Here is a 41,721-nt window from a genome sequence, read left to right as displayed (position 1 = left end):
TTAGATGAAATGCTCCACTAGTAACTAAGCACCGCCTGGAACGAGGGCGCCCCGTAGCCGACGTCGGACACCCGGGCGAGGATGGCCAGGCCCGCAGGGGACGGCTTGGCGGTGCCGGTCACCAGGAAGGCAGCACCGGCGGCGATTATTCGGGCATCCGTGGTTGGGATATGCCCACAGAGCCTTTTACCATTTCTTTATTGCGCGGAACGGTCCGGCCCCGTCGCCGCCGCCGGCGAGGTGCAGGGATGCATCTCGCCATCCAGGGTCTCAAGAAACGTGGTGAGGAAGGCGTGCCTCTCTCCGGCAATGCTCCGGGCGCTTTCGGTGTACATACGAGATTTGAGGTTCAGGAGTTTTTCCCGGATATGATCGATTGCGTCCGGGGTGCCACCGCCCCGTTCCCCTGCCTGCAGAAACGTCCTCGCGATCCCGACCGCGCCCATAGCGTCCAGGTTGTCCGCATCAACGAGCACCTGGGCCTCCAGGGTCCCAGGGGCGATACCCGCGCTGTACCTGTGCGCACGGATGGCGTGGACGATGCCCACGACGCGGTCTTCGGGGTAGTGGATGGACCGAAGGAGAGTCTCCGCCACTCGTGCTCCCTCTTCTTCGTGGGGGACGCCCGTTTCTTCTTCGAGGGAGCGCGCAATGTCGTGGAAGAGAGCGGCCGGGATGAGGACCGCCATATCCGCGCCTTCACTGGCACCGATAACCTCGCAGAGGCGCACGACTCTCGCGGTATGGTCAAACCCGTGAGACCCCGAGCCCTGAAGCGCCGTCCTGACGTGCTCACGCATCAGGGCCATCTGTTCATTCATGAGAGATGTCTGTTGTTTGAGGGCAGAAAACGATTCCCTTTCTGCTCGCCTTCCTTCTGAGTAGCCGGCTGCGCCCGCGCGGGAGGCGCTCCTCCAGGCACCACGCTCCACGCCCGCCTCGCCCGGCCCCGTCGTTGCCCCCCCACCGGTGTCCTGCAACGGGTTTTGCGGAACACGAAATGCATGTTATGTCCCACAACCGCCCCCGGTTACGGCGATAAGGCATCCGCTCCTCGACAGCATCCAGATCCCCGCGTGGATACGGCAAACCGCTCGACCGAGAAGGGGCTCCAGGGCACCAGGACCTTTGTACCTTATGACGACATCATCCACGTGGCCGAAACGTCCGGGAAGGGCACCGCCCGGCGTCCCGGTCGGCGGGAACCGGGCCGTTGATGCTGCATTCCCCATCGGTCGCGGTCTTTTTCGTATAGAGGGCGCAGTCGCTGCAGGTAGGCATACAGACCTCTTTACCGCTCGGGTAATATCTAGGTTGTGCCGACCGGGTTTTGCGAAGACGCATCCCGCCGGAGCTTCACGCGGTTTGAATGCCCGGGGACCACCGCAATCAACGGCACCATCTCCACGCCACCCGGCCGATGGCGATGCCAAAAACCCCCGCCAGTGATGGCAGAGGACACGTGCTCTCCGCAAAACAGGGATGCCCGAGAGCAGGGTTTCAGGCCCGGGCACATTCCGGCCCATGGTGCAGTGTTTTTTTGTCCGCAGACCTTCACCGCCTTGGTCTATGGACCCGCTGCATCATGTTGATGCGCCTCCTGGTTGATCCCTCTCTCAGGCAGGAGCCCCACAGCTCCAATAATATATATAATTTTCTTGCCCCGACGAGACCCACCGTCTCACGGCCAATAGCGGCCAATATCTGCTATCCACTCTTTGAGAACGCCCTAACTCCTCAATCCTCCACGATAATGACCGTCACCGGGCACGAGTCGGCAGCTTCCACGGCGCAGTCGGCAAGGTCTTCGGGCACCTCGCCCTCCGCAGGGTTGTCGTTGACCCGGTACTGCTCCGTAATCTCGCTGAACTCATCCTCGGGATTCTGTTCGAAGACATCAGGGCAGAGCGTCCAGCAGGATTCACAGCTGATGCATCCCGGCCTGTCGATGGTAACCTTCACCACTGGTCCACACCTCCGCTTCAGTCTCGAGAAGAGGTCTCCCGGATGTTAAACATGACGGAGCGGCGACCCCTGCAAACCCTCCGGCAAGGACGGTTGTAGCCGTCTTCCGCCCATCCCTCCCGGAGGACCGGGGGGCCGGCAGTCGACGGTGCTGGTGACCGGCCATGACCGGGAGGTACCCGGGAGCACGGTGAATAGTATAAAATACCACATACGTAATATGAGATAGCACTAATTACTATATTCATATGATGAGGTGCCAGAACATGACAGCCGAACCGCGGGGGCCCGTCTTGCGGCGGCCGGTGCCGCCCGCCATCCTCCGGCAACATGAAACCAGCAGGCGACGTGACCGACCCGGCCGGTTCGCTGCCGGGAGCGGCAAATTCTGCAAGCGTTACCCGGGACAGGAGACCGGTGTCCGGGCAGGACCACCGGCGAGGTACCGGTGGGACGAGGTTGACCGGCTGCTCGGCGACCTTGACTTTCCGGCCCTCTACCGTGGATACGCACGGGACGGCGATACCTGGGAGAAAGGGTTCCCGGAGATTTACCAGCTCGAACAAAAGATGACCACAGCCGCTAAAGGCCGCACGCTCGGCCTCGGCCACGTGCAGGAGATCGCCCGCCGGGACGGCATCCCTGACCACAACCTGATCACCTGCCCCGGCCGGCTCTCCATCCTCCTCTACATCGACGACGCCCCGGCATACTGGCTGATGCACGATCCCGAGAGTAGCATCCGGACCATCGAGGATCAGACCCCCGGACTCGGGCCTGCCTGCACGAGCAGGGTGCTCCGGTTTGCCGTCCCGGTGATCTTCGGGGCGATCGATGCGCCTCTGGTGCGCGTCCTCGGGCATGGCGACCCCGGGGCACAACGCTACCACCTGCTGGACCTGGTAGCCGCTCCCTCCGGCACTCGCTGGACAATTTCCGCCAGGCAGCCGGCATGGCCCGGAGAGTACGGGGTGTGGATCGAGACCCTACAGGCGATCGCCCGCCGGCTCAACAGGGAGGAGGTCTGCTGCCCGCACCCCGAACCGTTTCTTCGATCCGGGTTGCGCGATAGGGATATCTGGGCGGCAGCGGATGTGGAGATGGCTCTCTCCTGCTACGCTTCAGGGATACTGCAAAAGAGATGCGCACCTTAAGGCGCTGTTGAACCGTGCGGTTTTGTCGGGTGGTCAAATGTGCGCGCGGGGGCGCGAGGGAGTCCGTGCGCCGGGAAAGACCGTGCCTGCCAGGGAAAATGCCAGACCTACAGCCTCCTTTGTAAAAAAACCGCCCTTGAACATGAATATAAAATCGAAAACGCCCCGGCCGGGATTTGAACCCGGGTCAAAAGCTCCGCAGGCTTCTAGGATATCCTCTACCCTACCGGGACACAAGAAGAAGTGTCGTTCTCCTAATTACTAGGTTGTCCTGGTTAAAAAGGATTGCTCACCGGAAGAAAAGAGTTTCATGGAGGTCTTCCGGGAGCGAGGTGATGCGGGGCGGCACCGTGCAGAGTTACACGCCTCCCGCGCGCATCAGCACGTGCACCCTCGCGTCGTTTCCGGCAAGTTGGATCTGGTAATTCCCGGATCGACCCACAAAGACCTTTTTCTGGGTATCAGTGCTGTAGAGTTTCCCAAAACCCTCTTCCGCCACAATCATCCCAGACTCCCGGTCCCTGACCGTCACCACAAACCACGCATTTTCGCTCGGGAAGGTCTGTTTGTAGTCTTTATATTCCCTCTTCCCGTAGTCGCTCTTTGCATGCTTGGTCCTCGTGATCATCTTTGGTTCCACCCCAAACTCGATGATGAGAGGGGGTGTGGTCAGGTCAAAGGAGAAGGCTTTCGTCGCCTGGGGATACTGTATCGTCTGGTTATAGATGGTCACATATGTATCTGGCGTCGGCGTTGTTTCCGGAGGCCTGATGAGCGTAGGCCTGGCCATATCGCTTGTTGCAGTGGGATATGGCGTTACCGGCGTCAGATACCCGGGGTCGGGATCGTCTCCGGCCGGCGTCTCTTCAGGCGGGGAAGCACCACCAGACCACTCAAATCCGCCGCCGGGCGGTAACTCTGCACATCCGGCAGATGCAAGAATCAGGACCAACACTACAGCTACGGAGAACGGTTTATACACCCTGGTCACCGTAGAGGGATTATGCAAAGGGGTATTTATGCTTTTATCATTAGATTCTCCGATAAATATTATACATCTGGCATATATCCAACCTGAAGAAAATACAAGGAATCCATCGCAATGGTACCGGATATTGACATGAGGACGGATGAATATTCTGCGCGGAATCGAGACAGAGTTATCCAGTAACGTATATCCGCGCCTGCGACGCAATTAAATATGATAAGGATGGCCAGGAAGAAGGGAAAACGTGCAAACCGCGAGATGCCTGCACAAAACGATGGTGGGGAACTTGATGCCGGCATCCCCGCGCCGGCACTCTCGCACAACCACCTCCTGGAGGGGGTTGTGGCATCGGTCAAAACCAGCAGATACCTGCAGATTCTCATTGGGCTGACGCTCATTGGGTTTTTCCTCCGGTTCTACAACCTTGGCTGGAACTCGCTCTGGCTCGACGAGGCCTCGACCCTTGGCTTTGCCCGTCAATCGCTCACCGGCATCTGGGAGAGCACCGCCGGCGGAGAGTTCAACCCGCCGCTCTTCTACTGGCTCGAGCACGGGATGCTCTTCTTCGGGGAGAGCGAGTTCGTGCTCCGCCTCCTCCCCGCACTCCTCGGTGTCCTGACGATCCCCGTCGTGTATCTCATCGGAAAAGAGTTCCGGGACCAAAACGTCGGGATCATCGCCGCAGCGCTCCTCACATTCTCGCCCTTCCATATCTACTACTCCCAGGAAGCCCGGGCATACGCCCCGATGCTCTTCTTCTTCTCTCTCGCGCTGCTCTTCTACGTGAGTGCAAACCGGTCAAACGAGGTCCGCTCATGGGTTCTCTTCGGGGTCTTCTCAGCGATCGCCTTTTGGATGCACTTCTACGCCTTTGTGCCCATCGCCATCCTCATTCTTCACGCGCTTGTCACCTCCGCGGGCAAAATCCGGAGCGACGTCCGGAGCGCAAGAAACCTGGCCATCTCGATCATCGCGTTCATCGTCGCAAGTCTTCCTTTACTCATCGTGACGGTCAACCTCTTCCTCGTGAGGACCTCGTCCGCCCCGACGTTCGGCATGCAGGGGCTTGATGTCATCTACCAGACCCTCCTCCAGGTATCGGGGTTCAGCGACCTCATTCTGGTACCCTTTATCATTCTCTTCCTGCTCGGTGTTGCCTACACCTGGCGCGAGGACAGGGACGGGGCGCTCCTCCTCATCTTCATGATGGTCCTCCCACTGGCGGCAAGTCTCGTCCTCTCCTCTCGGATGCCGATGATCCCGCGCTACCTCATCTACCTCCTCCCGATCTACTTCGTCGGCATAGCATCATCGTACCCCGGGCTCTACGCGCTCGTCCGAGATAGAAGAGCGGTCTACATCGCAATCGCTGCAGCATTCCTCATCAGCACCCCCTTCCTTGCGACGTACTATACCACACCCCAGAAGAACGACTGGCGGGGGTTCTCCGCGGACCTCAGCGGGATGACGGGGGAGGGGGATATCATCGTCGTGCTGCCGCCTTACATGGCGCAGCCGCTCGACTACTATTACAGCAACGCAACTGATGGAACCATCGAACTTGGGGCGAATACTGGAGAAGACCTGGAGGCGATCCGGGACCGGTATCCTGACCGGCGTGCGTTCTACGTGGTGACCTGGGACATCCTCGCCGTGGATCCCACCGGGGATGCGCTGGGCTGGCTTGATAAGAATGCAGAGTTTGCCGGGCAGCGTATGGGGATCTACCTCTTCAGGTCGGCCTAGGGGAGGGTTCGATGGCCGATGCCTACGACCAGACGGTGATCGTCCGGACCTACAATGAAGAGGGTGTCGCCAAAAAGAAAAACATGTGATCTCAGCAGTTAATGTCGTGCGAGAAACCGAACGTTATGAATAAAGCAAAAAAAGCAAGAATGTCCACTTTATACCTCCCACATTTAGCCCCAAGGCACTGATACACTAAGGGTAAATAGTGTCCGACAGAGACGGATTATCTGGAGAGTTATCTTCGATAGATATCCCCGAAAACAGCCTTGTATGAGGGCTACATAGGTAAGCATTGTGTTCATGGCCTCACGCGCATCTTTAAGAGAGCCTCGTTAACATGGGACAAAGGGGCGGGAAAGGATGGAGTTGGAGTATTAATCACCGGATATTGAGCAACGTCTCTATTATCCTTTTACCCGACAGCCCATCGCCGAAGGGATTCACCCATGAGGTCTCAGTTGAGAGCATGGTTGAGGCAGCCTTCAGGATTCGTTCCGGATCCACCCCAGTGAGAACATTTCCCCCAACATCGAGAGTCTCAGGACGTTCTGTGTTCTCTCGCAACGTTATGCACGGAACATGCAATATGCATGCCTCTTCCTGAATGCCACCTGAGTCTGTCAGGATCAACCTTGCAGACTTTTCTAGGAGCAAGAACGCCAGGTACCCCTGCGGACCAATTATACGCACCCCGTCTGGCACTGACAGACCAAACTCACAAAGACGCTTTGACGTACGTGGATGCACCGGGAACAGGATCGGAAGGCCATGTGTCGAATAAAGTGCCTCCAATGCGGTGATCAAACTCTCCAGTTTCACCCGGTTATCGACGTTCTCCTGCCTGTGAGTAGTGAGTAAGAAGTACTCTCCCGGTGCAACGTCGAGATCTTGGAGAACCGATGACCGCTGGTGTGCAATCTCAATATTCTGGAGAACCGCATCAACAACAGTGTTTCCGGCAACCCAGATCCTATCAGGATCGATACCTTCCAATAAAAGATTGCTTTTTGCTTTCTCTGTGGGGGCAAACAGGTACCTCGAGAGATGATCTGTCAGGAGACGGTTCACCTCTTCTGGCATTGTCCTATCCCAACTCCGTAAGCCTGCCTCCACATGCCCAACATCCACGTTCAGTTTCGCAGCAGATAGTGCTGAACCCATCACCGTGTTGGTGTCTCCCTGTACAAGTACGACGTCTGGCCTATCGCGCATAAGGATGGACTCCAGGCCGACCAATATTTTACCTGTCTGCTCAGCATGTGTTCCTGAGCCTACATCGAGTTTATAGTCGGGTCTCGGCAGTTCGAGTTCGTGGAAAAAAGCTGCATCCAGCTCATATGAGTAATGCTGACCGGTATGGATGAGAGAATAATCTAAACCACGCTCCTCGCAGTATCGGATGATGGGGGACATTTTTATTATCTCAGGGCGAGTCCCAAGAACAATAGCTATATGCATAACGTATCACCTATAATGATTCATTCTTCCACAGTACGGTATAATCGCGAGATTGGCTCCATTCAATCCCAATCCCCCTTGAAGACCCGAATTTTAGCAATCCGGGTCAGCAGCCGCACATGGTTCACTATTTCCTTATTAATATCGATCTTCGATTCGCCGTACTTGCGCGTATGGAGTTTGACCGGGATCTCTACAACTGACTTACCGCTTAAAATCAATTTTGCCAGTATCTCAGCGTTAATCTCAAAGTTATCGCTCTGTATGCACATCGCGTCAAGAACATCCTTTTTATAAAGTCGGAAAATGGGGCTAACACATGTAATCTTCGCACCAAGCAGGATCCGGTACAGACTGTTTACCGTTTTGCTGAGCAGGTACCGGAAGAAAGTGACCTCTTCCATCAACCCCCTCCCAAGATACGGAGATCCCGAGACGCAATCAGGATGCGATCTCCTGTAGGCATCAATCAGGCCCTTGACATCCTCGGGGCGAAATGTGAGATCCGAGTCCATTGTTACAATAAGGTCCCCCCTGCAATGCTGTAGGCCATGCTTTATCGCCGCCCCCATGCCTTTATTCATCCCATTTGTTAACACAGTAACGTCGGTTCTTTCACGAGCGAGGTTCTGAAGCAACGGGTAAGTATCGTCCAGACTCCCATCGTCAACAAGAACGTATTGGAAAGATTCTCCCGTAACACCTGCAATATCATCGATCTTCTGGAAAAGTTCGTCCTTATATGTTAGTATGTTCTCTCTTTCGTTGTAGAGTGGAATAACTATAGAAATCATCTGATATTCACCCCGAAATCCATAGATAAATTACTATTTGTATCCGGAGTTGATAAAGTCTGGGCGATTGAACGGAGAGCGATGCTGTCGTGCATGGAAACGCGGTTCTTAGCGGATATTTGCGCTGGTTTAATGTATCGATAATACACACGATACATGAGAACCACACCTATCACAGTCCTGCTGCTGATATACCCCTGAAGTGTTGAGGCTACTATGAAACTTCCTGTAACCCGTCAAGGGTTCATCCAACTGCTGCTTATCTCAATCGGCCTAGTTATCTTAGCCTACTTTATATCGCAATCAGGCATCATTGGTAACCTTTGGGTAATTACAACAATCAATATCCCCCTGTTAATACTTGCATTCGCGCTTTCTCTAGCAAATATCGGATCAAAGGTATATCGCTGGAGATACCTCAGCAAATACTATTATCAAAAGATTTCATGGTATGATGCCTCCCTTGTGAGCATATCAAGCCTTTTTTTCGCAAATATAACTCCAGGGAAGGTTGGCGACCTGTATAAAGCCTACTTCATGAAACGCAGATACAATGTGCAGTTCCTAGATGGGGTATCCATGCTATTTTATGAGCGCTTCTTTGAACTGACCATTCTCTTCCTGATTGCTGCGGGGATCGTCATGATCCAACTCAAGGCTATAACAGTAATCGCACTGGAGTTCACCCTGCTCATACTTATCCTGCTGCTCGTTTTTTACTACAAAGCAGATTTTTTCATGGGGTTGGCGGAGAAGGTCTTGATTAAGTTGCCTATCGAAAGAAAGGAACAGAACCTTAACTTGCGTATACGGAAGATGCCATTTTCTAACATTGCCATAGTCTTTCTGATAACGCTTATCTCATTAGTCCTAGAATTCATCAGGCTCTGGTGTGTGGCGCTGGCATTCGGCTTTCTCTTAAACCCAATCCAACTATCGGTATTTATGAGCCTTGCCTTCATCATTGGCCTTGTTTCACAGATCCCTCTTGGCGTGGGGGCGATGGAAGGTTCGCTGAATTACTTTATTACATCCATGGGAGTCCCTTCAGCTACGGCAATTGCCATCGTCCTCGTCGACCGCACGATCTCAATGTATTTTGCCCTGGTGTTGGGCTTCATCTTCTCGAAGTTTTCTCTTGATGCACTCAAAGATGCCATGAGTATTTGAGGTGAAGAGGGAGCTGGGCTCACCTGGGCTTATCGCCTTGCGGGAGGGACCGGGAAGAAGTATCCCCTCCCGGTACAGGAATTTCAAGACGGCTTCGACAGTAAGTAACTTGTTGCAAGGCAGATCAAAACTCGGCTGCTATATGCAATAGACTGGAGATATCAGCCGGATTCAGTTGGTGGCAACATATTTGGCCTCTCCCGACCACGAAGACTCACCCGGAGTACGCCCGAATAACCCCCCGGTACACATCCACCGCCTTCTCGAGTTGCTCCACAGAAACCCGCTCATCCACCGCGTGCAGCGTCGTGATCTCCCCCGGCCCGTACTCCACGACATCAAAGCCCTCCGTGCGGAGGTACTTCGCGTCGCTTGCCGCCCACTGGAGGAGCGGCACCGCCGGCCTGCCGTAGACCCGCTCCACCTCGCGGCAGACCGTCCGGACGATCCGGCTGTCCGGGGGGGTCAGTGTCGGTTCGGCGACATCCATCTCGCGTATGGTGGCGTCCGGGGCATGCGCGGCGATGCCCTTCTTCAGGTCGTCGAGGGGACACCCCCAGGGCACCCGGATATCCAGTTCCATCCGGCACTGCTCAGCCACGATGTTCGCCTTCTCTCCGCCCTCGATGCGCCCCGGGTTGAACATCACCCGGGTGAGGACGTCGTCCACCCCCTCAAGCCCGAAGACCTCATGGAAGACCCGGGCAGACTGTGCAATGAGCGGTTGCAGGTCTTCGCCGACAGGGAACGGGTGCGCATGGACCTCCCGCAGGTACCCAAGCAGGTCAAACGCCGCCATGACGGCGCTCTTCCCGACCATAGGATAGAGAGAACTATGGCCCGGCCTGCCGCGGAAGGAGAGGTCGATCCGGTAGAGACCTTTCTGGCCGGCCGCCGGGCTCGTCGGAGGCGTCGGTTCGGCTATCAGGCAGTCGCGGGGCAGAAGAAGGTTCTGTGCAAGCAGCGACCGGATACCATACGGGCCGCCGGTCTCCTCATCACAGACAAAGGCAAACTGAGCCTTTGGCTCCAGACCGCTCTCGATGAGGTCCCGGTAGGCGGCAAGAAGGGCAGCGCACCCGCCTTTCATATCGGTGGCACCCCTCCCCCAGACGTAACCACCGGCGATCTCACCGGCGTAGGGGTCGTGCGTCCAGTCATCGGGGATGGCCGGGACCACGTCCACGTGGCCGCAGAGGAGGATCCGCGGATCAGGTTCGGTCGTGATGAGGTTGTCCCGCCCGCCCGGGTGGGGAATGACGCGGCACTTCACCCCAAGCGAGTCGAGGAATTCCCTGATATACTCGACCACATCGGTCGTCTTCCCCGGCGGGTTCTCACTCCGTATCCGGACGAGCGATGAGGTGAGGCGGGCGACGTCCATACCGTCCTCGCGGTTATGCAGCCCTGCTCTCGACGAACTCATCGAAGAGGCGGGCAAGCGTCGAGGTCGCATAGAGCTGCTTGAGGAACTTCCGGTCAAAGAACTCGTCGATGAACGTCGAGAGGTATTCGGCCGGGATGGGCTTTCTGTCATCTGGGTTGAGCACGATGCGGAAACTCCGGTACTGGGCGGTGTCGTCGCGGTCGTAGACCCCGGTCCAGAGCATCGGGAGTTCTTCAAACTTCTCCGGGTGCTCCTCCTTCAACCAGTTGATGAAATCAGGGAAGTATGCCCGCTCGCCGACCTTCTCCTCGTCCACACGCCACCGCATATACTCCATGCTCATGATATTCCGTGGCGACATGTAGTTGTAGGCCTGGATCCCGAGGGTGAAATCGATGTGAGCGAGAGCATCGGTGAAGTAGAAGTAGAGGACCGGATGAAACTCGCTGGGACTCTCCAGGATCAGCGATTTGCCGTACAGTTTCTGCATAACGCGCGCGTATTCGTTCACTTCCAGCATACAATCCTATTGGGGAGAGGGGTACAAAAAGTATTCCTTCAGTGCAAGGGGGGGAGATTCACGGCGACGGCGCTGAACCGCACGCAGTGGTGCACGAAGCCATCCTAATCTGAAGGGCTGTTGATGCCGGGAAGGGGGTTCACCAGTCGCACGAGAAGTTCGCGAAGGGAAGGTGTAGGGGATAGCAACGCGGCCTTCCGCGTGAGGCAACGGTGTAGGCGAAATGTTAGGTGCAATTGGCCCCGGTGCCCGGAGTGTTCAGGCAAAGAACGGTTCGCGCCTGCTGACGGCTTCCCGGAAGGCATCCTCCAGTTCCTTGCCGTGCTTGCCCTGGATATCAACAAGGTTATCGCTCCGGAGGAGACAGGGCTTGAGTTTGCCGTCCGATGTCACGCGCAGGCGGTTGCAGAACGCACAGAACTCCGTGTTGTGAAGGGGGCGGACAACCTCGACCTCGGCACCGTCAAGGCAGTATTTCTTCCGGTGGTGCATCCGGCGGGTGACGATCCGGGTTGCCCGCTCGTCCAGCTCCTGCTCGACGCTGTCTACATCCCCGTGGAACTTGCACTCGTTAAACTCCATCAGCTCGATGACCTGCAGGATGAGGTCACGTTTGCCCCTGACAAACGCCATGAAGTCGTCCAGTTCATCCTCGTTGATACCCTCAAGGAGCACCATGTTGAGCTTGACCGGGGTCAGGCCGACCTCGATCGCAGCATCGATCCCGGCGAGCACGTCTGCAAGGCAGTCCTTCCCGGTGATGGCTTTATACCGCTCGGGGCGGAGGGTATCGAGGCTGACGTTGACACGGGCAAGTCCGGCCTCCTTGAGCGCCGCGGCCTTTGCAGCGAGCAGCGTTCCGTTCGTCGTCATGGACGATTCGACGCCCGGCGGCACGGAACGAATGATATCGAGGATATCACGGCGGAGCAGGGGCTCTCCGCCGGTGAACTTGATGTTCTTTATCCCGAACGTTACACCCGCCCGCATCAGTTCGGCAATATCCTCGGCGCTCATCTGTTCCTTCGGGTTCACTTCGCCCTCGGCGTGGCAGTAGATGCACCGCAGGTTGCACCGGGAGGTCAGGCTGATCCGGAGGTTGGTCACAGTCCGGTTATAGGGGTCCTTCAGTACCATTGCACGTTCCCTTGAAATTTTTTGCAATTATGTATACCTCGGCACTTCCCTTCCGTGACGCCTTCGCCCTGTATCCCCGGACGGAATAGAAATGCTTTCTCACTTCGGCGAGCAGGTCCGCAAAGAGCTCCCCCTGGAACGACTTTATTACCAGGTTGCCGCCGGGTTTTAGAATCGTACACGCAAACGCGAGCGCATCCTCGCCAAGGCCGACCGCACGAGCCTGGTCGTAACTCTTCTGGCCGGAGAGTTTCGGGGCGGCGTCAGAGACCACAACGTTGACGATGCCACCCGCCTCCTCACGGATGCGCTCCTGGATGAGAGGGTCGGTAAAATCACCGGTGATGGTGGTGACGCCCTCCATAGGCACAATCGGGTTGAGGTCCACGCCGATGACCTTTCCTCCGGTCAGGTCGCGGATCACCTGCAGCCAGCTCCCCGGCGCCGCCCCGAGATCGACGACGTTATCGTCGGGCCTGATGAACCCGCTCTTCTGCTGGATCTCCAGCAGTTTGTAGGCAGCCCGGGCCCGGTAACCCGCCTTCATCGCCTTTCTATAGACGCTGTCTTTGGTCCACTGAGATCCCATCGCGACGATTCTCCTCCACCTGGGGCTGACAGACGATCCGTTTATATCAGCATGATCAAAAGATCACGTATACTGTTTGACGCAACCAACCATGAATGTATATGATTCTGCAGGATACCGGAATCCGGGGCGAGCGAGGGTACAATCGTAAAGCACTATAAGAGAAAGTGAGAATATATACTTTCAACGAGAGTTTAATAAGGGGTCACAATGTTAAAGGCAACGATTGATGCAGAAATATTTCGGGAATCCATCGACGCGATCGCCGCACTGGTGACAGAATGCCGCCTGCATACGGCTGAAGATCTTATCCGGACACGAGCTGTCGATACCGCAAACGTGGCTATGGTCTCCCTGGACCTCCAGAGCACGGCGTTCAACTCTTTCTCGGCTACAGCCGGAGAAGTGGGTCTGGACATCGCAAAGATGAAGAACATCCTCGGGATGATGGGCAAGGGCGACGCGTTGACGCTCAACCTGCGCGATGAAGACCGGAAACTGGAGCTGAACTTCGGGGGCTACCGCTACTCGATCACGCTTCTTGACGTCAACACCATCAGGAAGGACCCGAACCCTCCAGCGATCGACCTCCCCGGCAAGGCAGTCCTCCGTGGGGATGCGTTGAACAACGCCATCAAAGCGGCTTCCGTCATCTCCGACAAGATCGCTCTCGGGATCGATCCCGACGCCATGACCTTCTACATGGAGGCGGAGGGGGACACCGATCACATCAAACTCGCGCTCGGCGAAGACGAACTTATCGCACTCAACCCCGTGCAGGCCCGCTCGCTCTTCTCGCTCGATTACCTGAAGGATATGGGCCGGGTCATGGCACGCGCGGAAGAGGTGGAAGTGCACCTGGGTATCGATCACCCGGTCCGGTTTACCTTTGACATTGCGGACGGCAACGGTCACGTCGAGTACCTCCTTGCTCCTCGGATTGAGGCCGATTAATGGAAATTGACCGTAAAGAACTCATTAAATACCCGTTTTTAAAAGAATCACAGCAGCTGGCCCGCCGGCACGTCGAGTCGCTTGAGGAGTTCCTATCAAGCGGCCCGGGGTCGTTAGCCCTCGAACGGGCAAGGGATCGAGTCATCGCTGCGCTTGCCCCAAAGAGGGAGTTTTCGGAAGAGAATACGCAGAGCCTCAAGCCCGAGTATGAGATAGCAAGTTACGCGCTTGCCCGGGTGCTGGTCTCCTGCAGCGGCAACCGCTCCCTCATCGACAGGCTTGCGCGCTACGAAGCGGAACGCGCGTCCTTCTTCCTGGAGACCGAGGACCCGGAGATCCGGCAGTTCGTTGCCTGGAGCATCGGCATCAGTACCGCCGCCGCCACCATGCCGGTCACCGAGTACGTTGAACTGGTGCCGCATATGCGTGATCTGCGCTGGCGGCTCGTCAACAGGGTTGTGCAGCAGGGAACGGTTCATCTCGAGCCGGGCGAGATCGACGAGCTGATCCGGGAGCGGATCCGGGTTATCCTCGTCGATCAGATGCCGCTCCGAGTTCCAACAGGGATCTGCGAGCGCCTTGAACCGGTTACCCGCGAGATCTCCGCCGCGTACCAACAACAGATCCTTGAACAGTTTGGTGAGATCCAGGAAGAGGCGTTCCCGCCCTGCATCAGCGCACTCATCCAGGCGATCACCACCGGGGCAAACCTGACGCATATGGGCAGGTTCGCCATAACGTCGTTCCTCCATACCATCGGGATGAGTATCACGGGAATCGCCGAGATCTTCGCGCGGGCGCCCGACTTTGACCTGGAAAAGACGATGTACCAGGTGGAGCATATCTCAGGCGGGGGCGGCACCGAATACACCCCGCCGTCGTGCCCCACCATGCGCACCTTCGGGCTCTGCGTCAACCGGGATAAGGACTGCGAGCGGGTCAACCACCCCTTGAGTTATTACCGTCTCCGGAAAACTGCAAAGAAAAAACAGGGTTAAGCGGTTTTGTGGGGGGAGACGCCTGAGAGGTTCTTCCTGGCCGACACCACCGGTTTCCATCAGGGTTCAATCTTAAACTCGCCTACGAGGCCGTCTCGGCCAGAGGCGCATTGATGAAAAGACACGAGGCACGGTGAGAGGCTGCACGCGTGAAGAAGACCTACCCCCCGGCGGTGGACCGGGGGCCTCTCCCCCTCCCCGCAAAAGGAGGCCGTTCAGGCAGCCATTCTATCGATCATGTAGCCCGCCGTACTGAGCGCGGCGATAAAGGCGACCAGTGCTACGACATACGCCAGCCCCTCAAGCCCCACCATCTGTGAAGGCAGCATCACCAGCAGGGCGATAAACAGTACCAGGCATCCAAAAGCGGCCAGCACCTCAAGAACCCGTAGATTCATGTATAGGCGTGGGACATGGGCAGGTATATCTCTATCCATAAATCTCCCGGGCGGACACGGTGACCCAACATGCTTATGAGAGACGATCGACAACCCCTCCCGCATGGAGAGAGATGAGGCGCTGGCCCTGCTCCAGCGGTATGTGGCGTCGCCGTCGCATATCGTGCACAGCCGCGCCACGGCAGGCATCATGAAGAAGATCGCTGAGCACCTCGGCGAGGATGCCGATACATGGGAAGTCATCGGCCTCCTGCACGACATCGACTACGACCTCGTCAGGGGGGATATGGACCGGCACGGCATTGAGGGGCACCGGATCCTCATTGAGAACGGCGTCCCGGAGGAGATTGCGGATATCGTCAGGCGGCATAACCACATGCTCTTCGGCGACTATGAACAACCCGTCGAGATCGCGCTCCAGGCGGCGGACAGCGCGTCAGGCCTGATCATCGCCTGCGCCCTGGTGAAAGGCGGGGCGATCACCGAGGTCACGCCCAGGACCGTGAAGAAGAAGTTCAAAGAGAAGTCGTTCGCCGCCGGGTGTGAGCGAGAGAGGATCCAGTTGATCGAACCCCTCATGGATCTGGAGACATTCTTCCTTCTTGCGATCGAAGGGCTTACGGAGATTCGCGACGATATCGGCCTTACCTGAGCGCAACCCTTATGAGGAAACCGGAATGAGAATATGGGCATGAGAGCGGAAGACCGCGCGCGGGTGATCGCCTGCATGGATCAGGCCGTGGCGTTGCTTGCCGAACGGATGGACCCCCGGCTTATCCCCGAGGTCGGGATGAACATCGTCTACGCCCTGCCCGACGCGCGGAGCAGGGACGATGTGGCGGGAGTTCTCGGGCGGATCGTCAGGCTCGGGGACCGGGTCCATCCCGTCGGGGAGATCGCGTTTGGAGCAAGCGACCACGTAGCGCGGAGCGTGCTCACGGCCATGCGCTTCGATCCGGGGATCAGGAGCGCGGCAAACATCCGCTTCTCTGAATCGATCCTCCAGGAGATGGAGAACCTCATGTTCGAGATCTGCTCGTTTGACCGGGAGAAAGAACCGCCGGGCGTGCAGACGATGGACTGGGGCGTCGCATCCTGCTGCAAGGGTGGCGTGCCCGACGTCATCTACGACCTGGGAGCCCGGGGAAAAGAGCCGATGATCAGGATTCTTGGAGAGGATCCGGTCACGGTCGCACATAATATTCTTAAACTGTCAAATCGCATTACCTATGCACAATTGTAAGGGAAGGTCCACATGGGAATAAAACCATCATATATCAAGAATGTCGGCGAAGAACTCCTCGTCAAGCATCGCGAGAAGTTTAGCGGGAACTTTGAGGAGAACAAACACGCCGTCGCCGAAGTTGCCGTAATCGACAGCAAGCGCGTCCGGAACAGGGTTGCCGGGTATATCTCAAGAAAGATAAATACAAGGAAGCGATAATCCTCTAGTATGTTTGAGGGAATCCTTCCAGCAATTATTACCCCTTTTCACCCGGACTCCGGAGCGAGTCTCGACATCGGAGGATTACGGTCCAACATTGAATCACTGTTGCAACGCGGAGTCCACGGTGTCGTTCCCTGCGGATCGACCGGGGAGTCCGCGACGCTCACGTTCGAGGAGCACGAGCAGGTGGTTTGCGAGACCATCGAGATTGTCAACGGACGGGTGCCGGTGCTCGCCGGGACCGGGTCGAACAACACCGAGGAGGCAATCCGCCTGACCCGGTCAGCACGGGATGCCGGCGCGGATGGTGCTCTGGTCATCAGTCCCTACTACAACAAGCCGAACCGTTCCGGTCTCATCAAGCACTTCACGAAACTTGCCGACCTCGATCTTCCTATCATCCTCTACAACGTCCCGGGACGGACAGGACAGAACCTCCAGCCCGACCTGGTGGCGGAACTGGCCCGACATCCGAACATCGTCGGGATCAAGGAGGCAAGCGGCGACATCACCCAGATCTCTCGCATCATCGAGGAGACGCAGGACGAAGACTTCGTCGTGCTCTCCGGGGACGACGCGATGACCCTCCCGGTCCTCGCGCTGGGGGGCGCAGGCGTGATATCGGTGACCGCTAACGTCGACCCCCGCCGGATGGTGCAGATGTACGAAGCCTACCGTGCCGGCGACCTTGCCCGCGCACAGGACCTGCACTTCGAACTCTCCCCGCTCTTCCGGGCGATGTTTATCGACACAAACCCCATCCCCGTGAAGAAGGCGGTAGGAATCCTCGGGATGGCTGCAGGGCCGGTCAGGCTGCCGCTCGACGACCTGGACGGGCAGAAGACGGAGCAGTTGAGGAAGGTGCTGGCGAACTATGATTAACGTAGCTGTATCGGGGGCCCTGGGGCGGATGGGCACCACCATCGGCCGGATCGTTGACGAGGCTCCGGACCTTGAACTGGTCGGCGGGATCGATATACGGGAAGGATCGTTCTTCGGGAAGGAAGTGGTTCCCGCGGCCCGCATCGATGCGTTCCTCAAGGAGAAAAAACCTGACGTCCTCATCGACTTCACGGTTGCGGCCGCTGCGGTCGAGAACATCAGGGCGGCGGCCGCGAACAACGTGGCGCTCATCGTCGGGACGACCGGGTTCTCTCCCGAACAGAGGGAAATTATCAGGAGTGCTGTCGAGGGGAACGTTCCCGCGGTGATATCGAGCAACTTCTCTGTCGGCGTCAACATCTTCTGGAAACTCGTGCGTGAGGCTGCCCGCGAGCTCGGCGACTACGATATCGAGGTCACGGAAGCCCACCACCGCTACAAGAAGGATGCCCCGAGCGGCACCGCAAAGACTATCCTTGAGATCCTGGACCAGGAACTCGGGGAGCGCGAGAAGGTCTACGGTCGTGTCGGTGCGGCGGAACGGAAGAACGAGATCGGCGTGCATGCAGTCCGGGGTGGCGACATCGTCGGCGATCATGCGGTCCTCTTCGCAGGAAACTTTGAGTGCATCGAGATCTCCCACCGCGCCTACGACCGGGCGGTATTCGCGCAGGGTGCCGTCCGGGCCGCCCGCTGGGTTGTCGGGAGAGATCCGCGCATCTACGCCATGCAGGATGTCCTGGGGATATGACAGGCGCTCCTGATCTCGTTATAGAAAACAAGATTTATTTTTGACCAGTTGAAAAGTATGTACATTCGGAGGAAAAAAATTGCCAGCAGTTGTTGATATCGAGAAGTGTACCGGCTGTGAAACCTGCATAGACGTCTGCCCGGCTTCCGCCATCACCATGGAAGACGGCAAAGCAAAAGTTGACGCCGATCTCTGCGTAGATTGCGAGACCTGTGTCGACGAGTGTCCGTCCGAGGCAATCTCGATGGAATAAAGAAACATACTCTTTTAATACCACCAACACAAGAGATATTTTTGTCTATGATTAATGTAGGAGTGCTTGGTGCCACAGGAGCAGTGGGACAGCGCTTCGTCCAGCTTTTAGCGGATCATCCCTGGTTTCATCTCCAGACTCTCACCGCTTCTGAACGGAGTGCAGGAAAACCGTATGGCAAGGTGGTCAACTGGCGCCTCGATGCGCCGTACCCGGACAAGATCAGCGATGTCGTCGTCACTCCCACAACCGTCGAGAGCCTGAAAGACTGCGATCTTGTCTTCTCGGCGCTTCCCGCCGACGTGGCGACGCCGCTCGAGACCGAGATCGCCAATGCAGGCATTGCCGTCTGCAGCAACGCCCGGTCACACCGCATGGACCCGGACGTCCCACTGGTGATACCGGAGGTCAATCCGGACCATCTGGGCCTGATCGATGTCCAGCGGGACCGCGGACGCGGGGGGTTCATCGTGACCAACCCGAACTGCTCGACGATCGTCCTTACCCTGGCCCTTGCCCCTCTCAGATCATTTGAGTTCCATAACGTTCATGCAGCAACCATGCAGGCAATCTCAGGGGGCGGGTTTGCCGGTGTTGCCGCCATGGAGATCTACGATAACGTCATCCCCTACATAGGAGCCGAGGAGGAGAAGATAGAGACCGAGATCGTAAAGATCATGGGAACGTTCAACGGTTCTGAGGTGATCCCGGCCCCGATCCAGGTGAGCGCAAGCTGTCATCGGGTCCCGGTCATCGACGGGCATACCATCGCGGTCTGGGCCGACGTGAAGGAACCGGTTGACGAGGTGAAAAAAGCTTACGCAACCTTTAAGTCCCCCTTCAGCAATCTACCCTTACAACCGGCAAAGGCAATTGAGCTCCTCGACCAGCCCGACCGTCCGCAACCACGGCTCGACCGTAACCGGGGACGGGGTATGACGGTGTCCGTCGGGAGAATCCGGGAAGGATTACGGTTCGTTGCACTCGGGCACAACACAATCCGTGGGGCTGCAGGTGCATCCGTTCTCAACGCAGAGCTGATATACTCAAGGAAGTATCTCTAGACGAGGTGGGCTAATGATAAAGGATAACACAGTATTCGTGGGAAACAAACCGGTCATGAACTACGTGCTCGCGGTGGTCACCCAATTTAACAACGGAGCGGAGGAAGTCGCGATTAAGGCCCGGGGGAAGGCAATTTCACGTGCGGTCGATACAGCGGAGATCGCGCTCAACCGGTTCCTGGAGAACGTGAGCAAGAAAGAGATCTTTACGTCGACCGAGATGATTGATACCGATACCGGAAAGACAAACGTCTCAAGTATCGAGATCGTCCTCGCCCAATCGAAGTGAGACCAAAAAACACCTTTTTTGGGCGTCCCTGCCTGAGATGGTGCGCCTGAAGGGAGCATTCAGGGAATGGCCTTTTGCCGTACTGGTGCCCCCGGAAGCGCGCTTCAGGTTGGCGGGTATTGCGGAAATCCGGTTTGTAGAGACGATCTCGCCCATAACTCAGGTATAAGGGCTCTCCGACCCAGAGTTACCATAAAGGTTTTATGACTCCCGGAACAACCCTTGTATAATGAGATGGGTGACGGTCGCGGTAGTGCTGATGCTCGTAGCTGCTCTCATCGCTCCTGCAGTTGCAGGGAGTGACGAGAGGTACAGTTACATCACCGTCGAGGATGTCACCGTCCAGCTTGTGAAAGAGCATGCCGTCGTAACCGTGAACTACCAGATCGATGACGGCATCGGGTTCCTTGTTCTCCTCCTCGGGAAATCAGACCTGAAACGGAAGGTACTTGATATACTGAACTTCGAAGACGCTAAGATCCAGTCTATCGATCTGGAACATGCCGTGGTGCTTGTGAATAACGCATCAAACGACTACGGGCAGGGGTCCTACTGGTTCCCGGAGCACAAGTTCGAGGTGGTCGTGCCTTCACTCACCGTCATCACCCCGCATGACACCAAATATTATGCAAATGTCAGCGAATTCACCGGCGGGCTCGGCTATTTCTCAACCGACTGAATACCGATCACGTATCACTCTGTTTTGCCGGACAGTAGGGACATAGAGCGTTCTCGACATCGTCAGCCTTCTCCCGGACCGGGCAGACGTATTCCCCGTTCCTGACCTCGACCTCGAACCCCCCCGGGAATGGCGTGCCCACCGGGTGGCCGGGGCGGTCGAGGACGAAGAGGTTGAAGGCGGCGAGGAGATAGTAGAGGAGGCTGAGACGCGGATCGCTCTCCAGGGTGAGGCACGTCTTCTCAACCATCCCGCAGAACTCCTGGAACTGCCCCGTAAGCGGCTCGTCCAGCGCATCCAGGTCGCCCCGGCGGGCTGTTGAGATGAGGGCATGATGCGTATCAAAGAGCTGCTCCATCACCCGGGGGTAGAGGCGTTGTCGGTACCCGGCAGGAAGAGACCGGAGGTCCCGCTCCACCCTCCCCCGCAGCGCCTGGAGGTCAAAGAGCGAGTAGCCCGAGACCTCCCGGTAGAGGACTTCCGCAAGTTCCGCCCTGGTCGTTGCCGACCGCAGGCGGGCGCAGACCCGGCGGATATCCGTCTCATCTCTTCCCGGGCTCATCTCCAGTAATCTTGATCGGCAGGAGGCATAAATCATCTCCTTCCGACGACCCGCGCACTACTGGAAATGCGGCAGGACCTTCTCCCTGTAGAACTCCATGAACTCCTGCTGCTGGTGCCCAATCTGGTGGACGCAGATGTGGTCAAACCCCATCCTGACCCGCTCTTCGATCTTTTTGATGTGTACCTCGGGGTCAGGACCGCAGGGGACGTTCCCAGCCACATCCTCCAGCGTCACCATCGCCGCCAGCTGCTCGTAGTGGGCCGGTGTGGGGATGACCCGGTTCAGTTCCCCTTTGTTCGCAGCGATAGGCCATTGCTCATAGGCAGTTCTCTGCCCCTCCTCCTCGCTCTCCGCCCAGCAGACCGAGACCTCCATGTACGCCGGTTTATCGCCGCCCCCGGAGTTCCGGAAGACAACGAGGCTCTCCTCCGCGTTTATGCCTGCGTTGATGAACCCCTCCCCGGCCCGCGCCGCCAGGGAGGCACTGATCGGGCCTTCCGATGCTATGTAGATCGGGGGGAGAATCTCAGGGAGCGAGAAGACCTCTGCGTTCTCCAGGGTGTAGAAGGAGCCGTAGTAATCCTGCATGCCCCCTTTCCAGAGCATCCTGATCACCTCCACCGCCTCCTCGAGCATCTCTACCCTGACCGGCGCCGGGGGCCAGCGGTCGCCGAAGATATGCTCGTTGAGGTACTCTCCTGATCCAAGGCCGAGGATGAACCGCCCGGGCATCATGGCGGCTGCGGTGGCCGCGGCCTGGGCGATGATACCCGGGTGTATCCTGACCGTCGGGCAGGTGACGCCCGTGAGCAACCGGAGGTCCGCCGTCACCTGGGATATGCCCCCGATCACCGTCCAGACGAACGGACTCTCCCCTTGCCGGGTTGTCCAGGGGTGGTAGTGGTCCGATATCATGGCAAACGCAAACCCGGCATCCTCCGCCTGGCGGGCGTTGGAGACCAGGTCGAGGGGCCCATGCTCTTCGCTCGCCAGTTTATAGCCAATCTCAACCATCCATCTATCACATCCTGCCGATACGGCCGCCCTTCTCCCGGGTACGGTGGGGCAGCGTGGGCGCCGGTTCCCTCGGACATCTCACACCATATACGTTTCCCCGGCCCGGCACCTGATAAATAGAATCTCCGCCATACTGTACTGTATGGCAACGCCAACTCTCCAGGTGGCCCTCGATCTCCTCGAGATCGATCGTGCGGTAGAGATCGCGGAAGAGGCGGTCCGTGGTGGCGCGGACTGGATTGAGGCCGGGACCCCCCTGATCAAGAGCGAGGGGATGCAGGCCGTGCGGACGCTCCGGAAAGCGTTCCCGGGGCACGAGATCGTCGCTGACATGAAGGTCGCCGACACCGGGGCGGTCGAGGTGGAGATGGCGGCGAAGTCTGGTGCCGGGATCGTCTGTATCCTCGGCGACGCCGACGACACCGTCATCGCTGAGGCGGTCAGGTCGGCCCGGAAGTACGGTGTCCGGATCATGGCCGATCTCATCAACGTCCAGGACCCCGTCTCCCGGTCCCGCGAACTTGAGGCGCTCGGCGTCGATTACATCAACGCCCACGTAGGTATCGACCAGCAGATGATCGGGGAGTCGTCGCTTGACCTGCTCCGCCGCCTTGCCGGGGAGGTGAGCATCCCCATCGCCGTCGCGGGGGGGCTCGATGCAGAGACCGCATCCGAGGCGGTCGCCGCCGGGGCCTCGATCGTCATTGTGGGGGGGAACATCGTCAAGGCCGCCGATGTGACCGGGGCGGCGCGGCGGGTCAGGGAGGCTATCGACCGGCCCGAGATCAGGCCGCGGGAGGAGGAGAGCCCGGAAGCCGCCATCCGCCGGCTGCTGGAAGCGGTCTCTGCACCGAACGTCACCGACGCCATGCACCGGAAGGGGGCCATGATCGATATTGTCTCAATCTGCGGCAGGGTAAAGGCGGTCGGCCGGGCGGTGACGGTCAGGACCATCGCCGGGGACTGGGCAAAACCTGTCGAGGCGATCAACGTCGCCGTGCCCGGGGACGTCCTCGTCATCAGCAACGACGGCGGGACGCACATCGCCCCCTGGGGGGAACTTGCCACCCACTCCGCCAGGAACCGGGGGATTGTGGGGATCGTGATCGACGGCGCGGTGCGAGACGTCGACGACATCAGGGAGATGGGGTTCCCGGTCTTTGCCCGGGGAACCGCCCCGAACGCCGGTGAGCCGAAGGGATTTGGGGAGATCAACACCGAGATCCTCTGTTGCGGGCAGGAGGTCAGGCCCGGAGACTGGATCGTCGCTGACGAGAGCGGGGTTGTGGTGATTCCCCGGGAACGGGCCTACGAGATCGCACGCCGGGCGATGGAAGTGAAGAAGACCGAGGAGCGGATTCGCGAGGAGATCCGGCGCGGAAAGACGCTCTCCGAGGTAACGGAACTCCTGAAATGGGAGAAGCGGCACTGACCATCGACGAAGATCTGTCTTTATCTGCACTCATGACACAGTAGCCGATCCCCCCGGCCGGCCACCCGGGAGGAGCGGCAGCATGATGCAGGATATCAGGGAGGCGGTCTCCGAGGTCCTCCAGGCAGTCATCCCCATCATCCTCGTCATCGTCATCCTCGAGGTCGGCGTGCTCAGGGTCTCACCGTCCGACCTCCTTCAATTCCTGCTCGGGAGCGGTATGGTCATCTTCGGGATCGCGCTCTTCCTCGCTGGCGTGAAGGCGGGCCTCCTCCCGGTTGGTGAGGCGATCGGCTCCGAACTCCCCGCCCGAGGGTCGCTCGTCCTGGTCGTCCTCGGGGCGTTCCTCTTCGGCTTCCTTGCCACCGTTGCCGAGCCCGACGTCCGCGTCCTTGCAGGCATAGTCGATACCGTCTCCGCGGGTGGCGTCCCGCAGGAGCCCCGGGTCATCGTTATCGGGGTCGGCGTCGGGTTCTTCGTCGCCGCGGCGGTCCTCAGGATCGTCCTCGGGGTCCCTATTGCCTACCTCTTCGCCGCCGGATACGGCACAGTCCTTCTCCTTGCGCCGCTCACGCCGCCGGATTTCATGGCAATCGCGTTTGACGCCGGCGGCGTGACGACCGGGCCGCTGACGGTCCCAGTCATCATGGCCCTCGGGGTCGGGGTCAGTGCGGTCCTTGCCGGACGCTCGGCCCCATCCTCGGCGTCATGGTGATGGGGGTGGTCTACTCCTGACTCTTATGGCGCTCCTGGATGGCATGGGCCGGATCATCATCGGGGTTGCCGGGGCGCTCCTCCCCCTGCTCATCTTCTTCCTGGTCTTCCAGGCGCTCTACCTGAAACTCCCCCGGGTCTACATCGCAAACCTCGCGAAGAGCATGCTGCTCGCGTTCCTCGGCATGGTCCTCTTCCTGCAGGGTGTCAGCGTCGCGTTCCTCCCGGCTGGCCGGGAGATAGGGGAGGCCGTCGCCGCGATCGACCAGCGGTGGCTGCTGATCCCGTTCGGGTTCCTCCTTGGGTTCCTTGTCACCTACGCAGAGCCTGCGGTCCGGGTCCTCTGCTACCAGGTTGGGGAATCATCGAGCGGCTACATCGGGGAGTCTCTCATTCTCTACACCCTCTCCCTCGGTGTCGCGGTCTCTGTATCGCTCGGCATGGCCCGGCTCGTCTACGCAATCCCGCTGCTCTTCTTCCTCATCCCCGGCTACCTCATCGCTATACTCCTTCTCCCCTTCTCGGACCGGGAGTTTATCGGTATCGCGTTCGACTCAGGGGGTGTTGCCACCGGCCCGATGGCGGTCACCTTCCTCCTCTCTCTCGCTGTCGGGGTCGCGGCCGGGATCGAGGGGCGTAACCCCGTCACCGACGGTTTCGGGCTGATCGCGTTGATAGCGCTTGCACCCATCCTCTCGGTGCTGGCGCTCGGCATCCTCTACCGAAGGATGCAGAGGTGAAGTACCTATTCTGGCATTCAAGGCCATGTCTATCCTTTTCAGCGTCCGGCGGCACATCCCGCCGTGCCGGGAGATCTCACCGGGATCAACCGGATCCTGACGATAAAGAACGGTGGAGAGATTGAATCCGGCACCAAGGGAAACCTATTTTATGTATGTTGGGATATTATAGTATATTCAGAGGAAAGGGAGATGGCAAAACCGATTGAACTTGGGCTTGTCCTGGAGGGGGAAGACGCCCGGCGGTTCCAACGCTATCTGGACTGCCCCACAGACACTGATGACGGCCGCGAGTTGATCCGCGAAGCCGCCATACTCGCCCGTGAGATGCGACTTTGAACACAAAAATACCCTTCGATAATCTATCTTTTTCTCATCTCACCGAAGACATTGATGTTTCATTGTTCCAGTGCAGAGAGCTGGATCTGACTGAGTTTCTGGTCGAAGACGCACTCGAAAACCAGGCCGCTCGGTTGTCGGTCACGCGGATCGTATCATATGAAGAGCAGATCGTCGGTTTTTTTACACTCACCAATGACTGCATCATCAGGAAAGGGATCAGCGATAACGACGGTGAAGAATGGTATCCATACCCCCACTATCCGGCGCTGAAGATCGCACGACTGGCAACGCACCGGGAGTTTGAAGGCCGGGGTATCGGTCGGGCCATGTTGTTGAAGACGGTGGCCATCGCCATGCGACTCTCGCAGTATGTGGGGTGCCGCATGATCACGGTCGATGCCAAACCGAAATCGGAGGGATTTTATCTCTGCGGGGTTGAAGGGGCAGAGCGGGAAGACCCCCTGCGCAAGCTGGGGGATGGGAGCGGCGCCCCTTCGTTTTGTTTCACTTTCACCCCGCATGGCTCTTCTTTATAACAAAGAACAAGAGATTACTCATGTGATAACCGACAGGAGAGGTTCTGATGCACATCACCACGAAGATCAAGATTCAGGTGACACCCGATCAGGCCGATGTGCTCTGGCACCTCTCCGAGAAGTGCCGGTTACTCTACAACTTTGCTCTTGCCGAACGAAACCAGAACTATCAGGAGAACAAGGATCGGCCCGATAAGCAGTACATCGGGTATGTGCAGCAGGCGAACGCCCTTCCCGACCTGAAGAAGAAGTACCCCGAGTACCGGTGGGTCTACTCCAAAGTTCTGCAGACCACCCTCAAATCTCTGGACGACAACTTCAAGTCGTTCTTTGCGCTCCGACAGAACGGCGACGAAGACGCCAATCCCCCGGGGTTCAAGGGGAAAGATCATTTCTGCACGCTCCGCTACAACCAGAGCGGGTTTGCGATCGCCGGGGGTCGGATCCGGTTCTCGCACTTCTACAACGAGGTTCCGCTGGAGTTCGATCTGCCCGAAGTTCAGACGTTCCTCAACGTCAAACAAGTGGATCTCTTCTACGATGACCTGAAGAAAGTGTACTACGTCTCCATCGTCCACGAGGTTCAGCCGGACCAGAAGTACGTTGACAACGGGTTCTATCAGGCCTGGGACCTCGGGGTCACGAAGCATGTCGCGGTCAACACCTCTGGCAAGTTCCTTGAAGTCAGGAATGCCCGGCCGGACAGGTATTGGAACCCAAAGATCGATGCCGTGCAGGCCCGAAGGGACCACTGCAAGAAGAAGAGCCGGAAGTGGCAGAGGCTCAACCGTGCCAAGCGGACGATGGAGCGGAAGCGGAGCAACCAGCTCAACGACTTCCAGCACAAACTGAGCAGGAACCTCGTGGAAAACACCCGGGCCGCCACGATCCTGGTTGGTGACCTCTCCGTCAAGCAGATGCCGAAGTCGAAGCAGGCTACGCCCGGGCTCAACCGCGCCACCCAGAACGCGGGACACCTCTCACGGTTCATCGGATTTTTGACCTACAAGGCAGCCCTTGCAGGTAAGAGAGTAATAAAAGTCGATGAACAGTACACGACGAAGACCTGCTGTGTCTGCGGAGCGGTTCACGAGATGCCGCTCTGGAAACGAGTTATGGACTGTGCATGCGGGAACTGCATCGATCGCGACCACAACAGTGCGGTCAATATCATGGTACGGTTCCTATCACAGAATGCCCTGTGGGCGGGCTACCGACAGTTCGCCGGTAATCTGCGACAAACAGGTCCGAGGATCCCTGTGGTCCCCGGGCACTCGCAGGAAGCCCCCTGCGCAAGCGGGGGGTAGTTCACCTGAAATATGGCTTCCAGAGAGCCTTGATGAAAAAGAAGAGAGACATGATCCCTCTCTATCGTGACTTCCATCGGTCCTACCCGGAAGCCGGAAAGGGGACGCGTCCGCCCCGGTCTGTTTTCGATGGCAGCGACCGTCGTTGATAGGTACCTTGATACGCTCCGGAGGAGATCGCCGTGTTACGGGTGGGACTCCGATGAATAGCGAGTATGATAACGAACTGATCGTTACGATTGTCAGGAGAGGCTGGTCTGAGCCGGTGATCGCGGCGGCCCGGCGGGCCGGGGCCGAAGGAGGGACCATTCTCCTCGGCCGCGGGACCGGGATCCACGAGGTAAAGACGCTTCTTGGTATCGCCATCGAACCTGAGAAAGAGATCGTCCTGACGGTCGTCGCAGCTGCCCGGACCGACGCGGTGCTGGATGCGATCGTCGCCGCCGCAGAACTGGACCAGCCGGGGATGGGTCTTGCGTTCGTCGTCCCGGTCCGGCGGGTTGTGGGAAGGGTTCACATGTTCAGGAAAGACGAGGGGGAGGCGTCCCGGGCTCCCGCCCCGGTCACCGGAAGAGAGACGCCTTGAGGAGTTCCCCGCCGTGGTCAAGGAGCTGCCGGACGGCGTCCTCGACCTGGTCAACGCGCACGATCAGGACCGCCCCGTCCTTGCCCGAGTAGGCGTAGGCATACTCGATGTTGACCCCGGCATCCCCAAGGACCGACGCGATCTCAGAGAGGCCGCCGGGCTCGTCACGCATCTTGACGCCGATGACCTCGGTGAACGAGACGCGGAACCCGAGATCGGTCAGCGTCCGATGGGCATCCTCCGGGCGGTCGACAAGCGCCCTGACGACCCCGAACCCGTTCGCCTCGGCGATACTGAACGCAAAGATATTGATCTTCGCATCCCGGAGCGCGCTGGCGATAGCAGCCAGCCTCCCGGGACGATTCTCCGAAAAGATTGAGATCTGTTTGATGATATACGATTTCTCCATTACAATGACCTCCTGTCAACGACCTTCTTTGACTTGCCTTCGAAGCGCGGAAGGGAACCGGGTTCGACCAGTTCCACGGCCACGCCCACGTTCAGGGAGCCCCGGAGGCGGTGCTCCACCATCTTCCTGATCATCATAAGATCAGTGATCTTGTCTGAGAACGCCTCCTCGCTCACCTCAACCCGCACGAGCATGGCATCAAGCGCACCCTTCCGGTCGACGACGATCTGGAAGTGCCTGCCGACCTCGGGTATCTCAAGCAGAGCATGCTCCACCTGTGAGGGGAAGACGTTGATGCCCCGGACGATCAGCATATCGTCCACGCGCCCCTGAATCCTCCGGATCCTCGGATGGGTCCGCCCACAGGCGCAGGGGGCTTCGTCCATGATGGTGATATCCCCGACCCGATACCTGATCATGGGGAACGCCTCCTTCTGCAGGATGGTGACGACCAGTTCCCCCCGCTCGCCGGGCTGGAGCACCTCACCGGTCTCTGGATCGATGACCTCGGCAAGGGCAAGGTCGCCCCAGATGTGGATGCCCTGCTGCTCTGAGCACTCGGTGAACATCGGGCCGGAGAGTTCGCTCGTGCCGTAGATGTCGTAGGCGCGGATCCCGAGCCAGTCCTCTATCCGGCTCCGCATCTGCTCAGACCAGGGCTCCGCACCCAGGATCCCGATCCGGAGATCAGTGTCGTCCCTGATAGAGACGCCCATCTTCTCAGCCACCTCCCCCATGTGGAGGAGGTAGGAGGGGGTGCAGGCGATGGCAGTGGTGTGAAGGTCCTGCATCAGTTCAATCTGGCGTTCGGTGTTCCCGACGCTCGTCGGGAGAACGGTCGCACCGACGCGTTCGGCGCCGTAGTGGACCCCAAGACCCCCGGTGAAGAGACCGTAGCCGTAACTCACCTGGAGGACATCCCCGCGCCCGAGACCGCAGGAGGAGAACGCACGCGCCAGAGACTCGCTCCAGTTCTCGATGTCGCGCCTGGTGTAGCCGACGACCGTCGGTTTCCCGGTCGTGCCGGAGGAGACATGGTACCTGACCAGTTCATCCCTCGGCGCGCAGAAGAGCCCGTCCGGGTAGTTGTCCCGGAGGTCCCGCTTGTACATGAACGGGAGTTTCCGGATATCTGCAAGCGACCTGATATCGTCGGGCCTGACCCCCTGCTCCTTCATCCGCCGCCGGTAGAACTCGCTCGTCTCGTAGACCCGCTGGATCAGCGCTTTTGCGAGCCTATACTGAACCTGCCGGAGTTCATCAGGCGGCATCGCCTCAACTTTGTGGTTCCAGCATCCCATCACAGGATCCTCCGCCGGTCGATGACCCGCTTCGCCTTCCCCTCAAACCTGGGCAGCGAACCGGGCTCCACCAGTTTCACCGCGGTCCGGAGCCCGAGGGTGTTGTGGAGTTCGCCGGCAATCTTCTTCTGGACGCGGGCGAGGTCCTGGAGTTCCCCGGAGAACCCGGCCCGGGTCATCTCCACCTCGATGGTCATCTCGTCGAGGTGTTTCGCGCGGTCGACGTAGACCATGAACTGCTCCCCGACCTCGGGGAGAGACCGGAGCACGTGCTCGATCTGCGACGGGAAGACGTTGATCCCCCGGATAACCAGCATATCGTCGCTACGGCCCGTGATCCTCTCGATCCTCAGGCCGCGCCCGCAGGCGCACTCGCCCTCGATCAGCCGTGTCACATCGCCTGTGCGATAGCGGACGAGCGGCAGGGCCTCCTTGACGAGCGGTGTGATGACCAGTTCCCCCCGCTCGCCGGGAGCGAGCCGTTCACAGGTCTCTGGATCAATGATCTCTGCCAGGTAGCAGTCGTGCCAGAGGTGGAGCCCGTTCCGCTCCGGGCACTCAAACGCAACCCCGGGACCGTACATCTCAGAGAGCCCGTAACTATCGTAGGCCTTCAGCCCGAGGCGTCGCTCGAGTTCAGCCCGCATGTTCTCCGACCAGGGCTCGGCCCCGAAGATCCCTATCCGCAGGGTATCGAGGGTCTTTCCCATAGACTCAGCCACCTCAGAGAGGTGGAGGGCGTAACTAGGCGTGCAGTGGATAGCGGTCACCCCGAAATCCTCGATCATCTCGATCTGGCGGCGCGTGTTCCCGGTCGCGCTCGGGATCACGGTCATGCCGACCTTCTCGGCGCCGTAATGGAACCCAAGACCCCCGGTGAAGAGACCGTAATTGACCGCGTTCTGGAAGATGTCATCTTCCCGAAGGCCAATCATGGTCATGTTCCGCGCGACCAGTTCCGACCAGTTGTCCAGATCCTTGCGGGTGTAGCCGACGACCGTCGGCTTCCCGGTCGTGCCGGAGGTGGTGTGGATCCGCACGACCTTCTTGAGCGGGACCGCAAAGAGGCCGAACGGGTACCCGGCCCGGAGTTCCGGTTTATAGGTGAAGGGGAGTTTCTCTACATCGTCAAGCGTCCTGATATCGTCCGGCGAGACGCCCGCTTCCCTGAATTTTCTCTGGTATAGCCCTACTTCCTGTGCCTGACGGAGCGTCCATTTCAGCCGCTTCAGTTGAAGATCCGCGAGTTCCTCAGGCCGGATTGTCTCCATCGCCCTGTTCCAGAACATAAATATCCCATCGGTATATCGCCAGCCGTGGAGGGGGCAGCCCCCCGCCGACCGCACGCTGGTATATGGTTGCCAATGCTCCCGGCGGCCTGAAGTTGCGTTCGCAAACGACGACACCGCCGGGTATATCTACCTTTATGTGGGCGGTCGGTGCGGAAAAGGTTTGTTAACCCATGACATGGCACACCGTGGCAGTCCCGGAGCGCGCCGGCACCCGGCCCCGCCTGCCCGCGGCGTTACACTCCCCCGGTATGCCGCCGATTCGATGCATTAATCACCAAAAAACGCCCACTACTCCTTTCCAGAGTGATAGGATGACAGCGACGCAACCCTGGCTCCCGGTCTTCGGCTACGGGGGGCATATCAAGGCGACGACACAGGAACTGGTCATCGCGCACGGGAGCACCACCCGGCGTTACCCGCTCCAGGCGGTGAAACACCTCCTGGTCGTCGGCGGCCATACCCTGCACACCTCGGCGGTGACAAACCTCCTCAAAGCCGGCGCTGTCATTACCTTCTTTGATATCGACGGCACGCCCGTCGGCTACCTCAACCCCTACGGCTACCGGCCGGAGAGCGGGGTGCGCACCGCCCAGGAACGGGCCGCCCCCCACCGGTTCGCCCAGCCGCTCGCAACAGCAGGCCTGCAGTCGAAACTTCTCCTCCTCGAGGAACTCTGTGACCGCACCGGGCAGGATATCTTCTACACCGGGGAACTCGACTTCCTCTACCAGGCCCGGGAGGAACTCGCGGTCTCGGTCACCATGGAGGGACTGCGGAGGCTCTCCCGCCTGACCGGCGATATGTACTACGAGATCCTCTCCCGCACGCTCCCGCCGGAACTCGGGTTCCGCCGCCGGACGAACCGCCCTTACCGCGACCCGGTCAACGCCATGTTCTCGCTTGGATACGCGATGCTCTACGGCAACTGCTGCGTCTCCCTGGTCGGCGCCTATCTCGATCCCGATCTCGGCATGCTCCACGAGGGGGCCGGGAGTCTCGTCTACGACCTCATCGAACCGCAGAAAACTGTGATGGTGGACCGCACCGTCATCAGGTTTGCCGGGGAGGAGATCTCGGAGAAAGACTACGAGTGCAGCGAAAAGAGATGTTACCTTGACGCAACCCTCTCAACCCGGCTCGTGCAGGCGCTCCGCGACTCTATCGACCAGTCCCGGATCGATACACAGGTGCAGATCCTGCGGGACGCGCTTCTCACGAACGCCGAGTTTCACGTGCTGTACTGGTAGGCGCCCCGCTGGATCGTAAACTCGGGGAAGCGGGCGAGAGGGATCTCCTTCAGGGAGAGATCCCTGATGACAACCCGGGGGCACCCGTAGAGCATGGACGCGAACTTATCCAGGACGATGGGTTCGCCGGTTGCGGTGATGAGCACCTTCCCGTCAGGGAGGTTCATGACCTCGCCGACGATGCCGAGGTTGGTGGCGATCTTCCTTGCACATGCACGAAACCCGACACCCTGCACCCTTCCCGAGATCCTGATCTCGATCGTCTTCACAGCCAGTGCTCCTGGACGACCCGTATGGACATATCCAGTTCGTCGTATACCTCGTCCCGGACCGCCGTGTCGCGGATGTTGAGGGCCTCGCTCACGGCCATGTCAAGGATCTCCCTGGACCGGTCCTCGTAACGCTCCGCGTATATCCGGCACGCCATATCCCCAAGCACGAAAGCCCGCCGGGAGAGCGGCCTGATGATCCGCGCCTCGTCGAGCGCGCAGAGGAGCATCCGGTCCGCAAGTTCATGCTGCCCCGCGTTCCTGGCGATGAGGAAGAGCTCGGTGTAGTAGATCGCCCGTTTTGCCCGGTCAGGTGCCGCCCTGATGGTCCGGTCGAGCGCGACCATGTCTTTTGTGGTGTACTCGCCGCGCCGGATCTTCTCGCGGCAGTCGAGGATCCTGCCAAAGACCGTATTCTTCCAGGACTGGGGCATCGCCTGCTCGAGCTGGACCATCATGCTGTAACGGATCCGGTCATCGTCGATGGTAGAGACGACATCGATAGCCCGCTGCTGGACGGCCGGCTTCCCGGTCTTCCGGTAGAACGAGAAGAGCATCCGGGACATGCGCTGCCGTGTCATGGCGGTGATGAACGGGATCTGGATGCTTCCGGCAGTCTTCTCCATACCCTCCAGCAGTTCATCTATCTCCTCTTCGTCGCCGTAGTTCTCAGCGAACCGCGCCACGTCAAAGAGCATCGAGAGCCGGATATAGGGGGAGGGGACGCTCACCACGGTATGGCACATGGCCGAGAGGATCTCCTTTCTCTGGGCAGGCTCGCTGATCATGTCAAAGACCGCCGCCAGGGCGTCCACGTACTCCACGGGGTCCTCGATCCTGCCGACCTGCTCAACCGCCCAATCGACATCCGTCTCCTGCCGGTTGACCGCGTTGAGGTTCCTTGCGGCGTAGATCAGGTTCTTCCTGACGAACGCCTCCCGCTCCGGGTCGACGAACTCAAGCATCTCCTGGGCCTCGTTGAGGTAGGTTCTGGCAGCAACGTGGTCGATCCCGGCCATGAGCCCGGCAAGGTCGGAGAGCATGATCGCGTGGATGGATGGCTCGGTGATGGTGCCGATGGTCTCATGTAGCCTCCTGATGATCTCCTCAGCCCGCTCAACGTTTTCGAGAGCCGAGTAGGCGCTCACGATCCGGTACATACCTGAATATCGGGAGTAGACGTCACCGGTGTGCTCGAAGAGGCGGTACATCAGTTCAAGCACCTGCGGTGCTGCCGTCGCCCCCTCGATCCCCTCCAGCAGGTAGGCCATCACCTCATAGGGGTCGGCCGAGTCAAACTCCCTGACATACTCGGTGAAGAAGGTGAGGATCCGCTGGATCATGGCGGTCCGCTCGTACTCACCCTCAATCTCCAGGGAGAGGAGAGCCATCGGGACGGCAAAGATCGGGCTTGCGTAGACCTGGGTGTACTCGAGCATGATGTCGACGTAACTTGCTATCTTGATCGAGATCTCCTCGCGCGGGGTGCTGATCTTGAGGAGGTCGAGCGCGATCTCGAAGGGTTCCATCATGCCTTCAAAGACCCGGGCACCGCCGCGGGAGAGCTGGTCTGCCGCCTGCAGGCTCCCGACCCGGACGTAGCCCTCGATGAGGGGGTCCACAAGCTGCCGCTGCAGTGACGGGTCGGTGATCTGGGCGAGAATCTGGGTCGCCTCGTCGAGCGCCCGGAGCGAGAGCTGCTCGATCCCGTACATGATCAGGCCGTGGATCACCTTGCCCATCGCAAAGAGACAGTAGTCCGGTTCCAGCAGGGACGCGGAGAGGACCCGCATACCGTGGAGGAGGTCGAGGTCGCCGTCCTCCACAGCGAGCACGGCCGCCTGGTCCACGATGCCGCCCAGTGCCTCGGCCCGCGCCTGCTGGTCCATGATCTCGCAGGTGAGCGCGGTCGCACGCCGGAGGAGGTCCCGGTCTTTCCGGGCGACGCCGATCCGTGCCATCTCGACGACGATCGCCGAGATGGCCTGCTCGCGCAGGGTCTGGTCCTCGATCTGGCTTACCAGGCTCACGAGGCCGGACGGGTCTTTCTGGCGGACGAACCCCCGCTCGATCAGGATGGTGTTGCACTCAAGCAGCAGGGTATCCTGTGCCTGGTGCGACCCGGCAAGTTCCTTTATCGCTGGTATGTGCCCGACGACTTCATCAAAGTCGTACTCCTTGCAGAAGTCGGTCACCGCCTGGTGTACCAGCGAGTCAGCGATATCGATCTCCAGTGCGGCAAGGATGTTCTCGCGGACGAGTCCGGTCTCGTCACGCCGGATACCTTCCTTGATCAGGCGGACACTGGTATCGAAAAACTGGGCATTGATCCTCTGGGCGGTGGTGCTGGCCTTCTTCATGACCTCGATTGCGTGGTAGAAGTCGCCCATCCGGGAGAGTGCGTCGGTGATCTGCCGGTAGAGCTGAGCCGCCTTCGCAACATCGCAGGATTCGTCGATCAGCGGCGCGATATCAAGGAGGATGGTCGGGTTGCCGCTCTTCTCGACGACCGCAATGCCGGAGAGGACGATCTCCTCGATGGGGAGCTGGGTCTCCACCGTGCTCCGGGCGTTGAACTCAAACGCCTTCTCCAGGTACCATCGCTCCCCGCTGCGCTCCGCTTTCTTCAGGAGTTCGAGGACAAGGGTCTGGCCTGCCCAGGGTTTCTCGTCGTCGAGCCTGAGCAGTCTGGTGTAGACCTGTTTCTTGTCCCGCTGGCGGTCGAGGAGGTGCTCGGTCAGGATCGCGAGGACCTCGGTGAGCCGCTCTTCCGGGATCCCGGAGAGAGAGTCTATGATCTGCTCGATATCGGAGATCTCCTTCTTCAGCGAAGACTTCCAGGCGGCGTCCACGATGTCGGCGATCGAGTTGGTGCGCCGGATCTTCTGGTCGATCTCGGTGGCGCTTAAAATACCGCTGACCACCAGGTGGATGTCGCCTGCCCCGATGCCGGAGGCGGCGATCGCCCGGGCCACATCGGCGTGGAGTTGTGATTGTTTTGATATATCGCCGATCTCGGAGAGCGCCTGGAGAGCGTGCTGCATGATATCGACGTTCTGGTATTTCTGTCCGTACTGGATGAAGAGCGGGATGATATCAGAGAGGATTGCCGAGCGGTATTTACGGATGCTGATCTGGTTAAAGGTCTCCTCTCCTTTCCCGATATAGTGGATGTCCCCGGTATCGACCCCGGCCTGGACCAGGTCCCGGGATACTTCAGCGAGGATGTCGGACTGGTGGCTCTTGCGGTCGAGTTTGTCCACCAGGGTAAATATTGCGGAGAACCACGCTTCATCCTTAGTTTCACGGTAGAGTCCGGTAACGCGCCGTGCGAGGTCGAAAACTTCTTCTTTTGTCGGTTCGACGAGCTGGCTTAAGAGTTCCGGCTGGTTCTCCTCGAATGCTGCCTTTATCAGGGCTGCGTTCATCTGCTCGTAGAGGGATTTCTTCTCTTTCCTCGTCCGCGTCTCTGAGATGTCTAAAACAATCTTCTCAACCTCACGCGGATCACCGGAAGAGATGGCGGAGGTTATCTTTTGTTTCATCTGTGGTTTCCCATTCATTTTGATCACCGCTCTCCAGCAGGTTCTGTATCATGCATATCGATCATCCTATATATAGGTTGCTCCGTTCCCGCAAGAGCGTTCTTTGATGGAATTTTGAGAGATCCTCACAAATGCGTGAAATATGGGGGAAGGTAGGTGCCCTTCGCATCACCGTGAATGGAACACTTAATGTGGGGTGGGTTTCACCTGTGCAGACGGGGGATCAGGCCTGCCTGACCACCTGCATGATCTCCCGGTACATGGTATCAGCGACGCCCGGGTCCTTCGACTCGATCATGATCCTGATCATCGGTTCCGTGCCCGACGCCCGCACCAGCGCCCAGGCGTCGTCCCTGATGATCTTGATACCGTCGATCTTCTCAATGGTCTCTCCCGGGAGCGCTTCCTCGACGGCACGGACCAGCGCGGCCGGGTCAGGGGCGTGATACTTCTCCTTGACCAGGTGGTAGACCGGGAGTTCGTCGATGATGCCAGAGAGGTCTCTCCCATTATGGCTTGCAAGAACCGCTACCATCATTGCGGCGGTCATGCCCCCGTCCCGGCAGAACTGGTGGTCGGGATAGATCAGGCCGCCGTTTCCTTCGCCGCCGAAGGAGACGTTCTTCCCCTGCCCGATGAGCTCGATCATCCGCCTTGCGACGTAGATGCTCCCGACGGGGGTGTAGTCGACGGTGCACCCGTGCTTCCCGGCAATGTCCCGGATCAACCGGGAGGTGGCGACCGGGGTGACGACGAGCCCGCCGCGGTTCCTGCTGCAGACGTAGTCCTCGATCAGGCCGAACTCATAGTTCTCTTCTATATAGCGTCCTTTGTTATCAACGAAGACCGCCCGGTCGGCGTCGCCGTCGTGTGCCACCCCGAAGTCGGCACCTGTGGCGATGACCATCTCCGAGAGGGGCTGCAGCCCTTCGGGGGTCGGTTCAGGCATCCGGCCCGGGAAGGTGCCGTCGAGCCGGGCGTTGATGGTATGGACCCGGCAGCCCATCCTCTCGAGGATGACGGGTGTGGTGAGGGCCGCGGGGCCGGAACCGGGGTCGACGACGACGGTCATGCCCTTGCCGATGCCTGCCGGGAAGTGCCCCACGACTGCCTGGATATACTCCTCGAGCCGGTCGGGTGCGGCGGTCTCTGTGCCGACGCCGTCCCAGGCGGCCGCGTCGAACTCGCCGGCGAAGAACCGGTCTTCGAGCCTGATGATCTCATCGTCAGCCATCTCAGTGCCGTCGGCCTCGATGATCTTGACACCGTTGTACTCGGGGGGGTTGTGGGACGCGGTGATCATCGCGCCGCCGGCAAACCGGTCATCGGTCTTTATGATGTACTGCAGGGCCGGCGTGGGGAGGATGCCCATGTCCACCACATCGCACCCGGTCATCAGGAGCCCGGCCTTGAGGGCGTGGGCCAGGGCTTCGCCGGACGTCCTTGTGTCCCTGCCGACGGCGATGGTGCCGTTCCGCATCGATCCGAGCGCGGCGCCGATCTTGAGGACGAGGGTCGGCGTCATCATCTCCCCGACCACGCCGCGGACGCCGTTCGTTCCAAACATCTGTTTTTTGTTTCCCATATCAGTCACTTCTCCACGTCGTGCAGTTCCCGCTTCAGTCGGTCGATCGCCCTGCCGGCTGCAGCGAACGCCTCCTCTCTGTGCTCTGCGAGTATAGCAACATAGGTTATATCCTCCCCGGCATAGAGCCGGCCTTTCCGGTGGTGGAACCGTGCGCCGATGATCCCGGGGACGGCCTCGATCTCCCGCCTGAGGCTCTCCGTCAGGGCGTCGACGGTCTCATCGAACTCCAGGTACTCGGTCCGTTCGGTGCCGGTCCATTCCCTGACGATTCCATTGAACGTGAGGACGGCCCCGGCATGCGAGACGCCGTACTCGCGTTTCAGTTCCCTGACCAGCCCCTCAACAGTGTAGTAATCCTCGAACTCTGGGAGTGCGGCGATCACATCGTCGACCGAGGGGTTGCGGAGGACGACGTTCTCACTCTCGAGGTCGCCTATCACGATCCTTGGGAACAGCCGGGACTTGAACCCCTCAAGTATAGCGTAGTCGATCCCGGCGTTGCAGAGGACCTCCAGGGTGGAGTCGAGGTCGTTCTCGCGCCTGACGATGACCGACTTGTCGTCGTCGACGCCGCTTGATATAGCGGCATGCGATTCATAGAATATAGTCGTATCCTTTCCGGGCTCGAGCGTAAAGCCGTGGTGCCCCAGGTGCTTGACCGCTCCGACGGTCCCGTGCGCTGAGAGCGCCGGGATCAGGCGCTTTATGAATGTGGTCTTTCCGGAGTTTGAACGACCTACTATCTGGATGATCTTCATGGGTCCTCATTTCCCTCCTGGCCGGGCCTGGTCTTCAGGACGACCGACGCAGCCTCGGCCACACCCCGCATCACCTCGGTAATGCGGTCCTCGATCTCGATCTCGTCGTCGATGGTCAGGCTTGTGCCTTCGACCTCCAGCAGGAACCGGGCGACTTCGCTCGCCTCGAAGAGGATCTCATCGAGTTCTTCGGCGGTGAAGAAGCCGCACATGGCGCCGTAGAAGAATGTAGCTCCCGCCTTCTTCACCTTCTTCTTGAACGAGCTCCTCGCCTGGTTGACCGCCTGCGGTGTGTAGGTGTCGACCATGAACGGGCAGAGGTCGGGGAGGTTTTCGCCGATGAACGTCATCTCCGAGCCGCTGGTGGTCCGAAAGTCCGCGCAGAGACGTGCAATCGCCCACTCGCGGGCGGTGATGTGGGTGTGTTTGCGCAGGAACTGGTTGACCCGCCGATAGGTGGCGCCGTCAACTTTCTTGAATTTCTGGTACTTGTTTGGGTCGTTGCGATAATCAGGCTCTTCCATTTTGCATATCCTCTTGTTGGTTTTGGTATTTCAATCTACAGGAGATGGAACGGCGTCTGCTACGGAGTCCGACCTGCCCTTTGTAAATATAGCATCATATGGTTTATACCTGCCTCTTTGTTCCCGGGCCCAGGCAGGACATTTGGTCAGATTCCATATCGCCGGGGGCGTAATACCAGAATTCCAGGGGAGTAGGCCGGGGAAGGCAGGTCCGGGGGTGCGGAGATGCAGGATGGTCTCACGCGAAGGGGTGCAAAAAACTCATGAGCCAGATCCTCATGCTGTACGCATGAAAGCGACCTACTCCCCCAGGCTCGCCCCGGGCAGCGGACCATGGAGGGACCTTCTCTCCGGCGTGCTTTCCCCGTTGATGCGACCGCGAATTCGGCAGAGGACTCCCGATTACCCAAACCAGGGACGTCCACATGGAGATATTCGACGCAATCGCTTCACTATCGGAGCATTTCGTCGAAATTTCCTATGGAGAGATCGCCGGTTTGGCAACTGAGGGATCATGGCTCTGTTTGTGCCCCGGGTCCGACTTGTGGGAGGGGGACGATTCCCACCACGGCCCACCGCCCAGGGAGCCCGGGGAATTAGTCGTTTCATGGTCGTTTGAGAGGCCGGCGTTCCGTACCAGAACCCGTAAAAATAAGATGAAATGGCCAACTACTAGACCACCTCACCTTATGTTGCGGGTCCTGATGCGTGGGAGCGACACCACCCATTGCTCTCCAGCGAAGGACGCGAAGTTCGGTTGCTGAATGGTATAGTGCCCTTCCACGCTCTTCCGCGTGACGCAACCACCGCATGGAAATATTGGATGCAATTGCTCCACTACCAATGTGCAGGGCCGGTCCTCCAAACAGATCCCCGGAAACCACCTAATTTTTGGACCCCTATATCATGCGTTTAAGCGCGGATCGCCCTCCTTCACGTATGAACACATGCAAGAAGAGGTGATCGGGCATCTACGCCCCTCTGGGGCGATCATTTATATATGGGCGCCCCCTCCAGCCCGCATAGGACCGGCGATAACCCCACGCCGTTCACTTTCACACCGCACGGTATGGGGTTCATATACTCAGAGGAGAACATATACATCAGGGTCTGCCTCCCGCCCACCCGGGAGGGCAGCCCCAATACCTCCTAACACCAATACCTCCTGCATCACCAGAATACTCTTTTTTCGGGGCCGGTATGAGATTCCGGTTCGCTCGCACAAGGTATTCAGTACCAGGCAGCACCCGGAGCAGGTATTCTGGCAGGGGCCGGGCCCCGTGGATGATACGGGGTCCGGCAGGGATTTCGCGGGTCAAATCCCTATTGCGGGGAATAGTGATTTACCGCAATTTTGATATGCTTCGCTATTCTACTTATTAACCAATGGAAAACACGCTCTTCCCGGAATGGCTGGATCGCTTCAGCAGTTACCTCAGGATGCGGAATTACTCGCCGCGGACCATCAAAAAGTACGAGCAGACCATCCAGCGCTTCGCCAGGTACGCCGGGGTCAGGCAGCAGGCTGGCCGGGACCCGTTTGACGAGGAGGAGCTCGACAATGCCCCGCTGGATGCGGATGTCAACGTCTCTTCGGCCCTCGTCACCGACTTCTTCTCATACATCACGGAAAGACGAGAGTACAAGCCAAAGACCCTGCACCGGATGATATCGACGCTCTCCTCCTTCTACCGCTACCTCTACACCCAGGGAGTTGTGGTCGCAAACCCCCTGCTTGGGGTGGAGCGGCCGCGGATCAAGAACCAGGAGCTGAAATATCTCAAGCACAGCCAGGTAATCCGCCTGATTCGGTCTATCGAGGACAAGCGGAACAGACTGATCGTCCGCCTGATCTACGCCACCGGCGTCCGCGTCTCAGAACTCTGTGCGATTAACGTTGAAGATATTGACTTTGAGGAGCAGACGATCCGGGTGAAGGGGAAGGGCGACAAGATACGGACTGTCTTCGTCGACGAAGAGACCCTCGAGGATATCGACGAGTTCATCGGCAACAAGATTGAGGGGCCGCTCTTCGTAGGCCAACAGGGAAACCACATCTCGCCGCGAACCGTCCAGCACATCTTCAAAGAAAACGCCCCGGACGGGATTACGCCGCATAAAATCAGGCATTCCTACGCAAGTGAACTCTACCGGCGGTCAAAGAACCTCCGCGTCGTGCAGGAGAACCTGGGACACTCCTCCATCAAGACGACCGAGATTTACCTGCACACGGACCTCGAGGAGCGCAAACGGGTCTACCAGCAGTATTTCCCGCTCTCAAACGGGAAGAAGGACGAGTGATCCGGGCCGCCGGGGAACCCGATAAACCGCATGATGCTATATATCGACAGGCGTTCTATCTGAGACGCTGACCGGCTGTGGAGGTCCCGGCAGCCCCCTGTGGTGATATTCGCTGCGCCGCGGTAACTGCCCAAACCAGGGCTTCTGTATGGGGGAAAGGGAGTGTTTTCCTGCGTACAGCCTCTCGCTCTGCCTCATGAACGCCCCACACCCCCTTCGCGTTCTCCCGCGTGGCTTTCCACAAGAGGCTGGTGATCTGCACCAGAACCCGTAAAATAAGATGCAAGGCTCTACTAGTGAAGCATTTCATCTAATTCTGCCTATGCAGTATCGCCTTACGCGGAAGTTCGCGAAGACGCGAAGCCTGTGTAGCTCCTCCCAACCGGAACCCTTCGCGGCTTCGCGTGAGGTCATATTGCCGTCTTTACGTATGGTTATTGACGTTACATCTCACGCATCAAAATTTTCGAAATACGGTGACACGATGACCCAGGGTAGACCGGACCCCGGGTTTTTCTGGGGCGGCCCGGGCAGTGGACTGCGGTAGACATCACTCTCGGGGGTCCAAAGGAAGCCCTGTTCCAGGAGCGTGAACATTGATACTTCATAAACTCCAGCTCCG

Annotated in this window: 44 protein-coding genes and 1 tRNA gene; 23 read left to right on the top strand and 22 right to left on the bottom strand. The window is 58.9% G+C overall.

Annotated features, from left to right (window positions below):
• Window positions 1-197 precede the first annotated feature (197 nt).
• The 3 genes from BP858_RS10105 to BP858_RS10095 form a co-directional block, all read right to left on the bottom strand.
• Window positions 198-821, bottom strand: a complete 624-nt coding sequence (locus BP858_RS10105) for an HD domain-containing protein (RefSeq protein WP_214166778.1) — start codon at window positions 819-821, stop codon at window positions 198-200.
• Window positions 822-1,146: 325 nt separating this feature from the next.
• Window positions 1,147-1,281, bottom strand: coding sequence for a hypothetical protein (locus BP858_RS10100; RefSeq protein WP_272947034.1), 135 nt, complete (start codon window positions 1,279-1,281; stop codon window positions 1,147-1,149).
• 456 nt (window positions 1,282-1,737) lie between these two features.
• Entirely contained in the window at window positions 1,738-1,965 is a 228-nt protein-coding gene (locus tag BP858_RS10095; protein ID WP_062263264.1) for a ferredoxin, read from the bottom strand.
• 266 nt (window positions 1,966-2,231) lie between these two features.
• Here BP858_RS10095 and BP858_RS10090 point away from each other — a divergent pair, with 266 nt between their 5' ends.
• Window positions 2,232-3,119: a hypothetical protein gene (locus tag BP858_RS10090; RefSeq protein WP_074175346.1), complete on the top strand. Its 888-nt coding sequence runs from the start codon at window positions 2,232-2,234 to the stop codon at window positions 3,117-3,119.
• Window positions 3,120-3,280: 161 nt separating this feature from the next.
• On the opposite strand, the gene BP858_RS10085 is transcribed toward BP858_RS10090, so the two are convergent.
• Window positions 3,281-3,352: transfer RNA gene (locus BP858_RS10085), tRNA-Arg, on the bottom strand.
• A 125-nt stretch (window positions 3,353-3,477) separates the two neighbouring features.
• On the bottom strand, window positions 3,478-3,852 hold the full coding sequence (locus BP858_RS10080; protein ID WP_286879414.1) for a hypothetical protein: 375 nt from the start codon (window positions 3,850-3,852) through the stop codon (window positions 3,478-3,480).
• Between the two features lie 468 nt (window positions 3,853-4,320).
• Here BP858_RS10080 and BP858_RS10075 point away from each other — a divergent pair, with 468 nt between their 5' ends.
• Window positions 4,321-5,853 carry a glycosyltransferase family 39 protein gene (locus BP858_RS10075; RefSeq protein WP_214166779.1) on the top strand — a complete coding sequence of 511 codons (1,533 nt, stop codon included), beginning with the start codon at window positions 4,321-4,323 and terminating at the stop codon, window positions 5,851-5,853.
• 381 nt (window positions 5,854-6,234) lie between these two features.
• Here BP858_RS10075 and wecB read toward each other — a convergent pair whose 3' ends face one another.
• On the bottom strand, window positions 6,235-7,314 hold the full coding sequence (wecB, locus tag BP858_RS10070) for a non-hydrolyzing UDP-N-acetylglucosamine 2-epimerase (RefSeq protein WP_214166780.1): 1,080 nt from the start codon (window positions 7,312-7,314) through the stop codon (window positions 6,235-6,237).
• 62 nt (window positions 7,315-7,376) lie between these two features.
• Window positions 7,377-8,108: a glycosyltransferase gene (locus BP858_RS10065; RefSeq protein ID WP_214166781.1), complete on the bottom strand. Its 732-nt coding sequence runs from the start codon at window positions 8,106-8,108 to the stop codon at window positions 7,377-7,379.
• A 216-nt stretch (window positions 8,109-8,324) separates the two neighbouring features.
• Here BP858_RS10065 and BP858_RS10060 point away from each other — a divergent pair, with 216 nt between their 5' ends.
• The gene (locus BP858_RS10060) at window positions 8,325-9,278 is read left to right on the top strand and encodes a lysylphosphatidylglycerol synthase transmembrane domain-containing protein (protein WP_286879413.1); all 954 of its coding nucleotides are present in this window, start codon (window positions 8,325-8,327) and stop codon (window positions 9,276-9,278) included.
• Between the two features lie 214 nt (window positions 9,279-9,492).
• On the opposite strand, the gene BP858_RS10055 is transcribed toward BP858_RS10060, so the two are convergent.
• The 4 genes from BP858_RS10055 to BP858_RS10040 form a co-directional block, all read right to left on the bottom strand.
• Entirely contained in the window at window positions 9,493-10,704 is a 1,212-nt protein-coding gene (locus BP858_RS10055; protein ID WP_348635403.1) for a M20 family metallopeptidase, read from the bottom strand.
• Window positions 10,676-11,185, bottom strand: a complete 510-nt coding sequence (locus BP858_RS10050; RefSeq protein WP_014867056.1) for a hypothetical protein — start codon at window positions 11,183-11,185, stop codon at window positions 10,676-10,678. The genes BP858_RS10055 and BP858_RS10050 overlap by 29 nt, the downstream gene beginning before the upstream one ends.
• 258 nt (window positions 11,186-11,443) lie before the next feature.
• Window positions 11,444-12,322: a GTP 3',8-cyclase MoaA gene (moaA, locus tag BP858_RS10045; protein WP_062263241.1), complete on the bottom strand. Its 879-nt coding sequence runs from the start codon at window positions 12,320-12,322 to the stop codon at window positions 11,444-11,446.
• Window positions 12,300-12,911: an RlmE family RNA methyltransferase gene (locus BP858_RS10040; RefSeq protein ID WP_062263238.1), complete on the bottom strand. Its 612-nt coding sequence runs from the start codon at window positions 12,909-12,911 to the stop codon at window positions 12,300-12,302. The genes moaA and BP858_RS10040 overlap by 23 nt, the downstream gene beginning before the upstream one ends.
• A gap of 210 nt (window positions 12,912-13,121) precedes the next feature.
• Here BP858_RS10040 and BP858_RS10035 point away from each other — a divergent pair, with 210 nt between their 5' ends.
• On the top strand, window positions 13,122-13,865 hold the full coding sequence (locus BP858_RS10035) for a DNA polymerase sliding clamp (protein ID WP_014867053.1): 744 nt from the start codon (window positions 13,122-13,124) through the stop codon (window positions 13,863-13,865).
• Window positions 13,865-14,863, top strand: coding sequence for a DNA primase regulatory subunit PriL (gene priL / locus BP858_RS10030; RefSeq protein ID WP_062263235.1), 999 nt, complete (start codon window positions 13,865-13,867; stop codon window positions 14,861-14,863). Before BP858_RS10035 ends, priL begins: the two co-directional genes overlap by 1 nt.
• Before the next feature lie 215 nt (window positions 14,864-15,078).
• Here priL and BP858_RS10025 read toward each other — a convergent pair whose 3' ends face one another.
• Window positions 15,079-15,261, bottom strand: a complete 183-nt coding sequence (locus BP858_RS10025; protein ID WP_156147574.1) for a hypothetical protein — start codon at window positions 15,259-15,261, stop codon at window positions 15,079-15,081.
• Between the two features lie 103 nt (window positions 15,262-15,364).
• On the opposite strand from BP858_RS10025, the gene BP858_RS10020 reads away from it, so the two are divergent.
• From BP858_RS10020 to BP858_RS09980, 9 genes are all read left to right on the top strand, one after another.
• Window positions 15,365-15,913, top strand: coding sequence for an HD domain-containing protein (locus BP858_RS10020; RefSeq protein WP_214166783.1), 549 nt, complete (start codon window positions 15,365-15,367; stop codon window positions 15,911-15,913).
• Between the two features lie 39 nt (window positions 15,914-15,952).
• Complete coding sequence (locus BP858_RS10015) at window positions 15,953-16,504, top strand: thiamine-phosphate synthase family protein (protein ID WP_074176131.1); 552 nt, start codon at window positions 15,953-15,955, stop codon at window positions 16,502-16,504.
• A gap of 12 nt (window positions 16,505-16,516) precedes the next feature.
• Complete coding sequence (locus tag BP858_RS10010) at window positions 16,517-16,705, top strand: 30S ribosomal protein S17e (protein ID WP_062263227.1); 189 nt, start codon at window positions 16,517-16,519, stop codon at window positions 16,703-16,705.
• A gap of 9 nt (window positions 16,706-16,714) precedes the next feature.
• The gene (gene dapA / locus BP858_RS10005; protein ID WP_014867047.1) at window positions 16,715-17,590 is read left to right on the top strand and encodes a 4-hydroxy-tetrahydrodipicolinate synthase; all 876 of its coding nucleotides are present in this window, start codon (window positions 16,715-16,717) and stop codon (window positions 17,588-17,590) included.
• Window positions 17,583-18,341: a 4-hydroxy-tetrahydrodipicolinate reductase gene (dapB, locus tag BP858_RS10000; protein ID WP_074175341.1), complete on the top strand. Its 759-nt coding sequence runs from the start codon at window positions 17,583-17,585 to the stop codon at window positions 18,339-18,341. The genes dapA and dapB overlap by 8 nt, the downstream gene beginning before the upstream one ends.
• Before the next feature lie 79 nt (window positions 18,342-18,420).
• Window positions 18,421-18,594, top strand: a complete 174-nt coding sequence (locus BP858_RS09995) for a 4Fe-4S binding protein (protein WP_062263221.1) — start codon at window positions 18,421-18,423, stop codon at window positions 18,592-18,594.
• Window positions 18,595-18,641: 47 nt separating this feature from the next.
• Window positions 18,642-19,658, top strand: a complete 1,017-nt coding sequence (gene asd, locus BP858_RS09990) for an aspartate-semialdehyde dehydrogenase (RefSeq protein WP_062263218.1) — start codon at window positions 18,642-18,644, stop codon at window positions 19,656-19,658.
• Between the two features lie 13 nt (window positions 19,659-19,671).
• The gene (gene albA / locus BP858_RS09985; RefSeq protein ID WP_014867043.1) at window positions 19,672-19,947 is read left to right on the top strand and encodes a DNA-binding protein Alba; all 276 of its coding nucleotides are present in this window, start codon (window positions 19,672-19,674) and stop codon (window positions 19,945-19,947) included.
• A gap of 229 nt (window positions 19,948-20,176) precedes the next feature.
• Window positions 20,177-20,626, top strand: coding sequence for a hypothetical protein (locus tag BP858_RS09980; protein ID WP_062263215.1), 450 nt, complete (start codon window positions 20,177-20,179; stop codon window positions 20,624-20,626).
• 7 nt (window positions 20,627-20,633) lie between these two features.
• On the opposite strand, the gene BP858_RS09975 is transcribed toward BP858_RS09980, so the two are convergent.
• Both BP858_RS09975 and BP858_RS09970 read right to left on the bottom strand, forming a co-directional pair.
• On the bottom strand, window positions 20,634-21,188 hold the full coding sequence (locus BP858_RS09975; RefSeq protein ID WP_062263212.1) for a DUF2115 domain-containing protein: 555 nt from the start codon (window positions 21,186-21,188) through the stop codon (window positions 20,634-20,636).
• A gap of 57 nt (window positions 21,189-21,245) precedes the next feature.
• Window positions 21,246-22,205 carry a TIGR03557 family F420-dependent LLM class oxidoreductase gene (locus tag BP858_RS09970; RefSeq protein ID WP_286879412.1) on the bottom strand — a complete coding sequence of 320 codons (960 nt, stop codon included), beginning with the start codon at window positions 22,203-22,205 and terminating at the stop codon, window positions 21,246-21,248.
• Window positions 22,206-22,350: 145 nt separating this feature from the next.
• Here BP858_RS09970 and hxlA point away from each other — a divergent pair, with 145 nt between their 5' ends.
• The 7 genes from hxlA to BP858_RS09935 all read left to right on the top strand — a co-directional run bounded on the left by hxlA (window position 22,351) and on the right by BP858_RS09935 (window position 27,865).
• Complete coding sequence (gene hxlA, locus BP858_RS09965; RefSeq protein ID WP_074175339.1) at window positions 22,351-23,640, top strand: 3-hexulose-6-phosphate synthase; 1,290 nt, start codon at window positions 22,351-22,353, stop codon at window positions 23,638-23,640.
• Window positions 23,641-23,722: 82 nt separating this feature from the next.
• Entirely contained in the window at window positions 23,723-24,355 is a 633-nt protein-coding gene (locus tag BP858_RS09960; protein WP_157203659.1) for a DUF1538 domain-containing protein, read from the top strand.
• Between the two features lie 25 nt (window positions 24,356-24,380).
• Window positions 24,381-25,094 carry a DUF1538 domain-containing protein gene (locus BP858_RS09955; RefSeq protein ID WP_286879411.1) on the top strand — a complete coding sequence of 238 codons (714 nt, stop codon included), beginning with the start codon at window positions 24,381-24,383 and terminating at the stop codon, window positions 25,092-25,094.
• Between the two features lie 63 nt (window positions 25,095-25,157).
• Complete coding sequence (locus BP858_RS09950; protein ID WP_286879410.1) at window positions 25,158-25,433, top strand: hypothetical protein; 276 nt, start codon at window positions 25,158-25,160, stop codon at window positions 25,431-25,433.
• Window positions 25,430-25,972: a GNAT family N-acetyltransferase gene (locus BP858_RS09945; RefSeq protein WP_074175338.1), complete on the top strand. Its 543-nt coding sequence runs from the start codon at window positions 25,430-25,432 to the stop codon at window positions 25,970-25,972. Before BP858_RS09950 ends, BP858_RS09945 begins: the two co-directional genes overlap by 4 nt.
• A 47-nt stretch (window positions 25,973-26,019) precedes the next feature.
• Window positions 26,020-27,279: an RNA-guided endonuclease InsQ/TnpB family protein gene (locus tag BP858_RS09940; RefSeq protein WP_062263198.1), complete on the top strand. Its 1,260-nt coding sequence runs from the start codon at window positions 26,020-26,022 to the stop codon at window positions 27,277-27,279.
• A 202-nt stretch (window positions 27,280-27,481) separates the two neighbouring features.
• Window positions 27,482-27,865, top strand: coding sequence for a P-II family nitrogen regulator (locus BP858_RS09935; RefSeq protein WP_062263195.1), 384 nt, complete (start codon window positions 27,482-27,484; stop codon window positions 27,863-27,865).
• Here the strand turns inward: BP858_RS09935 and BP858_RS09930 are convergent.
• From BP858_RS09930 to BP858_RS09920, 3 genes are read right to left on the bottom strand one after another with little or no spacing between them, the layout of a single operon-like run.
• Complete coding sequence (locus BP858_RS09930) at window positions 27,843-28,274, bottom strand: ACT domain-containing protein (protein ID WP_014867032.1); 432 nt, start codon at window positions 28,272-28,274, stop codon at window positions 27,843-27,845. The genes BP858_RS09935 and BP858_RS09930 overlap by 23 nt on opposite strands.
• Complete coding sequence (locus BP858_RS09925; protein ID WP_074175337.1) at window positions 28,274-29,575, bottom strand: phenylacetate--CoA ligase family protein; 1,302 nt, start codon at window positions 29,573-29,575, stop codon at window positions 28,274-28,276. Before BP858_RS09925 ends, BP858_RS09930 begins: the two co-directional genes overlap by 1 nt.
• Window positions 29,575-30,864, bottom strand: coding sequence for a phenylacetate--CoA ligase family protein (locus BP858_RS09920; protein ID WP_062263189.1), 1,290 nt, complete (start codon window positions 30,862-30,864; stop codon window positions 29,575-29,577). Before BP858_RS09920 ends, BP858_RS09925 begins: the two co-directional genes overlap by 1 nt.
• Window positions 30,865-31,178: 314 nt before the next feature.
• Between BP858_RS09920 and cas1 the strand changes: the two genes are divergently transcribed.
• Entirely contained in the window at window positions 31,179-32,114 is a 936-nt protein-coding gene (gene cas1, locus BP858_RS09915) for a CRISPR-associated endonuclease Cas1 (RefSeq protein ID WP_074175336.1), read from the top strand.
• Here cas1 and BP858_RS09910 read toward each other — a convergent pair.
• The 5 genes from BP858_RS09910 to BP858_RS09890 form a co-directional block, all read right to left on the bottom strand.
• On the bottom strand, window positions 32,096-32,383 hold the full coding sequence (locus BP858_RS09910) for an acylphosphatase (protein ID WP_074175335.1): 288 nt from the start codon (window positions 32,381-32,383) through the stop codon (window positions 32,096-32,098). The two genes, cas1 and BP858_RS09910, sit on opposite strands and share 19 nt — an antisense overlap.
• Window positions 32,380-35,928: a hypothetical protein gene (locus tag BP858_RS09905; RefSeq protein ID WP_286879409.1), complete on the bottom strand. Its 3,549-nt coding sequence runs from the start codon at window positions 35,926-35,928 to the stop codon at window positions 32,380-32,382. The genes BP858_RS09910 and BP858_RS09905 overlap by 4 nt, the downstream gene beginning before the upstream one ends.
• A gap of 223 nt (window positions 35,929-36,151) precedes the next feature.
• The gene (gene glmM, locus BP858_RS09900; protein ID WP_286879408.1) at window positions 36,152-37,513 is read right to left on the bottom strand and encodes a phosphoglucosamine mutase; all 1,362 of its coding nucleotides are present in this window, start codon (window positions 37,511-37,513) and stop codon (window positions 36,152-36,154) included.
• 5 nt (window positions 37,514-37,518) lie between these two features.
• Complete coding sequence (gene mobB / locus BP858_RS09895; RefSeq protein ID WP_214166791.1) at window positions 37,519-38,274, bottom strand: molybdopterin-guanine dinucleotide biosynthesis protein B; 756 nt, start codon at window positions 38,272-38,274, stop codon at window positions 37,519-37,521.
• Entirely contained in the window at window positions 38,271-38,798 is a 528-nt protein-coding gene (locus BP858_RS09890; RefSeq protein ID WP_062263151.1) for a DUF5806 family protein, read from the bottom strand. Before BP858_RS09890 ends, mobB begins: the two co-directional genes overlap by 4 nt.
• Before the next feature lie 1,386 nt (window positions 38,799-40,184).
• On the opposite strand from BP858_RS09890, the gene xerA reads away from it, so the two are divergent.
• Window positions 40,185-41,099 (top strand): site-specific tyrosine recombinase/integron integrase, encoded by a 915-nt coding sequence (xerA, locus tag BP858_RS09885; RefSeq protein WP_214166793.1) that lies wholly within the window; start codon window positions 40,185-40,187, stop codon window positions 41,097-41,099.
• Window positions 41,100-41,721: the final 622 nt, after the last annotated feature.

This window comes from Methanoculleus sp. UBA413, from assembly GCF_002502935.1.
In the GTDB taxonomy this organism is placed as follows: domain Archaea; phylum Halobacteriota; class Methanomicrobia; order Methanomicrobiales; family Methanoculleaceae; genus Methanoculleus; species Methanoculleus bourgensis.
The sequence above is the reverse complement of the archived record's forward strand: the minus strand, read 5'-3'. Positions and strand labels throughout refer to the sequence as shown.

Coding starts and splice junctions, on each gene's coding strand:
- BP858_RS10105 (WP_214166778.1), bottom strand. CDS start 821: ATGAATGAACAGATGGCCCTGATGCGTGAGCACGTCAGGACGGCGCTT.
- BP858_RS10100 (WP_272947034.1), bottom strand. CDS start 1,281: ATGCCTACCTGCAGCGACTGCGCCCTCTATACGAAAAAGACCGCGACC.
- BP858_RS10090 (WP_074175346.1), top strand. CDS start 2,232: ATGACAGCCGAACCGCGGGGGCCCGTCTTGCGGCGGCCGGTGCCGCCC.
- BP858_RS10075 (WP_214166779.1), top strand. CDS start 4,321: ATGATAAGGATGGCCAGGAAGAAGGGAAAACGTGCAAACCGCGAGATG.
- wecB (WP_214166780.1), bottom strand. CDS start 7,314: ATGCATATAGCTATTGTTCTTGGGACTCGCCCTGAGATAATAAAAATG.
- BP858_RS10065 (WP_214166781.1), bottom strand. CDS start 8,108: ATGATTTCTATAGTTATTCCACTCTACAACGAAAGAGAGAACATACTA.
- BP858_RS10060 (WP_286879413.1), top strand. CDS start 8,325: ATGAAACTTCCTGTAACCCGTCAAGGGTTCATCCAACTGCTGCTTATC.
- BP858_RS10055 (WP_348635403.1), bottom strand. CDS start 10,704: ATGAGTTCGTCGAGAGCAGGGCTGCATAACCGCGAGGACGGTATGGAC.
- BP858_RS10050 (WP_014867056.1), bottom strand. CDS start 11,185: ATGCTGGAAGTGAACGAATACGCGCGCGTTATGCAGAAACTGTACGGC.
- moaA (WP_062263241.1), bottom strand. CDS start 12,322: ATGGTACTGAAGGACCCCTATAACCGGACTGTGACCAACCTCCGGATC.
- BP858_RS10040 (WP_062263238.1), bottom strand. CDS start 12,911: ATGGGATCTCAGTGGACCAAAGACAGCGTCTATAGAAAGGCGATGAAG.
- BP858_RS10035 (WP_014867053.1), top strand. CDS start 13,122: ATGTTAAAGGCAACGATTGATGCAGAAATATTTCGGGAATCCATCGAC.
- priL (WP_062263235.1), top strand. CDS start 13,865: ATGGAAATTGACCGTAAAGAACTCATTAAATACCCGTTTTTAAAAGAA.
- BP858_RS10025 (WP_156147574.1), bottom strand. CDS start 15,261: ATGAATCTACGGGTTCTTGAGGTGCTGGCCGCTTTTGGATGCCTGGTA.
- BP858_RS10020 (WP_214166783.1), top strand. CDS start 15,365: ATGGAGAGAGATGAGGCGCTGGCCCTGCTCCAGCGGTATGTGGCGTCG.
- BP858_RS10015 (WP_074176131.1), top strand. CDS start 15,953: ATGAGAGCGGAAGACCGCGCGCGGGTGATCGCCTGCATGGATCAGGCC.
- BP858_RS10010 (WP_062263227.1), top strand. CDS start 16,517: ATGGGAATAAAACCATCATATATCAAGAATGTCGGCGAAGAACTCCTC.
- dapA (WP_014867047.1), top strand. CDS start 16,715: ATGTTTGAGGGAATCCTTCCAGCAATTATTACCCCTTTTCACCCGGAC.
- dapB (WP_074175341.1), top strand. CDS start 17,583: ATGATTAACGTAGCTGTATCGGGGGCCCTGGGGCGGATGGGCACCACC.
- asd (WP_062263218.1), top strand. CDS start 18,642: ATGATTAATGTAGGAGTGCTTGGTGCCACAGGAGCAGTGGGACAGCGC.
- albA (WP_014867043.1), top strand. CDS start 19,672: ATGATAAAGGATAACACAGTATTCGTGGGAAACAAACCGGTCATGAAC.
- BP858_RS09980 (WP_062263215.1), top strand. CDS start 20,177: ATGAGATGGGTGACGGTCGCGGTAGTGCTGATGCTCGTAGCTGCTCTC.
- BP858_RS09975 (WP_062263212.1), bottom strand. CDS start 21,188: ATGAGCCCGGGAAGAGATGAGACGGATATCCGCCGGGTCTGCGCCCGC.
- BP858_RS09970 (WP_286879412.1), bottom strand. CDS start 22,205: ATGGTTGAGATTGGCTATAAACTGGCGAGCGAAGAGCATGGGCCCCTC.
- hxlA (WP_074175339.1), top strand. CDS start 22,351: ATGGCAACGCCAACTCTCCAGGTGGCCCTCGATCTCCTCGAGATCGAT.
- BP858_RS09960 (WP_157203659.1), top strand. CDS start 23,723: ATGATGCAGGATATCAGGGAGGCGGTCTCCGAGGTCCTCCAGGCAGTC.
- BP858_RS09955 (WP_286879411.1), top strand. CDS start 24,381: ATGGCGCTCCTGGATGGCATGGGCCGGATCATCATCGGGGTTGCCGGG.
- BP858_RS09940 (WP_062263198.1), top strand. CDS start 26,020: ATGCACATCACCACGAAGATCAAGATTCAGGTGACACCCGATCAGGCC.
- BP858_RS09935 (WP_062263195.1), top strand. CDS start 27,482: ATGAATAGCGAGTATGATAACGAACTGATCGTTACGATTGTCAGGAGA.
- BP858_RS09930 (WP_014867032.1), bottom strand. CDS start 28,274: ATGGAGAAATCGTATATCATCAAACAGATCTCAATCTTTTCGGAGAAT.
- BP858_RS09925 (WP_074175337.1), bottom strand. CDS start 29,575: ATGGGATGCTGGAACCACAAAGTTGAGGCGATGCCGCCTGATGAACTC.
- BP858_RS09920 (WP_062263189.1), bottom strand. CDS start 30,864: ATGTTCTGGAACAGGGCGATGGAGACAATCCGGCCTGAGGAACTCGCG.
- cas1 (WP_074175336.1), top strand. CDS start 31,179: ATGACAGCGACGCAACCCTGGCTCCCGGTCTTCGGCTACGGGGGGCAT.
- BP858_RS09905 (WP_286879409.1), bottom strand. CDS start 35,928: ATGAAACAAAAGATAACCTCCGCCATCTCTTCCGGTGATCCGCGTGAG.
- glmM (WP_286879408.1), bottom strand. CDS start 37,513: ATGGGAAACAAAAAACAGATGTTTGGAACGAACGGCGTCCGCGGCGTG.
- mobB (WP_214166791.1), bottom strand. CDS start 38,274: ATGAAGATCATCCAGATAGTAGGTCGTTCAAACTCCGGAAAGACCACA.
- BP858_RS09890 (WP_062263151.1), bottom strand. CDS start 38,798: ATGGAAGAGCCTGATTATCGCAACGACCCAAACAAGTACCAGAAATTC.
- xerA (WP_214166793.1), top strand. CDS start 40,185: ATGGAAAACACGCTCTTCCCGGAATGGCTGGATCGCTTCAGCAGTTAC.